Origin of the sequence: Mesorhizobium sp. M1217, from assembly GCF_040318275.1 — a bacterium.
In the GTDB taxonomy this organism is placed as follows: Bacteria; Pseudomonadota; Alphaproteobacteria; order Rhizobiales; family Rhizobiaceae; genus Mesorhizobium.
The window spans coordinates 113,460-171,130 of record NZ_JAMYMA010000007.1; the positions used below are offsets into that span (position 1 = coordinate 113,460).

Annotated in this window: 48 protein-coding genes (2 of these 48 cut by a window edge); 27 read left to right on the forward strand and 21 right to left on the reverse strand. The window is 63.8% G+C overall.

The annotated features are described in order from the left end of the window. Both NKH37_RS14195 and NKH37_RS14200 read right to left on the reverse strand, forming a co-directional pair. On the reverse strand, positions 1–487 hold the 5' portion of the coding sequence (locus tag NKH37_RS14195) for a LysE family translocator (RefSeq protein WP_353005297.1). Its footprint begins 140 nt before the window's first position; 487 of the gene's 627 nt are visible here — the first part of the coding sequence; it begins with the start codon at positions 485–487; the stop codon falls past the left edge of the window. A gap of 300 nt (positions 488–787) precedes the next feature. Beyond that, complete coding sequence (locus tag NKH37_RS14200) at positions 788–3,472, reverse strand: ATP-binding protein (protein ID WP_353041097.1); 2,685 nt, start codon at positions 3,470–3,472, stop codon at positions 788–790. A gap of 333 nt (positions 3,473–3,805) precedes the next feature. Between NKH37_RS14200 and NKH37_RS14205 the strand changes: the two genes are divergently transcribed. Further along, on the forward strand, positions 3,806–3,976 hold the full coding sequence (locus NKH37_RS14205) for a hypothetical protein (protein WP_353005299.1): 171 nt from the start codon (positions 3,806–3,808) through the stop codon (positions 3,974–3,976). A gap of 26 nt (positions 3,977–4,002) precedes the next feature. Here NKH37_RS14205 and NKH37_RS14210 read toward each other — a convergent pair whose 3' ends face one another. The 5 genes from NKH37_RS14210 to NKH37_RS14230 all read right to left on the reverse strand — a co-directional run bounded on the left by NKH37_RS14210 (position 4,003) and on the right by NKH37_RS14230 (position 10,916). Then, positions 4,003–5,592, reverse strand: a complete 1,590-nt coding sequence (locus NKH37_RS14210; RefSeq protein ID WP_352590803.1) for an indolepyruvate oxidoreductase subunit beta family protein — start codon at positions 5,590–5,592, stop codon at positions 4,003–4,005. Then, a complete protein-coding gene (locus NKH37_RS14215; protein ID WP_352590801.1) occupies positions 5,585–7,738 on the reverse strand; it encodes a thiamine pyrophosphate-dependent enzyme in 2,154 nt (717 codons plus the stop codon). The genes NKH37_RS14210 and NKH37_RS14215 overlap by 8 nt, the downstream gene beginning before the upstream one ends. Positions 7,739–7,783: 45 nt before the next feature. Further along, the gene (locus NKH37_RS14220; protein WP_352483276.1) at positions 7,784–8,260 is read right to left on the reverse strand and encodes a MarR family winged helix-turn-helix transcriptional regulator; all 477 of its coding nucleotides are present in this window, start codon (positions 8,258–8,260) and stop codon (positions 7,784–7,786) included. Beyond that, the gene (locus NKH37_RS14225; RefSeq protein ID WP_352483277.1) at positions 8,260–9,831 is read right to left on the reverse strand and encodes a phytoene desaturase family protein; all 1,572 of its coding nucleotides are present in this window, start codon (positions 9,829–9,831) and stop codon (positions 8,260–8,262) included. The genes NKH37_RS14220 and NKH37_RS14225 overlap by 1 nt, the downstream gene beginning before the upstream one ends. A 293-nt stretch (positions 9,832–10,124) precedes the next feature. Beyond that, positions 10,125–10,916 carry a cyclase family protein gene (locus tag NKH37_RS14230; RefSeq protein WP_353005300.1) on the reverse strand — a complete coding sequence of 264 codons (792 nt, stop codon included), beginning with the start codon at positions 10,914–10,916 and terminating at the stop codon, positions 10,125–10,127. Between the two features lie 122 nt (positions 10,917–11,038). Here NKH37_RS14230 and NKH37_RS14235 point away from each other — a divergent pair, with 122 nt between their 5' ends. The 16 genes from NKH37_RS14235 to NKH37_RS14310 all read left to right on the forward strand — a co-directional run bounded on the left by NKH37_RS14235 (position 11,039) and on the right by NKH37_RS14310 (position 27,964). Beyond that, positions 11,039–12,613, forward strand: coding sequence for a phytoene desaturase family protein (locus NKH37_RS14235; RefSeq protein ID WP_353041099.1), 1,575 nt, complete (start codon positions 11,039–11,041; stop codon positions 12,611–12,613). A 108-nt stretch (positions 12,614–12,721) separates the two neighbouring features. Beyond that, a complete protein-coding gene (locus NKH37_RS14240; protein WP_352716780.1) occupies positions 12,722–14,248 on the forward strand; it encodes an ABC transporter substrate-binding protein in 1,527 nt (508 codons plus the stop codon). A gap of 70 nt (positions 14,249–14,318) precedes the next feature. Beyond that, positions 14,319–15,326: an ABC transporter permease gene (locus tag NKH37_RS14245; protein ID WP_353005302.1), complete on the forward strand. Its 1,008-nt coding sequence runs from the start codon at positions 14,319–14,321 to the stop codon at positions 15,324–15,326. Beyond that, a complete protein-coding gene (locus NKH37_RS14250; protein ID WP_352716784.1) occupies positions 15,319–16,167 on the forward strand; it encodes an ABC transporter permease in 849 nt (282 codons plus the stop codon). Before NKH37_RS14245 ends, NKH37_RS14250 begins: the two co-directional genes overlap by 8 nt. After that, positions 16,164–17,054, forward strand: coding sequence for an ABC transporter ATP-binding protein (locus NKH37_RS14255; protein ID WP_352590791.1), 891 nt, complete (start codon positions 16,164–16,166; stop codon positions 17,052–17,054). Before NKH37_RS14250 ends, NKH37_RS14255 begins: the two co-directional genes overlap by 4 nt. Further along, positions 17,047–17,877 (forward strand): ATP-binding cassette domain-containing protein, encoded by an 831-nt coding sequence (locus NKH37_RS14260; protein ID WP_353041101.1) that lies wholly within the window; start codon positions 17,047–17,049, stop codon positions 17,875–17,877. The genes NKH37_RS14255 and NKH37_RS14260 overlap by 8 nt, the downstream gene beginning before the upstream one ends. Before the next feature lie 80 nt (positions 17,878–17,957). Next, the gene (locus tag NKH37_RS14265; protein WP_352483281.1) at positions 17,958–18,557 is read left to right on the forward strand and encodes a VOC family protein; all 600 of its coding nucleotides are present in this window, start codon (positions 17,958–17,960) and stop codon (positions 18,555–18,557) included. 142 nt (positions 18,558–18,699) lie between these two features. Next, positions 18,700–20,994: a bifunctional salicylyl-CoA 5-hydroxylase/oxidoreductase gene (locus NKH37_RS14270; RefSeq protein ID WP_352847050.1), complete on the forward strand. Its 2,295-nt coding sequence runs from the start codon at positions 18,700–18,702 to the stop codon at positions 20,992–20,994. Beyond that, complete coding sequence (locus NKH37_RS14275; protein WP_352716787.1) at positions 20,991–21,764, forward strand: SDR family NAD(P)-dependent oxidoreductase; 774 nt, start codon at positions 20,991–20,993, stop codon at positions 21,762–21,764. Before NKH37_RS14270 ends, NKH37_RS14275 begins: the two co-directional genes overlap by 4 nt. Continuing rightward, on the forward strand, positions 21,758–22,237 hold the full coding sequence (locus tag NKH37_RS14280) for a MarR family winged helix-turn-helix transcriptional regulator (RefSeq protein ID WP_352716789.1): 480 nt from the start codon (positions 21,758–21,760) through the stop codon (positions 22,235–22,237). Before NKH37_RS14275 ends, NKH37_RS14280 begins: the two co-directional genes overlap by 7 nt. Further along, complete coding sequence (locus NKH37_RS14285) at positions 22,225–23,037, forward strand: enoyl-CoA hydratase family protein (protein ID WP_352716792.1); 813 nt, start codon at positions 22,225–22,227, stop codon at positions 23,035–23,037. Before NKH37_RS14280 ends, NKH37_RS14285 begins: the two co-directional genes overlap by 13 nt. A gap of 231 nt (positions 23,038–23,268) precedes the next feature. Further along, positions 23,269–24,417 (forward strand): acyl-CoA dehydrogenase family protein, encoded by a 1,149-nt coding sequence (locus NKH37_RS14290; RefSeq protein WP_352483285.1) that lies wholly within the window; start codon positions 23,269–23,271, stop codon positions 24,415–24,417. A 75-nt stretch (positions 24,418–24,492) separates the two neighbouring features. Further along, positions 24,493–24,888 carry a RidA family protein gene (locus NKH37_RS14295; protein WP_353041103.1) on the forward strand — a complete coding sequence of 132 codons (396 nt, stop codon included), beginning with the start codon at positions 24,493–24,495 and terminating at the stop codon, positions 24,886–24,888. Between the two features lie 177 nt (positions 24,889–25,065). Beyond that, the gene (locus NKH37_RS14300; RefSeq protein WP_023717874.1) at positions 25,066–25,857 is read left to right on the forward strand and encodes an ABC transporter substrate-binding protein; all 792 of its coding nucleotides are present in this window, start codon (positions 25,066–25,068) and stop codon (positions 25,855–25,857) included. 109 nt (positions 25,858–25,966) lie between these two features. Then, a complete protein-coding gene (locus tag NKH37_RS14305) occupies positions 25,967–26,641 on the forward strand; it encodes an amino acid ABC transporter permease (protein ID WP_023717875.1) in 675 nt (224 codons plus the stop codon). A 30-nt stretch (positions 26,642–26,671) separates the two neighbouring features. Then, positions 26,672–27,964, forward strand: a complete 1,293-nt coding sequence (locus tag NKH37_RS14310; RefSeq protein ID WP_353041105.1) for a cysteine desulfurase-like protein — start codon at positions 26,672–26,674, stop codon at positions 27,962–27,964. Here NKH37_RS14310 and NKH37_RS14315 read toward each other — a convergent pair. Next, the gene (locus NKH37_RS14315; RefSeq protein WP_352716797.1) at positions 27,895–28,767 is read right to left on the reverse strand and encodes an NAD(P)H-dependent oxidoreductase; all 873 of its coding nucleotides are present in this window, start codon (positions 28,765–28,767) and stop codon (positions 27,895–27,897) included. The genes NKH37_RS14310 and NKH37_RS14315 overlap by 70 nt on opposite strands. A gap of 93 nt (positions 28,768–28,860) precedes the next feature. Here NKH37_RS14315 and NKH37_RS14320 point away from each other — a divergent pair, with 93 nt between their 5' ends. Then, on the forward strand, positions 28,861–29,781 hold the full coding sequence (locus tag NKH37_RS14320; RefSeq protein ID WP_023717878.1) for a LysR family transcriptional regulator: 921 nt from the start codon (positions 28,861–28,863) through the stop codon (positions 29,779–29,781). Positions 29,782–29,803: 22 nt separating this feature from the next. Here NKH37_RS14320 and NKH37_RS14325 read toward each other — a convergent pair whose 3' ends face one another. From NKH37_RS14325 to NKH37_RS14345, 5 genes are read right to left on the reverse strand one after another with little or no spacing between them, the layout of a single operon-like run. Further along, entirely contained in the window at positions 29,804–30,634 is an 831-nt protein-coding gene (locus NKH37_RS14325) for a dipeptide ABC transporter ATP-binding protein (RefSeq protein ID WP_352483289.1), read from the reverse strand. Beyond that, positions 30,631–31,506, reverse strand: coding sequence for an ABC transporter ATP-binding protein (locus NKH37_RS14330; RefSeq protein WP_352493740.1), 876 nt, complete (start codon positions 31,504–31,506; stop codon positions 30,631–30,633). Before NKH37_RS14330 ends, NKH37_RS14325 begins: the two co-directional genes overlap by 4 nt. A gap of 4 nt (positions 31,507–31,510) precedes the next feature. Beyond that, the gene (locus NKH37_RS14335; RefSeq protein WP_353005304.1) at positions 31,511–32,428 is read right to left on the reverse strand and encodes an ABC transporter permease subunit; all 918 of its coding nucleotides are present in this window, start codon (positions 32,426–32,428) and stop codon (positions 31,511–31,513) included. 1 nt (position 32,429) lies between these two features. Then, on the reverse strand, positions 32,430–33,437 hold the full coding sequence (locus tag NKH37_RS14340) for an ABC transporter permease subunit (RefSeq protein WP_023676822.1): 1,008 nt from the start codon (positions 33,435–33,437) through the stop codon (positions 32,430–32,432). 58 nt (positions 33,438–33,495) lie between these two features. Continuing rightward, positions 33,496–35,088: an ABC transporter substrate-binding protein gene (locus NKH37_RS14345; RefSeq protein ID WP_353041107.1), complete on the reverse strand. Its 1,593-nt coding sequence runs from the start codon at positions 35,086–35,088 to the stop codon at positions 33,496–33,498. Between the two features lie 486 nt (positions 35,089–35,574). On the opposite strand from NKH37_RS14345, the gene NKH37_RS14350 reads away from it, so the two are divergent. Together NKH37_RS14350 and NKH37_RS14355 are read left to right on the forward strand one after the other, a co-directional pair. Further along, entirely contained in the window at positions 35,575–37,572 is a 1,998-nt protein-coding gene (locus NKH37_RS14350) for a long-chain-fatty-acid--CoA ligase (protein WP_353041109.1), read from the forward strand. Positions 37,573–37,657: 85 nt separating this feature from the next. Next, positions 37,658–38,314: a class I SAM-dependent methyltransferase gene (locus tag NKH37_RS14355; protein WP_084642516.1), complete on the forward strand. Its 657-nt coding sequence runs from the start codon at positions 37,658–37,660 to the stop codon at positions 38,312–38,314. Here the strand turns inward: NKH37_RS14355 and NKH37_RS14360 are convergent. Both NKH37_RS14360 and pgi read right to left on the reverse strand, forming a co-directional pair. Further along, a complete protein-coding gene (locus NKH37_RS14360; RefSeq protein ID WP_023717885.1) occupies positions 38,298–39,020 on the reverse strand; it encodes an HAD family hydrolase in 723 nt (240 codons plus the stop codon). The two genes, NKH37_RS14355 and NKH37_RS14360, sit on opposite strands and share 17 nt — an antisense overlap. A 5-nt stretch (positions 39,021–39,025) precedes the next feature. Continuing rightward, positions 39,026–40,669, reverse strand: a complete 1,644-nt coding sequence (gene pgi, locus NKH37_RS14365; RefSeq protein ID WP_353005307.1) for a glucose-6-phosphate isomerase — start codon at positions 40,667–40,669, stop codon at positions 39,026–39,028. A gap of 254 nt (positions 40,670–40,923) precedes the next feature. On the opposite strand from pgi, the gene pdxR reads away from it, so the two are divergent. Both pdxR and NKH37_RS14375 read left to right on the forward strand, forming a co-directional pair. Next, positions 40,924–42,417, forward strand: a complete 1,494-nt coding sequence (gene pdxR / locus NKH37_RS14370; protein WP_353005308.1) for a MocR-like pyridoxine biosynthesis transcription factor PdxR — start codon at positions 40,924–40,926, stop codon at positions 42,415–42,417. Between the two features lie 194 nt (positions 42,418–42,611). Then, positions 42,612–44,201 (forward strand): trimethylamine methyltransferase family protein, encoded by a 1,590-nt coding sequence (locus NKH37_RS14375; RefSeq protein WP_353005310.1) that lies wholly within the window; start codon positions 42,612–42,614, stop codon positions 44,199–44,201. 4 nt (positions 44,202–44,205) lie between these two features. Here the strand turns inward: NKH37_RS14375 and chrA are convergent, their stop codons facing one another. The 4 genes from chrA to NKH37_RS14395 all read right to left on the reverse strand — a co-directional run bounded on the left by chrA (position 44,206) and on the right by NKH37_RS14395 (position 49,908). Next, positions 44,206–45,594, reverse strand: coding sequence for a chromate efflux transporter (chrA, locus tag NKH37_RS14380; RefSeq protein ID WP_353041111.1), 1,389 nt, complete (start codon positions 45,592–45,594; stop codon positions 44,206–44,208). Beyond that, positions 45,591–46,430: a chromate resistance protein ChrB domain-containing protein gene (locus NKH37_RS14385; protein WP_353000158.1), complete on the reverse strand. Its 840-nt coding sequence runs from the start codon at positions 46,428–46,430 to the stop codon at positions 45,591–45,593. The genes chrA and NKH37_RS14385 overlap by 4 nt, the downstream gene beginning before the upstream one ends. A 264-nt stretch (positions 46,431–46,694) precedes the next feature. Further along, positions 46,695–48,500: an IlvD/Edd family dehydratase gene (locus NKH37_RS14390; protein ID WP_352483298.1), complete on the reverse strand. Its 1,806-nt coding sequence runs from the start codon at positions 48,498–48,500 to the stop codon at positions 46,695–46,697. Positions 48,501–48,735: 235 nt separating this feature from the next. Next, positions 48,736–49,908, reverse strand: coding sequence for an Mrp/NBP35 family ATP-binding protein (locus NKH37_RS14395; protein WP_245278539.1), 1,173 nt, complete (start codon positions 49,906–49,908; stop codon positions 48,736–48,738). A gap of 195 nt (positions 49,909–50,103) precedes the next feature. Here NKH37_RS14395 and NKH37_RS14400 point away from each other — a divergent pair, with 195 nt between their 5' ends. Continuing rightward, positions 50,104–50,481, forward strand: a complete 378-nt coding sequence (locus tag NKH37_RS14400; RefSeq protein WP_352493735.1) for a VOC family protein — start codon at positions 50,104–50,106, stop codon at positions 50,479–50,481. A gap of 43 nt (positions 50,482–50,524) precedes the next feature. Here NKH37_RS14400 and NKH37_RS14405 read toward each other — a convergent pair whose 3' ends face one another. Together NKH37_RS14405 and NKH37_RS14410 are read right to left on the reverse strand one after the other, a co-directional pair. Beyond that, complete coding sequence (locus tag NKH37_RS14405; RefSeq protein ID WP_352493734.1) at positions 50,525–51,529, reverse strand: inorganic phosphate transporter; 1,005 nt, start codon at positions 51,527–51,529, stop codon at positions 50,525–50,527. Next, a complete protein-coding gene (locus NKH37_RS14410) occupies positions 51,529–52,170 on the reverse strand; it encodes a DUF47 domain-containing protein (protein WP_023717896.1) in 642 nt (213 codons plus the stop codon). Before NKH37_RS14410 ends, NKH37_RS14405 begins: the two co-directional genes overlap by 1 nt. A gap of 194 nt (positions 52,171–52,364) precedes the next feature. Here NKH37_RS14410 and NKH37_RS14415 point away from each other — a divergent pair, with 194 nt between their 5' ends. From NKH37_RS14415 to fdhF, 4 genes are all read left to right on the forward strand, one after another. Continuing rightward, positions 52,365–53,264 (forward strand): LysR family transcriptional regulator, encoded by a 900-nt coding sequence (locus tag NKH37_RS14415; protein ID WP_352483301.1) that lies wholly within the window; start codon positions 52,365–52,367, stop codon positions 53,262–53,264. A 133-nt stretch (positions 53,265–53,397) separates the two neighbouring features. Beyond that, positions 53,398–53,877, forward strand: coding sequence for a formate dehydrogenase subunit gamma (locus tag NKH37_RS14420; protein WP_353005314.1), 480 nt, complete (start codon positions 53,398–53,400; stop codon positions 53,875–53,877). Then, complete coding sequence (locus NKH37_RS14425) at positions 53,874–55,430, forward strand: formate dehydrogenase beta subunit (RefSeq protein ID WP_353005315.1); 1,557 nt, start codon at positions 53,874–53,876, stop codon at positions 55,428–55,430. Before NKH37_RS14420 ends, NKH37_RS14425 begins: the two co-directional genes overlap by 4 nt. A 12-nt stretch (positions 55,431–55,442) precedes the next feature. Further along, on the forward strand, positions 55,443–57,671 hold the 5' portion of the coding sequence (gene fdhF, locus NKH37_RS14430) for a formate dehydrogenase subunit alpha (protein ID WP_353041113.1). Its footprint extends 684 nt past the window's final position; only the first 2,229 of its 2,913 coding nucleotides appear in the window; it begins with the start codon at positions 55,443–55,445; its stop codon lies beyond the right edge, outside the window.

Genomic DNA, 57,671 nt, shown 5'->3' on the forward strand with positions numbered 1-57,671 from the left:
CGTACCAGCCAATGTCGATGATGGCGACGATGGCCGCGACCATCAGCATCTCGTTCGAATTCCGGATCGGCAGCATCAGCCCCATGAACGCGACGGCAAAGAAAGTGGCGGTTTCAGGCGAGAGAATGCTGATGAGAAACCCGCCGGCAAACAATCCGGCCTGCCGTCTCTGAGGCTCGTCGCCGGCGGCCGGCGGCGCCGTTCTGGCGATGCGCAGGGCCATCCAGCCAAGGACCGCCGCACCGGCGATCTTGACCGCCGGCACCGACAGCGACCCGGAAAGATGAACGGCGCCAAACGCCACCAGGACCGCCAGCACGGCGGTTCCGGCGCCGATCCCGGCCACGAGCGGAATCGTCCTGCCAAAGCCGTGCAGGGAGGCAAGGCTGCCGGTCGCGAGCCCGACCGGGCCTGGTGTGATCATGATCACCGTATATGCCGCCAGGAATTGCAGCATGGCCGTCGACGGCAGAAGCGAATTTGACATTGCAGCCTCCCGTTCGTTGCGTCGATCACAGAGCGGCGAGGAATTCCCGTCGCGCCCCAGCCGCCGGACGCCGGCGGCGGTTCCCCGCACCGCCGCCGTTGCCCGCCTTCGCCCCCGGATCGTGAAGGCGTCGTGGTGTTGGGAGGTCCATCCACGCTGCGAGCAGAAGCCTACGCGGAGCGGCGGGCATGCAACTCGGTACCGCCACCCATTTTTAGGCGGTCGATTTCCCAGTTTTCGCGGAAATTTCGCGGCGGGAACTACCCAGAGCCTGTTCCATCCCGACAGAATCGGCTGGAATCATGGTCCCGTCTGGTGCGGTTCCAACGGATGGGTGCCGGTCAGGAGCCACGGCTCGCCGCGCAGCCGCAGGAGGATTTCCATGCGGTTTGCGGCGTTGAGCTTGCCGAGCAGCGAGGAGACGTGATGCTCGATCGTGCGGGGCGAGCGCGACAAATGTCGCGCGACTTCCTTGTTGCTGATGCCCTGGGCGATCAGGGCGAGCACCTTCTGCTCGTGCTGTGTCAGGCCGAGCGGATGGCGACGGGCCGCCGCATAGGGTCCGCGCTGCACCTTCGGCAGCAGGCCTGACAGGCCCTGACGCTGCGCGAGCTTGCGCGCCAGCGCTGCGGCCGCGGGCGCGTCGATCTCGTCCAGCATCGCCACGGCGCGAGCGAGCGCCGTTCCGGCATCCGCCCCACGAACCTGCATGAGGGCAAGTGCTGCCTCGTAGGGCAGCGAGAAACGCGTCCACTCCGCCGCGGCGGCCTGCGGGTCGCCGACAAGCTCGGCGGACCAGGGCGACGGTATGGGCGCCGATAGCGCCGGCAGCGATCCGGGCATTCCGCATCGACGCCACCAGACCGACAATTCGCCAAGGTCCCTGGGGCGGAAATTGTCGAGGTTCATGGCCGCCAGCTCGGTAAGCTGCGCGTGGCCGGCGCCGATATCCTCGGCAAGCCAGGCCGCCTCCGTCAGCGCCAGGCGAACCGGGACGATACGCTGCGGCTCGCCGGTCGTCTGCCCCTCCGCAAGGGCCCGCTGCAAAAGGTCGACGCCGTCGGTCTCGCCCAGCCTTACGCGGACCGTGCCAAGCACGGTGAGCGCCGGCAAGTGCATCACCATCGGCAGGCGCTCCACATTCATGACGCCCTGAGCGATGGTTGCGGCCTCGCGAAACCGGCCCTGTTCCATGCAAAGCTGCGCCTGCCGGCCGAGCAGGTATTGCGCCGCCGAATCGAGGTCGTGCCTGGTGCAGAATGCGATGCCTTCGGCCAGCAGCCGCTCCGCCAGCTCGAAGTCCTTGGCCACCACCGCGCATTCCGCAAAGTTCGTATAGGCCCGCGCCGCATGGTCGTGGAGCCCGTGCTCGAGCGCCAGGGCAAGGCTTTCCTCCAGCCGCTCACGGCCGCCGGGACGGTCGGCGAACATGAGCGCGGTGCCGACATTGTTGAGGGCGTGAACGCGCGTCTCGACCTCACCCAGCCGATCGGCCAGGCTGATCGCGCGCTCGCCCCATTCGATCGCCTCGTCGAAACGATAGTGCAGCATCTGGAGCTGCGAGCGTGTGCTGTAGGCCATTGCCACTTCGGGACCCGGCGGCAGCCTTTCCACTTCATGCACGGCCTGGTCCGCATACTCTTCCGCCTGCGGGCCTTCGCCGCGCCGCCAGTGCAGCCGCGACAGCCAACGCAAATTGAGCCCTATCTTGTCGACCCGGTCCAGCTGCCGCCAGATGGCGATGGCGCGATGCCGGGCCTCGATGATGGCATCATAGACAAGCAGTGCCAGGCCGGCCTCGTAGGCCCAGTCCTCGTGCAACTGCGCGGCCAGTTCCGGCGGGGCTTGGTCGACATATCTGAGTGCGGTCGCCAGATGCGAGGCCGCCTCCCGGTGCGCGCCCAGGCGGGCGGCCTGCCGGGCGGCGAGCGGCGCGAGTTCGAGCACGCGTTCGCCATTGTCGGCGCCGCCGGCGTGATGGACGCGGCGCGAAAGCAGAGCGCTTGCCTGCGACGCCGGAACTTCAGAGAGTGCCGCTTCGACCTTGGAATGGAGCGAGCGTTGCAGAGAGAGGGAGAGCCGGTCGAGCGTCGCCTCCCTGGCAAGCTCGTGGCGAAATGTCAGCGCGCCCTGATCGTCCCGCCGCAGCAATCCACGGTCGACGCATCGATCCACCAGCGCTTCGGTCTCGTCCCCGAGAAGGGCCCGGATCAGCCACGGCTCAACGCTGCCCGGCATGATGCTCATGACCTCCAGCACGTCGCGCTCTCCAGGCGTCAGGCGCGACAGGCGGGACCACACCGCGTCGCGTATGGAATCGGGCACGCGCGCCGATTCGGTCTCGCTGCTGGACAGGAGCTCGGTAACGAAGAAGGGATTGCCCTCAGTAATGCGGTAAAGCCCGTCGGCGGAACGGCCGGCCTGTTCGGCCAGCATCGTAACCGCCTGGGGAGACAGCGGTTTAAGCGTCACGCGGCGTACGGAGGCGGCGGGAAGATCGCCGAGCACGTGGGTCAGCGGGTGATCGGCGTTCAAGTCCTCTCTGCGCATGCTGAGCACCAGCATGGTGCGGAGCAGGGAGACGCGGCGACCGAGATATCTTACGAGGTCGAGCGTCGCATTATCCGCCCAATGCATGTCCTCGAAGATGAGCACGGTCGTGCCCTTGGCGCGCTGCAGCGCGTTCAGCAATGCCGGGAAAAGCCGCTCCGGGGCTGCGGTCTCCTCAAGCAGCGCTGCCACGCGCGGGTCGAGCAAGTGCGCCATGTCCTGGAGAGGGCCCAATGGACGCGGCGTGAAGAGCGCCTCGCACCAGCCCCACAGCACCCGGCAGTCCCGGTCGGCGTTTTCCGCGAATTCGCGCAGCAGAGAGGTCTTGCCTAGGCCCGCCTCGCCATGCACCAGCACGGTCCCACCATGTCCGGCAGCAGCTCTCTCGGCCGCGGCCAACAAAGCTCCAAGTGGGTCCTCTCGCTCAAGCAGCATCAAACCCGCGCCTCCAGAATATTGAAGGTACAACAGTAGGCAATGAGTGCAACACGCTCATTTCACATGACCTCACATGACCGCGGCGATTTGGCAAATCACCCCTGGGAAGCGGGCGTTATTTTGTCCCGGAGCCGATATGTTTGCTGCTGCCATAGGCATGAAGACTACAAAACAGGCAGACAACCAAGGCGGCGACAAGACCTAGCGAAGCGGGCTGGATAGCCTCACGTCCGTGATGATAGCGTGAAAGAAACGCGTTCCATCGATCCAGCCCAAAGCCTATCTCATCGTCGGCCGTTCCGGCCTGACGTTCAACAGGGGGTGAAAATCATGGAAGAGGAAGACGATGTCCTAAGCGACCAGAGCTATGTCGCCGAAAATTTCGATGATGTGGCAAAGGAAACGATCGTCCTGGTGCTGGAGGCTGCGATCGCCGAGATCATTGGCCTCAGAATTGCCCTGCAGACTGCCGCGTCGAAGGCGACATGGGCAACAGACTGAGTTGCAGCCGGGGTTGAACGAGCGCCTCAGCTCGGCGAGGTGTCACCCAGCGACGCCACGGTTTTCAGCGCGCCGTCAAGCATGTCGCCCTTCTCGTCCTTCAGCGCGGCTTCGCGCAGGCGCCTGATCCAGTCGGCGGCGTCCGGGCGGCCCTTGACCACGTCGAGCGCCGACAGCACGCGGTCGAACTTCGACTGCGCGCGGGCATGGGTATCGCTGTAGCCTTTGATCAGCCGGCGGCAGTTGAGGATCTCCGTGCCAAGCGCGTAGTCCTGGCCGACTTGGCCGAGCGCCAGCGCATACCAGCGCTCGAGATGGGCGGTCTCGACCTTGTGGCGCAGCAGGCGGCGGCGCCAGCGGCGCAGGCCGCCGATGAACCACAATGCGGCAAAGCCGGCAAAACTGTCGGTGCGGATGTGGCGGCCGCGGTTGATGCGGCGGTCGAGGAATGCGGCGAGCTTCGGCCGGCTTTCGATATAGCTGCCGAGCCCGGCCGGCAGCGTGCCGCAGAATTCCTCAATGCGCGGATGGAAATATTCGGTCACCTGCAGGACCGAGCCGTCCTTGACGCCGACCTCGCGGCGTACGCGTCGGTCGCGGCTCGAGCGCGTCTTCAGGTCGGCGACGCGGATCATGTCGTCGTAGCACATCGCATTGGCCAAATGCTTTGCCGCGGCGATCGACAGCGCGTAGTCATGTTCGGCATTGTCCAGGACGACGGCCCGGTCTAGCCGGTCGAGATACTCGCCGCCATAGGCGATGTCCTGATAGTCGACAACCTTTTTCAGACCGCGAAGCGCCATGTCGTGCAGTGGCACAGGCAGCGCAGCGACGCGCGCCGCCAATTGTTGCCAGCCCTTCAACAGCCTTTCCGGGCCGCTGACTTCTGTCGCCGCGCCCGAGCCGGTTTCAGCGGCCGCCGGCTGTTCAGTCTTGTCGCCCGAAGGCGCACTCGCGATGCCGCGCGCCCGATCGTAGGCGGCGCCGAAGGCGGCGAGGCTGGCCTTCACACCGCGGCCGCCGGCACTGACCGCCTGCTCATAGCTCTCGCGTGTGAACGGCAAGGCATCGGAGCCGGCCAGCGCGCCGAGCAGGCTGGCCGAGATCATCGAGCCGTTGTCGGCGGCGATCTTCTCCATGTCGAAGGCGATGAAGCGCTTGGCCGCGGCTTCCGCCGTGGCATGCACCTTGGAGGACGAGGCGCGGCCGTCGCCAGGCTCGATCTTCTCCGAGACCGCGGCGATGCGGTGCGACGAGGCGATCAGCGTTGTGCGCTCCGGCGTGACGAAGCCGCGGATGATGGCGCGGCCGGCCTCCATCAGTTCGGCGGCGATCAATATATCGACGTCGCCCTGCGACGGCGACAGCGCGAAGACCGGCAGGCGGCCGGTGTCGCGGCACATTTCGACATAGTAGATGGTGGCGCCGGTGCGCTGGGCGACACCGGCAACCGAGGTTGACTGCGCGACATAGCCGTTGCGCTCGGCGACGTCGGTGATCCAGTCGGCCAGCACGCCGCCGCCCTGGCCGCCGACCGCCAGCACGGCAAGCTTGATGACGCGCTCGTCGTCCGGCGCGCCGGCCTTGGAACGGGCTGATGGGACAGCGTCAAGCATCGGCGAATGTCAGGCGCCGGCTTTCACGGCGCCGCTGCAAGAGGCCGATCATGGCGCGGCGCGCCGCTTGCAGGAAACGGTCCCGGCGGCTCGGATTGTGCACCACGTCGGCGCGGTAAAAGGACGGGCAGAGCACCGCCGCGTCGGCAACCTCGCCGCAATTGCCACAGCCGACGCAGCTCTCGTCGATATGCGCCACCGGATCGTCGCGCAGCGGGTCGTCCAGCGACTTCACCGATAGCGACGGGCAGCCGGAAAGCCGCATACAGGCGTGATCGCCAGTGCAGATATCCTCGTCGACGCCGAATTTCGGCTTGACCGTCCGCTTACCGCCCTTGATCGCCTTGTCGACCAGAGGCTTTTCGCGGCGCTGCCGGTTGAGCATGCATTCGGACGAGGCGACGATGACTTTTGGGCCCTTTTCGTCCGTCGTCAGCGCTTCGCGCAGCGCGTCTTGCATCTTGGTTACGTCGTAGGTGCGGTCGATGTGGCGCAGCCATTTGACGCCCATCCCCTTCACCGCCTCGGTAATCGGATGCTTGGTCGACTTCGTCTTGTTGCCGGCGCGGGACGACAGGATGTCCTGCCCTCCGGTCGCGGCCGAATAGAAATTGTCGACGATGACGATGACGCCGTCATTCTTGTTGAACACCGCATTGCCGATCGATGAGGTCAGGCCGTTGTGCCAGAAGCCGCCATCGCCGACGAAGGAGATCGAGCGGCGCCTGGCATCGGGCGCATTGAACGCCGAGGCGGAAGCCGGCCCCAATCCGTAGCCCATGGTGGTGGCGCCCAGCTCGAAAGGCGGCATGATCGAGAACAGGTGGCAGCCTATGTCGGAGGCGATGTGGTGCTTGCCCAGTTCCTGCTCGACCAGCTTGGTGGCGGCGAAGATCGGCCGTTCCGGGCAGCCGACGCAGAAGCCGGGCGGACGGCCCGGGACGACATTGATCAGGTCGGCCGTATCGAGCCCGTCGCCGATCTTGTTCGGCGCGCGGACCTCGCTTGGCAGCAGATGCGGGATGGTGGCGCGCAGGAATGATCCGATGCCGTCGAGCATCACCTGGCCGGTGTATTCGCCGGCCATCGGCAGATGTTCCTTGCCGACGAGCTTGGTGCCGCGCCCGGCCTTGTGCAGCATCGCGGCAAAGGCTTGCTCGATGTAATTGGGCTGGCCTTCCTCGACGACGAGGACGGCGTCCTTGCCTTCGCAGAAGGACAGGAACTCGTCATCGACCAGCGGGTAGACGGCGTTCAGCACATAGAGCGGCACGTCGGTGTCGCCATAGGTGTCGGCGAGGCCGAGCCGCTGCAGCGCCCGGATGACGGAATTGTACATGCCGCCCTGCATGACGATGCCGACCGCGCCGTGCTCCGGGCCGAAGAACTCGTTGATCTTGTTGGTGCGGATGAAATCCACCGCTGCCGGCCAGCGCTTCTGCACCTTCTCCTTCTCATGCAGGAAGGACGCGGGCGGTAGCACGATGCGGCCGGTGTCGCGGCGCGGCGCGTCGAGCGCATCGGCCACCGTCATCGCCGGGCGCTTGTTGTCCTTGGCGATGAAATGGCCGTGCACATGGCAGCAGCGGATACGGACCTGCAGCATGACCGGCGTGTTGGATATTTCCGACAGCTCGAAGCCGTCCTCTACCGCCTTGACGATCGACGGCAGGTTCGGCCGCGGGTCGAGCAACCAGACCTGGCTTTTCATGGCAAAGGCGTGGCTGCGTTCCTGCATGATCGAGGAGCCTTCGCCGTAATCCTCGCCGACGATGATCAGTGCGCCGCCGGTGACGCCGCCGGACGCCAGGTTGGCCAGCGCGTCAGACGCGACATTGGTGCCGACCGTCGACTTGAAGGTCGCCGCGCCGCGGATCGGATAGTGCACCGATGCCGCCAGCATGGCAGTGGCGGTGGCTTCCGAGGCGCTTGCCTCGAAATGCACGCCAAGCTCGCCCAGGATATCCTGCGCGTCGGCCAGCACGTCCATCAAATGGCTGATCGGCGCGCCCTGATAGCCGCCGACATAACCGACGCCGCATTGCAGCAGCGCCTTGGTGATGGCGAGGATGCCCTCGCCGGAAAACTCCTCGCCGGCACCGAGCCTGAGCTTTTCGACTTCCTTGGCAAAAGATCGTTCGGCCATTTTGAGCTCCTTCCGTTGCCGCCAGGAATCTGGCGGCGCGTAAGATCAGATGTCGTGCTTGCGAATGTTCTTCAGCATCTTCTGCAGTGTCGCGATCAGCGCCGCGTATTCGGCATCGTCGATGTCGTCGAACATGACCTCGAACGCGTCATGCATGGCCGGCCAGGCGCGCGCGAATTCGGCGCGGCCATCGTCGGTCAGGAACACGTGGCGGATACGGCTGTCGGTGACCCCCTGCTCGCGCCGGACAAACCCTTGCCCCTCCAGCGTGTCGAGCGTCCGGCTCAAGGTCGACTGCTCGATGACAGTATAGACCGACAGATCGTTGACGGTGACGCCCTCGGTGACCGACAACACGGCCAGCGTCCTCACCTGCGGAATGGTCAGGCCCTGCTTGCGGAAATTATCTCGCAAGGTGGCATTGTAGCGGCCCATGATGCGGTTCATCAGATAGGGCGCGAATTGCTGCAGGCCGATTTGGCCCAGTGTCGAGATGCGCTGGCGCACAACCTTCTGTTCCATCACAGCCTCCCCGCCAGGAGGAAGCCGGAGCCGCCACCCAAGCCAGCCCCCGGATGGGTCGAGGCGCCGATATGATAGAGGCCCTTGACGCCGGTATCGTGATTGCGGCTCGTCTTGAACGGCCGCCACAGAAACGACTGGTCGATAGCCGAGGAGCCGCCATAGGGATCGCCGCCGACCAAGTTGATGTTCATCGCTTCCAGATCGGCGGGCGAATAGGCGCGGCGTGCGATGACGCTCTCCTTGAATCCTTCGATATGACTGGCAAGGATGGCTTCGGCGCGGTCGGCATAGGTTTCGCGCAGCGCCTCGGTCCAGCGGCCGTCCGCAGGTGTCTGCAGTTTGCCGGCGGCATCGCCCTTGATATGCCGTGGCGCCTCGGGCAGTTGCAACCACAGGATCGCCTTGCCATCCGGACAGCGCGAAGGATCGAGCGCATGCGGCTGGCCGACGCAGATGGTCGGCACCTCCGGTAGCATGCCGCGCACCGCCTCGTTGCAGGCCTTCGACACGCCGTCGAGCCCGGGTGTCAGATGCAGCAGCGCGACCTTGTCCAGGCCCTCGCCGCGCCATGCCGGCGGTCTGTCCAAGGCATAGTGGATCTGGAAATTGCCCTTGCCGTAGCGGTATTTTTGCGCTGCTTCGGCGTCGTCCTTTGCAGCATCCCTGCCGAGCAGCCGGTCGTAAAGCTGGGTCGGCGTGACCGAGCAGATCACGCTCTTCTTGGCGGTCACGATCTCGCCGGAAGCCAGCCGCACGCCGGTTGCACGGCCTCCGCTCTGGACGATGGCCGCGACGTCGGCGCCGGTGCGGATTTCGCCGCCACGTTCCCTGATCAGGGCTTCGAAGGCGGACAGCAGGTTCCTGGCACCGCCCTTGACGATCGGCGCGCCGGCCGCCTCAAGCGCGAAGGCGATGACCTTGGCGATCTGTCCCGAAAACGCATCTTCGGGCCCGAGGCCGGCATGCAGCACCCAGGGCGCCCACAGCGCGCGCATGGTTTCCGACTGGTAGGCGCTTTCCAGCCAGCCGCGCGCCGGCACCAGCGCGTCGCCGACAAAGGCGGCAAGGCCACGCGGGCCGCGCCGCCATGCCTCGCCCGCCAGCAGCTTTGCCGTCGGGTAAGACCACAGGCTGCCGCCGAGCAGCCCGAACAGGAGGCCGGCATTGCGCTCGATCTCGCCGACATCGCTGCCGTGCCGGTCGCCGTCGCCCGCGGCAAGCGCATTGGCCGCCGCGACATTGGCGGCGCGATCGGTGCGCAGGATGGCATGGCTGCCATCCGGACGCAGCACGCCGGTCGGCGTGGAGGTGTTGCAGAACTCCAGCCCGTGCCGCGCCAGATCCTTGCCCAGCGCCGCATAGGCCGGCGAGGTGATGAACAGAACGAAGGTCGTCGCCATCACGTCGTGGATGAAGCCGGGCGCGGTGATTTCTTCTGTGCGCATGCAGCCGCCGATGCGGTCGTTGCGCTCGAGCACCAGCACCTTCGCCCCCTTGCCGCCAAGCATCGCGGCGCAGACCAGCGCGTTGATGCCGCTGCCGACGATGATGTGATCAGGAGCGCTCATCGATGCGTGCTCCCGGTGAGCGGAAGGTGGAATTCCCTTCGCGCCCCCCTCTGTCCTGCCGGACATCTCCCCCACTTGGGGGGAGATCGGCTGTCACCGCGGCCTTCGCCACTCTCCAACGTCGCAGGAATGAGCGGGGCGCCGAAACTGCCAATCTCCCCCTTAGAGGGGGAGATGTCCGGCAGGACAGAGGGGGGCGCCGTAGAGCGGCAGCTTTGCAACGCTGCCGCTCCCAACCCGTCACCACAGCATTGCCTGCGCACATGATCTTCTCCCGAAGACCGCCAGTTGCCCTATTGTCTCGGCACCAGCGCCAGGGCGCGGATCGGGCTGCCGGTACCGTGCTCGATCTTGAGCGGCGCCGCGATCAGGATCGCGCCCTTCGGCGGCAGCCGGTCGAGGTTGCAAAGGCTGGCGAGGCCGTAGCGGTTGGCCTTGTGCATCAGGCTGTGCGCCGGGAATGGCGGCTCCATTCCCCCTGCTTTGCCGGCATCGGTGCCAATCGTCTCGCTGCCCCAGCCCTTGATGTCCTTGCCGATCAGATACTGGATGGCTTCCGCGGTCGGGCCTGGCGTGTGCGGTCCGGTCTCATTGGCGTTGAGGAATTCGGCTTCCGAGCCGTTGCGCTTGTACCAGTCGGTGCGCATCACCACCCATTCGCCGGGGTTGATAGCCCCGTGCTCGGCTTCCCACGCCTTGATATGGTCGACGGTGAGCAGGAAATCGTGATCGGCGGCCGCTTGCTTCGAACAGTCGATGACATTGACGGGTCCGACAAAATTCTGCGCCGGAATGGTGTCGGTGGCGCCGTCCGGATAATCCTTGCCGGTGATCCAGTGATTGGGCGCGTCGAAATGCGTGCCCGAATGCTCGCCGAGCTTCAGCCAGTTCCACGCCCACCAAGGTCCGTTCTTGTCATAGGCGGAGATGGCATGGATCTCGATCTTCGGCGTGTCGACCGCCAGTTCCGGCGGCAGCTTGATCAGCGGCGTGTTCGGCCCGAGCGGCGCCGTCAGGTCGACCACCTGGATGGCGCCTGAAAGAAGCTGGCCGGCGACTTCGCCGAGGAGGTGTTGCGTGTCCATGGTCTCTGTTCCCTCTTCTTGGATGGCTCTGAAGGCTCGTTGCGGCCCTTAATATCCTACTAGACGAAAACATATGCATCTGCAATTATCTTTAAGCATAAAGGAAATGGGTTGGGTGGGATGTGAGCGAGTTCGACGCCATATTTGTCGGGGCAGGCCACAACAGTCTGGCATGCGCCGCGCATCTGGCGCTCAAAGGCTGGAAAACAGCGGTTTTCGAACGCAACGCAACGATCGGCGGCGCCGTCCAGACGCGCGAATTCACGCTGCCGGGTTTCCGGCACGATTTCGGCGCGATGAATCTGAGCCTTTTTGCCGGCTCGGCCTTTCACAAGAAATATGCAAATGAATTGAAAACCCACGGGTTGGAATTCGTGCCGGTGGCCGACTGTTTTGCCAGTGCGTTCCCCGACGGCCGCTGGTTCGGTGTCAGCAGCGATCTGGAAACGACCGCTGCACGAATGGCCGCCTTCTCCGCAATCGACGTCGCCACATGGCGCCGCTTGGTTGCGGCATTCCCGGCCGAGGCCGAGCATCTGTTCCGGCTGCTGGGCTCGCCGATGAGCGCTCGAGCGCTCGCCGGCACTGCCTGGAACCTGTGGCGCAAGAAGGGTTTTGCCGGCGCGCTCGATACCGGGCGGCTGCTGCTTTCCTCACCCCGCGCGTGGCTCGAGGAGATTTTCCAGTCGCCGCATGTTCGGGCGACGCTCGCTACTTGGGGCATGCATCTCGATTTTGCCCCGGACATCGCCGGCGGCGCGGTGTTCCCTTACCTCGAATCCATGGCCAACCAGTGCTTCGGCATGGTGCTCGGCAAGGGCGGCGCCGACACCATCATCCACGCTTTGTCGGGGATGCTCACGGCTGCCGGCGGCAAGATCGTCACTGGGGCTGACGTCGCCGAAATCACGGTGTCCGCCGGCAAGGCGACCGGCGTGCGGCTCGCTTCCGGCGAGATCCACACCGCCACCAGGGCTGTCATCGCCAGTGTCGCGCCCAAGGCGCTGATCGGGAAGCTGTTGCCTGACGGTTCGGGCGACGCCGGCTTCGACACGGCCATGAAAAAATTCCGCCATGCGCCGGGGACGATGATGATCCATCTGGCGCTCGACGATCTGCCGGACTGGCGCGCCCGCGCCGAGCTTCGGCAGTTCGCCTATGTGCATCTGTCGCCGTCGCTTGATGCCATGTCGCGAACCTATCAGCAGGCGATGTCCGGCATGCTGCCGGATGAACCGGTGCTGGTCGTCGGTCAGCCGACCGCGGTCGATCCCTCGCGTGCGCAGGACGGCAAGCATGTGCTGTGGGTGCAGGTGCGCATGCTGCCGGCCGAGATTGTGAGCGATGCGGCGGGCACGATCGCGGCGGCTCACTGGGACGAGGCTAGGGAGCACTACGCCGAGCGCGTCCTCGACATTATCGAGCGCTATGCGCCCGACCTTCGCCGGAAGATCCTCGGCCGCGCCGTGTTCTCGCCCATCGACCTCGAACGCGAGAACCCCAACCTTGTCGGCGGCGACCAGATCTGCGGCAGCCATCATCTGGCGCAGAATTTCCTGTTCCGGCCGGCGCGCGGCTACGCCGGCTGGAACACGCCGGTCGGCAATCTGCATCTGACCGGGGCGGCAACATGGCCGGGCGCCGGCACTGGTGCGGGCTCGGGCTTCATGCTCGCACAACAACTTGGCGGGAGGTAAAGCCGTAATTTTCAACTAGGGTGAAGGAGGATAAGGCGCGGTTGCCCAAGGAGCCTGAACCCACCGATTGACAACGACACCGCGCATAAAAGCAACAGGGGAACGACCATGACAATCAACAGACGAGAATTGCTCGGATATGGCGCGGCCGCACTTGGCGCCACGGCGCTCGGCCTGCCGCAACAAGCCAAGGCAGCCGGCGAACTGACCATCGCCTACAATGTCAACCTGCCGTCCTGGGACCCGACCACTGGGCCTTCGGCGGTCAACCCGACCATCCAGGGCCTCTACCAGTCGGTGTTCGACCAGTTCATCCCGCAGAAACCGGATCTGTCCTTTGCGCCCGGCCTGCTCACCGAATGGGGCTGGAACGACGACCGCGCCAAGATCATGATGACGGTGCGCGAAGGCGTCACCTGGCATGACGGCTCGCCCTTCACGGCCGAAGACGTGGTCTGGTCGCTGCAGCGGGCGGGCGACGAGAAGACCGGCAACCCGATCCAGTTCGTCTGGAAGAACGTCAACAATTTCAAGATCGACGGCAACAAGATCACCGGCGATGTCGTGCAATTCGACCCGGTGTATTTCAAATGGATGTCGTTCCTGACCGGCTACATCATGCCGAAGGCCTATTACGAGAAGGTCGGCGCCGAAGGCTTCGAGAAAGCTCCGATCGGCACCGGGCCCTATATGGTCGACAAATTCGAGCGCAACGCCTTCCTGCGGCTCAAGGCCAACCCTAACTATTGGGGTGGCAAGCCGGCCTTCAAAAACGTGACCATCAAGTTCGTCACCGATGCGGCGAGCCGCGTCGCCGAGATCGAGTCCGGTTCCTCGCAGGTGACGCTCGAAATCCCCTATGAGGAATATGACCGCCTGATCGCCAAGGACGGGCTTGCCGGCTCGTGCAAGAACGTTTCCGACATCGGCATGATCTTTTTCAACGACATCGATGTGATGCTGGACAAGAACGTGCGCCAGGCGGCGGTGATGGCGGTCGACAAGAAGCTGCTGGTCGACCGGCTGTTGCGCGGCTACGGCCAGCCGATCGGTACGCTGGAGACGCCGGAATACGCTGCCTACGATGCGTCGATCAAGGTCGAACATAACCCGGAAAAGGCCAAGGAATTGCTGGCCGCCTCCGGCTATTCGCCGGAAAAGCCGGTCAAGTTCACGATCCAGACGACCAAGGGCTTCAAGCCCAAGGATTACGAGATGATCCAGGCGATCGTCGGCATGTGGCGCAAGGTCGGCATCGAGGCGACGATCGAGGTCTACGAAATTGCCAAGCACTACGAGCTGCGCGCCGCCGACAAGCTGGCGCCGGCAGCCTTCTACAATTGGGGCAATGCCATCGGCGATCCCACCACGTCGACCGGCTTTGCCATGTATGGCCCAAGCCCGCATTCGGTGTGGGACAGCCAGGACCTGATCGACATGATCAACCCGCTATGGGGCGAGAAGGACGAGGCCAAGCGCATTGCCGGCTGGAAGGCCGTCGACAAATACATCGCCGAGCAGGCCTATGTGCTGCCGCTGATCCAGTATGCGCAGCCGATCGTGCATGCCAAGGGCGTCAATGTCGTGCAGCATGTGTCGGGCGCGCTGTTGCCGGCGCTGATGAGCCCTGCCTGAGATCGGCCCGGGACTAACGCGCGCCGTCTGCAACGACGGCGCGCCTTTTCCGCCAGGCATACAGGCGACCATGCTGCTGCAAAGATTCCTGATCCGTCTTCTGACGATGGCGATCACGCTGTTCGGCGTGGCCGTCGTCGTCTTTATCGTCATCCGCGTCGCCCCCGGCGATCCGATCGCGATGATGCTGCCGCCCGGCGCCACCGATGCCGACATCGCGCGGCTGCGCGCGCTGTACGGGCTGGACAAGACGATCGTCCAGCAATTCTTCATCTGGCTGTCCGGCGTAGTCAGAGGCGATTTCGGCACGTCGATCTCACTGCGGCAGGATGTGCTGGGGCTGGTCTTCAATCGCCTCCCGGCGACGCTGGAGCTCGCCTCCGTCGCGCTTGTGATGGCGATGGCGATCGGCGGCACGATGGCGATCCTCGGCGCGCGCGAGCGCGGCACCGCGGTCGAGGCCGGCATCGACATTGCCAGTGGTGCGGCGCTCTCGATTCCCGATTTCCTGTGGGGTCTGGTGCTGATCCTGTTGTTCGGCGTGCTGCTGCCTATATTCGACATTTCCGGCCGGGTGTCGCCGCAGCTCGACCTGCCCTTCGCCACGCAATTCTATCTGTTCGAAAGCATCGTGCGACTGCGCTTCGACCTGACCAAGGACCTGCTGGCACACATGCTGATGCCGGCGATCGCGCTGGCGCTGCCGCTGGCCGCGATCATCTCGCAGCTGCTGAAACAGTCGCTGAAGGAAGTGCTCGACCTCGACTATGTCGTGCTGGCGCGGGTAAAGGGCTTTTCGGAAACGCAGGTCATCCTGCGCGAGGCGTTGAAGAACGCGGCGCTGCCGACGCTCACTCTGGTCGGCGTGCAGTTTACCTTCCTGATCGGCGGCACGGTCATCGTCGAACGGCTGTTTTCCTATGAAGGTCTCGGCAATATGGCGATCGATGCCGTCATCAATCGCGACCTGCCGCTGATCCAGGGCATCGTGCTGGTCTTCGCGCTGTTGTTCGTGCTGATCAACCTTGCCGTCGACATGATGTACGCGTTGCTCAATCCGAGGCTGCGCCATGGATGAGGCCCGCATTTCAAGACATGGCTCGCGCGCCCGCCTGTGGCTGGCCGGCGGCTGGCTGCTGATTGCGCTGCTGGCCGCAATTTTTGCGCCGCTGGTCGCACCGCAGGACCCGCTGGCGCAGGATCTGATGCTGGAGCGCCTGCCGCCGTTCTGGCTGGGCGGTGCCGAGCCCGGCTACTGGCTCGGCACCGACAGCCTCGGCCGCGATCTGTTGTCACGGCTGATCTTCGGTGCGCGCATCGCCTTCATCGTCGCCTTCGCGGCGGCCTTTGCCGCCTGCCTGGTCGGCTCGGCGCTCGGCCTGATCGCCGGCTATTTCGGCGGCTGGGCCGACCGCATCATCTCGCGTATCGTCGATGTCTGGATGGCGTTTCCGCCGGTGCTGTTTGCCATCCTTCTGGTCGCCGTGCTCGGCACCGGCTTGAGCTCGGTCATCATCGCCATCGCCGTCATCGACTGGACGCGCTTCTGCCGGGTGATCCGCGCCGAGACCATGGGTCAGTCGCGCATGGACTATGTCGAGAACGCCCGCATCGCCGGCTATGGCCGCATCGGCATCATGCTGCGCGAGGTGCTGCCCAATGTGGTGCCGTCGATTGTGGCGCTGCTGTCGCTGGAGATGGGCATTGCCGTCATCGTCGAGGCGATCCTGTCCTTCGTCAATCTGTCGATCTCGACAGACGACCCGACCTGGGGCGGCATCATCGCCGAGGGCCGCCTGTCGATCCATCAGGCCTGGTGGGTGCTGGTGTTCCCGCTGGTCACGCTGATCCTGACGGTGCTGTCGTTCAGCCAGTTCGGCGAGGGCCTCAGGGCGCGTTTCGATCCGGTGCTGCGATGAACGCGCCTGCGAAACCCTGCCTGGACATACGCAACCTTAGCGCGGTGCTGCCTAATGGCTTGCGCGTGCTGCGCTCGGTGTCGCTCGCCGTCGAGCCCGGAGAAGTCCGCGCGCTGGTCGGCGAGAGCGGCGCCGGCAAGACAATGATCGGCAAGGCCGTGCTCGGCGTGCTGCCACCGAGCGTGCGCATCGTCGAAGGCGATATGCTGCTCGAAGGCGAGGATCTGGGCCGGCTGGCACCCAAGGCAAGGCGCACCCTGATCGGCGCGCGCACGGCGCTGATCCCGCAAGACCCGCTGACGGCGCTCAATCCGTCACGGCGCATCGGCCCGCAAATGACCGACCGGCTGGTGCGCATCCTCGGCTGGAGCGGTGAGAAGGCCGATGCACGCATCCGCCAATTGCTGGACGAGGTGCAGATCCGCGACCCCGAGCGCGTGCTCAAATGCTATCCGCACGAGCTGTCCGGCGGCATGCGGCAGCGCGTGCTAATCGCCGCGGCGTTTGCAGCCGAACCAAGGCTGATCGTCGCCGACGAGCCGACGACCGCGCTCGACGTGACCGTGCAGAAACAGATCTTGCGGCTGATCGCGCAATTACAGCGCGAGCACGGCACGGCGATCCTGTTCGTTACTCACGATCTCGGTGTGGTTGCCAAGATCAGCCAGAAAGTTTCGGTGCTCTATGCTGGCAAGGTGGTGGAAGAGGCCGATACCGCAGCGCTGTTCGCCGCACCCCAGCACCCTTATACGCTGGCGCTGATGGCGGCGACACCGCGTTACACCGATCCGTTCGCCTCGCTGAAGCCGGTCGACGACAAGGTACTGGCCGGGCTGGCCGCGGAGATCGCCGCCGCCGACCAGGCATGGAGGCGACCGCATGGTTGAGCCGCTGTTTTCCGTGCGCGGGTTGAAGGTTGCGTTGCCCGATATGACGCGCAAACCGCTGATCGGCCGGGCGCCGCTGGCCGAGATCCTGAAAGGCCTGGATTTCGACCTGCCAAGGGGATCGGTGACCGGCATCGTCGGCGAATCCGGCTCCGGCAAATCGACGCTCGGCCGCGCGCTGGTGCGCCTGCTGGAGCCCAGTGCCGGCAACGTCATGTTCGACGGCCGCGACATCACACATCTGCCTGAGGCCGAGCTCCGGCCGCTGCGCCGCAATCTGCAGATGATCTTCCAGGATCCGATGTCGTCGCTCAACCCGCGCCGCACCATCTTCAGCATCATTGCAGCACCCCTCAAACAGAACGGGCTTGGCGACAATCTCAAGGCACGCGTCGCGGAGGCGCTGCAGCGCGTCGGCCTGCCGCAGAGCTTTGCCGGCCGCTGCCGTCACGAATTGTCGGGCGGCCAGCGCCAGCGCGTCGGCATTGCCCGCGCACTGGCGCTGTCGCCGAAATTCGTGCTGGCCGACGAAATCGTCTCCGGCCTCGACGTCTCGACCCAGGCGCAGATCCTGACGTTGCTGGAAAAACTCGCCGCCGAAATGGGCCTGACCGTTGCCTTTATCAGCCACGATCTGTCGGTGATCCGGAGGCTCTGCCGGCAAGTGATCGTCATGCGCGAAGGCGCGATCGTCGAAGCCAGCGCGACGGATACTTTGTTCGAGCACCCGCGGCAGGCCTACACGCGCGACCTCCTCGCCGCCATTCCGCTGCCCGAGATCGATGACGCCTGGCTGCTTCCCGCCCCAAAGGCGCCGGCATGAAGCACAATCCTATTCGCACGCCGAAGAGCGGGCCTCGGGCGTGCGCCCGGCAAAATGTCTCGCTATGGAGGATGACTGATATGAAGAATGCGATCCGATATGCGACGCTTGCAGCCACCGTGCTGGGAAGCATCGGCACCGCTTGCGCCAGTTCCATACCCGGCATGCGTGGCCACGACCACACCGGCGTCACCGTCCCCGACATGCAGCAGGCGGTCGATTTCTTCACCGAAGTGGTTGGCTGCAAGAAGGCGATGTCGTTCGGCCCGTTCGCCGACGACAAGGGCACATTCATGCAGGATCTGCTGGGCGTCGATCCCAAGGCGGTGATCGAGGAGATCACCCTGGTCCGCTGCGGACACGGGTCGAACATCGAGCTGTTCAAATACACCGCGCCGGACCAGAAGGACCTGACGCCTCGCAACAGCGACATAGGCGGCTTCCATATCGCCTTCTATGTCGACGACATCGCCGCCGCAAAAGCCTATCTTGACGGCAAGGGCGTCAAGACGCGAATGGGACCGCTGCCGGTTACCGAAGGCCCCGCCGCCGGCCAGGCCATCCTTTACTTCCAGGCCCCTTGGGGCTTGCAGTTGGAAGCGATCAGCTATCCCAATGGCATGGCCTATGAAAAGGATGCAGAAACGGTGCTGTGGAGCCCGAAGAACCCGGAAAAATAGCCCGGGAGTCCCTGGCCTGCCGAGCCGACTGCCGGCAAGGCGAGTTATCCGGGGCGGATTGTTTCAATCTTGAAACTTCAAGCTTGAATTAATTTTCCTCAGGCGTAAACTCGACAAACAGAAGCGAAGAGGAGATCGCACGATGAAAGTTGCGGTTCTCGGCGGCGGACCAGCCGGCCTCTACTTTGCCATCTCGATGAAGCTCCGGGATGCGGCGCATGAGGTGACGGTGTTCGAGCGCAACCGTGCCGACGATACGTTCGGCTGGGGCGTCGTGCTGTCGGCCGAAACGCTGGAGAACCTGACCAGGAACGACCCGGTCAGCGCCGTCTGGATCCGCAAGCATTTTGCCTATTGGGACGATATCGCCGTTATCCATGACGGCGTGCGCACGGTCTCGACCGGTCACGGCTTTTGCGGCATCGGCCGCAAGCGGCTGCTCACGCTGCTGCAGCGGCGGGCGCGCGAACTCGGCGTCAAGCTGGTCTTCGAAATCGACATCGCCGATCCCAAGCCATATATGGAGACGCACGACCTGGTCGTCGCCGCCGATGGGCTGAACTCGAAAGCGCGGGGCGCCTTCGTCGACGTGTTCAAGCCCGATATCGATGTCCGCAAATGCAAGTTCGTCTGGCTCGGCACCCGTCAGAAATTCGACGACGCCTTCACCTTCATCTTCGAGAAAACCGAACATGGCTGGGTCTGGGCGCATGCCTACCAGTTCGACAGCGATACCGCGACCTTCATCGTCGAATGCAGCGAGCAGACCTGGCAACGCTTCGGCTTCGGCGCGATGTCTCAGCAGGAATCGATTGCCGTCTGCGAGCGCATCTTTGCCCGCCATCTCGGCGGCCACGCGCTGATGACCAACGCCAATCATATCCGCGGCTCGGCCTGGATCAATTTCCCGCGCGTCTTGTGCGAACGCTGGTCCTACAAAAACCTGGCGCTGATGGGCGACGCGGCGGCGAGCGCGCATTTCTCGATCGGGTCCGGCACCAAGCTGGCGCTGGAAAGCGCGGTGGCGCTGGCCGACTATGTCGAGTCCGAGCCGGACCTCGAGGCAGCCTTCCGCAAATATGAGGACGCCCGTCGCACCGAAGTGCTGAAGCTGCAGTCGGCGGCACGCAATTCGCTCGAATGGTTCGAGGAGGTCGAGCGCTATCTCGGCCTCGATCCGGTGCAGTTCAATTATTCGCTGCTGACGCGTTCGCAGCGCATCAGTCACGAGAATTTGCGGCTGCGCGATGCCGAATGGCTGGCCGGCGCCGAGGAATGGTTCCAACGTCAGGCCGGTGCTGGCGGCAACAGTCTGCGTCGCGCGCCGATGTTTGCGCCGTTCCGGCTGCGCGACATGGCGCTGCAGAACCGTATCGTCGTCTCGCCGATGGCGCAGTACAAGGCGGTCGACGGCTGTCCGACCGACTGGCATTTCGCCCACTATGCCGAACGGGCCAAGGGCGGCGCCGCTCTCCTCTACATCGAGATGACCTGTGTCAGCCCGGAAGGCCGCATCACGCCTGGCTGCCCCGGTTTCTATGCGCCCGAGCATGAGGTCGCCTGGAAGCGGCTGGTCGAGTTCGTCCATGCCGAAACCGAAGCCAAAATCTGTGCGCAGATCGGCCATTCCGGCGCCAAGGGATCGACCCGGCTCGGCTGGCAGGGAACCGACGTGCCGCTGACCTCGGGCAATTGGCCCGTCATGGCGGCATCTTCCGTGCCGTGGTCGCCGCAGAACCAGGTGCCGAAGGCGATGGACCGCGCCGACATGGATACGGTGCGCGAGCAGTTCGTCGCTTCGGCCGAGATGGCGGCGCGCTGCGGCTTCGACATGCTCGAAATCCACGCCGCGCACGGTTATCTCCTGTCCTCCTTCATCACACCCTTGACCAACCGGCGCACCGACTCCTATGGCGGCTCGTTGGAAAACCGCATGCGCTATCCCTTGGAAATCTTTCATGCGGTGCGCGCCGTATGGCCGGCTGAAAAGCCGATCTCGATGCGCATCTCCGCCAATGACTGGCTCGGCATCGAGGGCGTGACGCCGGCCGATGCGGTCGAGATCGCGCGGCAGCTGCATGAAGCCGGAGTCGACATCTGCGACGTGTCGGCCGGCCAGACTTCGGCCGTGGCAAGACCGGTCTATGGCCGCATGTTCCAGACGCCATTTTCCGACCGCATCCGCAACGAAGTCGGCATGGCGACCATGGCGGTCGGCAATATCTACGAGCCGGACCATGTCAACTCGATCCTGATGGCCGGCCGCGCCGACCTCGTCGCACTGGCAAGGCCGCATCTTGCCGATCCCTACTGGACGCTGCATGCGGCGGTCACGCTTGGCGATCGCGGCGTCAAATGGCCGGATCCCTATCTGCCCGGCCGCGACCAACTCTACCGGCTGGCCGAGCGCGAAGCGGCGGCGGGGTTGAAAGTATGAGTTCCGCCGCAGCGATTTCAGGGCGACATGCGCTGGTCACCGGCGGCGGCTCCGGCGTCGGCCGGGCGATCGCGCTGGCGCTGGCCGGCGCAGGCATCGATGTGACCATCTGTGGCCGGCGCGTGGAGCCGCTTGCCGAGGTCGCCGCTCAGAACAAGCGCATCTTCGCCATTGCCGCCGACGTCACCGACGAGGCATCGATGGCGTCGCTCTACGAGGACGCGGAAGCGGCACGCGGACCGTTAGACGTCGTCGTTGCCAATGCCGGCATGTCCGGCAGCGCCTCGGCGCAGCGGACCTCGCTGGCAGACTGGCAGCGCACGCTCGACGTCAACTTGACCGGTGTGTTCCTGACGGTGAAGCCGGCGCTGGCCGGCATGGCCGCGCGCAAGACGGGCCGTATCATCTTCATCGCTTCCACCGCCGGACTGAAAGGCTATCCCTATGTTGCAGCTTATGTCGCAGCCAAGCATGGCGTCGTCGGTCTGATGCGGGCACTCGCCGTCGAGACCGCGAAGTCCGGCGTGACCGTAAATGCGGTGTGCCCGGGTTTCGTCGAAACCGAAATGCTGGAAGGCGCCGTTCGGCGCATCCTCGAAACGACCGGCCGCTCGGCCGAGCAGGCGCGGACAAGCCTTGCCGAGACCAACCCGCAAGGCCGCTTCATCCAGCCAGAGGAAATTGCAGCCGCCGTGCTCTATCTGTGTAGCGACGCCGCCGGGTCGATCACCGGACAAACGATTTCGATCTCCGGAGGTGAGACATGGTAGCCGGTCCCCTGCCCGCCCCGTCCGGACCCGGCAAGGACCGCCTGCGGCTGTGGATACGCTTGCTGCGCGCCTCGCGCACCATCGAGGCCGAGCTGCGCGAACGCTTGCGGCAAGAATTCAACACAACGCTGCCACGCTTCGACGTGATGGCCGCGCTCTACAGGGCGCCCGAGGGCATGCTGATGAGCGACCTGTCGCGCTTCCTGCTAGTGTCCAACGGCAATGTCACGGGCATCATCGACCGGCTGGTCTCGGAAGGGCTGGTGATGCGAGCCCGACGCAATGGCGACCGCCGCACCTCGATGGTACGGCTGACGGAAGAGGGATCGAAGACTTTCGCCGTGATCGCCGCCGCGCATGAAAAATGGGTCGGCGAATTGCTGGGCAATGTGAGCGAGGACGAGGCGCGCCGGCTGACCGGCATGCTGACCTCCTTCCGCAGCAATTGGGAGGGACGGGAATGGCAAAGATAGCCGGCCGCAAGCCGAAGCATTTCCTCTGGCAGGTTGAAGGCAAAATCGCAAAGATCCGGCTTGACCGGCCGGAGCGCAAGAACCCGCTGACCTTCGACAGCTATGCCGAATTGCGCGACACTTTTCGCGATCTCGTCTATGCCGACGACGTCGATGCGGTGGTGTTCCTTCCCAATGGCGGCAATTTCTGCTCGGGCGGCGATGTCCACGAAATCATCGGCCCACTGGTCAAGATGGACATGAAGGCGCTGCTCGCCTTCACTCGCATGACCGGCGATTTCGTCAAGGCGATGCTGAATTGCGGCAAGCCGATTATTGCGGCGGTCGACGGCGTGGCGGTCGGCGCCGGCGCGATTATCGCCATGGCCTCCGACATCCGCATCGCCACGCCACAGGCAAAAACGGCTTTCCTGTTCAGCCGCGTCGGCCTTGCCGGCTGCGACATGGGCGCCTGCGCGATCCTGCCGCGCATCATTGGCCAGGGTCGCGCCGCCGAACTGCTCTATACCGGCCGCACGATGAGCGCCGAGGAAGGCGAGCGCTGGGGCTTCTACAATCGGCTGGTCGATGCCGCAACGCTCGAGGCCGACGCGCTCGACATGGCCGCGCGCATCGTTTCCGGCCCAACCTTCGCCCATGGCATGACCAAGACGCAGCTGAACCAGGAGTGGTCGATGGGCCTCGACCAGGCTATCGAGGCGGAAGCGCAGGCGCAGGCGATCAGCATGCAGACCCGCGATTTCGAACGGGCCTACAAGGCTTTCGTCGCCAAGGAGAAGCCGGTGTTCGAGGGGGATTGAGGATGATCGCTTCCATGGGCACGCTGGCAAGACAGCACCCCCCTCTGGCCTGCCGGCCATCTCCCCCTCAAGGGGGGAGATTGGATGTCAGGCCCGCTTTCGCCAATCTCCAACATCGCCGGGAGAGCAGTGGCAGCGAAGCCGCCAATCTCCCCCCTAGAGGGGGAGATGTCCGGCAGGACAGAGGGGGGCGCCGTGGAGCGCCAGCGCCGGAGAACTGTGGAGGCAGAAATGCCTGACCGTTCCTTCCTCACCTGGCCGTTTTTCGAGGACCATCACCGCGAGTTGGCAGAGCGGCTGGAGGCATGGTGCGCCAAGAACCTGCCGGTCGCGCATGACGATGTCGACGCAGCCTGCCGCGAGCTGGTGGCCAAGCTCGGCCGGGATGGCTGGCTGAAACCGACAGCGCTCGACACCGAAAACCCTGCAGCACTCGACGTGCGCACATTGTGCCTCACGCGCGAAACGCTGGCCCGGCATGACGGGCTGGCCGATTTCGCCTTCGCCATGCAAGGGCTCGGCACCGGCGCGCTCAGCCTGTTCGGCACGCCAGACCAGCAGCACTGGCTGGGGAAGACACGGGCCGGCAAGGCGATTTCGGCTTTCGCACTGTCGGAGGCGCGTTCGGGCTCGGACGTTGCCAATATGGAAATGACGGCCACGCGTGACGGCGATAGCTATATCCTATCCGGCGAAAAAACCTGGATCTCCAACGGCGGTATCGCTGACTTTTATGTTGTCTTTGTCCGTACTGGCGAAGCGCCCGGTGCCAAGGGGCTTTCGGCGTTCATCGTGCCGGCCGAGACAAAGGGCCTGACCATCGCCGAGCGGCTGGAGGTGATCGCGCCGCACCCGCTCGCCCGGCTGTCTTTCGACAATGCCCGCGTTCCAGCCTCGGCGCTGATCGGCAAACCCGGTGATGGTTTTCGCATCGCCATGTCGGTGCTCGACGTGTTCCGTTCGACGGTCGGGGCAGCTGCGCTCGGCTTTGCCCGGCGCGCGCTGGACGAAAGCATCAAAAGAGTGGCCGAGCGCAGGCTGTTCGGTGCAGCGATGGCCGAGCTGCAGATGGTGCAGGGCCACATCGCCGAGATGGCGCTGGATGTCGATGCCGCCGCCTTGTTGGTCTACCGCGCCGCCTGGACCAAGGACATGGGGACCGCCCGTGTCACCCGCGAAGCGGCGATGGCCAAGCTGTTCGCCACCGACAAGGCGCAGGAGGTGATCGACAGGGCTGTGCAGCTGCATGGCGGCGACGGCGTCCGCAGGGGCCATATCGTCGAAAGACTGTATCGCGAGATCCGGGCACTGCGCATCTACGAGGGAGCGTCGGACGTGCAGAAGGTGGTGATTGCACGGCAAGTGATGGGAGCGGCCTGAGACCGGAGTTTGTGTGGAAGAATTGATTGTCTTTGAGTTTTGAGCGACCGGATTTGAGCATTGGGAGGCTTTGATATGCACACCATCCTGCAGCCGGAAGGCTGGGCGAAACCCGTCGGCTACGCCAATGGCGTCGCCGCGCGTGGGCAGCTTGTCTTCGTCGGCGGGCAGGTCGGCTGGAACGGGCAGGGCCGCTTCGAGACCGACGATCTTGTCGGCCAGGTGAAGCAGACGCTGGCCAATATTGTCGCCGTGCTCGCCGAGGCCGGCGCCAAGCCGCAGCATATCACCTCGATGACCTGGTACTTTACCGACAAGGCGGGATATTTGGCCAATCTCAAGGGGATCGGCGAGGTCTATCGCGAGGTGATCGGCCGGCATTTTCCGGCGATGGCCGCCATGCAGGTGATGGCGTTGGTCGAGGATCGCGCCAAGGTTGAGATCCAGGCCACGGCGGTTATTCCGGACTGATGGCAGCACGCGGCAATTTTTTAAGCTTAAAACTTTCGCCTTGAAAAGCGCGGTACTTTGGATAGCATCCGATGTCTTACGACTGCCGTGGCGGGAGGGCTTTCCGGCAGTCCGGTTACTTGGCGTATCAAAACCGTGCGGGGCCAACCCGTCCGATCACAACCAGAGGGAACGAAAATGAACTTCACCCGTCGCAACCTGCTTCTTGTTGCTGCCGCCATCGGCATCGCCGGCGGCCCGGCCTATGCCGAAGGCACGCTGAATGTCGGCGCCTATCCGACCAATCCGCCTTTTGAATACAAGAACGAGAGCGGTACATTCGAGGGTTTCGAAGTCGACATCATCAACGAAGCGGCAAAGCGTATCGGCATGACCACTGACATCGCCGACCTCGGTTTCCAGGCGCTGTTCGCCGCCACCACCTCTAAGCGCATCGACGTCGCCATTTCGTCGATCACCATCACGCCGGAGCGGCTGAAGTCGCAGTCGTTCACGCAACCCTACTATGATTCCGACATGGGCATCGCCGCGAAGGCCGATAGCCCAATCAAGGCCGAGGCCGACCTCAAGGGCAAGATCGTCGGCGTGCTGTCCGGCTCGACCGGCGAAACCTGGGTCAAGGCGCACCAGGAAGCGGACGGGTTCAGTGACGTCAAGGGCTACGACACGCAGCAGAATTTGCTGCTCGATCTCAGCTCCGGCCGCGTCGATGCGGCGGTCAGCGATATTCCGGGCCTGGAATATTCTTTCACCAGGATGAAGGATCTCGCCGTAAAAGAGCGCATCAAGACCGGCGAGCAGTACGGCCTGATGATGACCAAGGACCACCCGTTGCTCGGCAAGCTGAACGACGCGCTGACCGCGATGAAGACGGATGGCACGCTGGCCGCGATCCACAAGAAATGGTTCGGCAGCGACGCACCGGCCGATTCCTCGACCGTCAAGGAAATGCCTATGCCGAAGGCCTGAGCGGCAGTTCGCGCTTAAATGTCGTGCCGGCTTTCGGTGCCGGCACGATTTCGGATTTCGGGCTCGGGCTCGAGCGTCGCGGGACGCCAAACGTTTCGGGAATGCTGCGATGTCGCTGCTGGACACCTTCTTCAACGCCGACGTCATGATCTCCAGCCTGCCGGCACTGCTGCGCGGCTTCCTGAACACGCTGCTGCTCGGAATCATGAGCATCGGCATCGGTATTCCCGTCGGCCTCGCGATCAGCCTGGTACGGCTCTATGCGCCAAAGCCGCTTCGGCTGCTGGCTGTCGGCTACATCGACATTTTCCGGGCGATGCCGGTGCTGGTCGTGCTGATCCTGATCTACTATGCGCTGCCGTTTCTCGGCATACGCCTGTCGTCTTGGACTTCCGCGGTGATGGCGTTCGCCATCATCATGGCGGCCTATTCGGCCGAGGTGTTCCGCTCCGGCATAGAAAGCATTCCGCGCGGCCAGTTCGAGGCGGCGCAGGCGCTCGGCCTGCCGTTCTTGCTGACCTTGCGCAAGGTAGTGCTGCCGCAGGCGATCCGCGTCGTCATTCCACCGATGACCAGCAACTGCGTTTCGATGTTCAAGGACACCTCGCTCGCCTCCACCGTGGCGCTGCCCGAACTGCTGAAGGAAGCGACCAACGCGCAATCGCTCTATGCCAACCCCTCACCGCTGATCGGCGCCGCGCTGGTCTATCTCATCTTTCTCTGGCCGATGGTCCGTCTCGTCAGCCTCCTTGAACGCCGATTTCAAACCGAAAAGACCCGCTGAATCTGTCAGCGCACTTCGCAGGAGACGACCTTGAACCAGCATCAGATTTCGAAAACGGGCGATGCCGCAGCTTTCCCGGTCGAGACGATCCGCGCCATGTTTCCCGCCTTGCAGCAGGCCGGCGACTTCATCTTCATGGACAATGCCGCCGGCGCGCAGATCCCGCAAAGTGTGCTCGACGCGGTCACCAACCATTTGGTCGCGCATAATGTGCAGCGCGGCGGCCGCTACGGCCGCAGCGTCACCGTCGATCAAGCCGTCGCCGGCGCGCGCGAAAGCGTGGCCTTGCTGATCAACGCCACCAACCCGGCGGAGATCTGTTTCGGCATGAACGCCACTTCGTTCATCCGCCTGGTCAGCCTCGGCATCGGCCAGATGCTTTCTGAGCGACCAAACGGGGAGCGTGACGAGATCGTCATCACCGACATGGATCACGATGCCAATATCGCGACGTGGCTGGCGCTGGCACCCGCCGGCGCCAAGTTCAAATGGTGGCGGATGCGCGAGGACGGCAATCTGCATGTCGACGATTTGCGCCCGCTGGTCTCCGAGCGCACCCGCCTCGTGGCCTGCACGGTGACGGCGCATTCGATCGGCTCGATCGTCGACGTTGCTTCAGTGGCTGGGATCGCGCATGCGGCAGGCGCCGAAGTGTTCCTCGACTGCGTGCATTACGGCCCGCACGGGCTGATCGATGTGCAGGCATGGGACTGCGACTATCTGGTCTGCTCCGGCTACAAGAATTTCTCGCCGCATATGGGCTTCCTGTGGGGCCGCTTCGAAACGCTGAAGCGTCTGCCGACCTTCCGCGAGGACTTCATTCCCGACGAGCCGCCCTATAAGATCGAGGCCGGCACCTTCATCTACGAGAACGCCTCCGGCATGGATGCCGCGGTGCGCTATCTCGAATCGATCGGCCGCAATTTCGCTCCAGCCAATAACCGATCGCGCCGCGACAACATCGTCGCCGGTATGAATGCCATTCGCGATTACGAGCAGGTGCTGGCGCGCGAAATGCTGGCGGTGCTCAAAGATTGCGGCGCGACGATCTACGGCGTGGCCGAAGAGGCACGCCTCCGCGAGCGCGTGCCGACCTTCTGCTTCAACATCGGCACGCTGTCGCCGCAGAGGATCGTCGAGGAGATGGCCGAGATGCAGATCGGCATTCGCGACGGCCACATGTATGCGCCGCGCCTGATGAAGCGGCTCAACCTCAGCATGGACAGCGGCGCCGTCCGCGCCTCGCTGGTGCATTACAATACGATCGAGGAAGTCCGGCGCTTCGGCGAGGCGCTTCGCACCATCATTGCCCGGCTGTCCTGATCGGGCTGGCCGGCGGCGCCGGCGCGATCCTCGTGAAGGGCGAAGGCGGTCGCACCCGGGTTCTCCAAGCCGGGGCGCAACTGCATGCTTGGGATCAGGTAATCGCCGCCATTCTGCTGCCGATAAGGAATGGGCTGGATTGTCTCGAGCGTCCGCATCCTTTCGCGCAGTCGCTCCGCGACAGGCTCGAAATCGGCCTCCCCGAAACGGTCCACCCTGTAGACCACGAACGGCGGAAGCACGTCGTAGCCCGGATAGTATAGAATCCCGTGGTTGATCGGGAACAGCAGGTCGTCGATCGGGCCGTTGACGCCGCGGGCGGAATAATGCTCCTCCCAGCCGCCGGTGGTAACGATTAGCATCGCGCGCTTGCCGGCGAGCGTTCCCTCGCCAAAGCGGTCACCCCACCTCTTATCGCTGTGCTCGCCGACGCCATAGGCGAAGCCGTAGGCATACACCCGATCGACCCAGCCCTTGAGGATCGCCGGCATGGCGTACCACCACAGGGGAAACTGGAGGATCAGGGTGTCGGCCCATAGCAGCTTGTCGATCTCCGCTTTGACGTCATCGGTCAGAGTGCCGCTCGCAAAAGCTTTTTTGGAGGCGCCGGCCGGCAGGAAGCGTGCTTCGGGCGGCCACGACGGAAAGTCGGCACGGTCCACCTCGGATTTCCAGCCATCGGCATAGAGGTCAGACACCCGCACCTCGTGGCCTTGGGTCTCGAGCTCCCTGATGGCGACGTCACGCAGTGCGCCGTTGAGCGAATTCGGTTCAGGATGAGCAAAAACAAGCAGGACTTTCATGGGTCTACTCCGAAGAAGGACGATAGACACCAAAGGTAGCCAGCCGTCGGCTAATCCACTATATGTCGGAAATGTATAAGATAATGCCGAATAATGGATAAATCGGACGTCACCCTCGAGCGCATGCGCACCTTCGTTCGCGTCGCCGAGCGCGGCAGCCTCTCGGCGGTGGCGCGCGAGCTCGGAGTTGGTCAGTCGACGGTCACGCGGCATCTGCGGGAGCTCGAGGAGGCCGTCGGCGTGCCCTTGCTCAGCAGGACCACCCGGCGTGTCACGATGACCGATGAAGGCAGCCGTTACTATGCCGACAGCGTCCAGATCCTGCGCCTCGTTGAGCAGGCCGGCGATGAGGCGCGAGGCACGCGCGGCGCATCGGCTGGCACGATCCGGATATCCTGCACGGCGGCGCTCGGCGTCTTGCACGTCAGCCGGCTGATCTTCGCCTTTCAGGACCGTTATCCCGACATCGGCATCGATCTCAGCCTAACCGACGAGCGCATCGACCTTGTGCGGGAGGGCGTCGACATCGCGCTTCGCCTCGGTCCGCTCACCGACAGCTCGATGAAGCTGCGGGCGCTCGGTCAGTCCCGGCGTCTGCTGGTGGCGGCGCCGGCCTATCTGGCGGCCCGGGGCAGACCGGCTGTCCCGCAGGATCTGCCTGGCCATGAAGGCATTCGGATGTCGAACATCGCGGGAAGCGACACGCTCGCCCTGCAGGGGCCGGGCGGCGAGCGCTTTGCGGTGCCCTTTGGCGGCCGATTTCGGGTCGACCATGGGCTTGCTGCGCGCAAAGCCCTTGTCGCCGGACGCGGTATCGCACCCGCCCACCACTGGCTTGTCGACGATCTTCTGGCGGCCGGCCGGCTGGAAATTATCCTGCCGGGCTATTTTCCGCCTCCCGTCCCGCTGAGCATGCTGATCGTTCCGGAGCGTGCGGGCATTGCCCGGGTGCGGCTACTGGTCGACTTTCTCGCCGAGCAGATCTCCGGCATTCCGGGGATCGAGAAGCGGTAGCCGGCCGGCAAACCTCGCCGGATCAGGCGGCCTTCTTTTTCGCCAATCTTGCCTTGATGCTGGCGACGTCGGCACGCGGCGTCGCCGCGAACAGCGTCCTGGTATAGCTGTGCTTGGGGTCGGCGAAGACCTCGTCGCGCGAGCCGTATTCGACCGCTTCGCCGAAATACATCACCATCACATCGTCGGCGATATAGCGCACCACCGACAGGTCGTGGCTGATGAAAACATAGGTCAGTTGAAACTCATCCTGGAGGTCGGCGAGCAGGTTCAGAACCTGCGCCTGCACCGAAAGATCAAGTGCCGAGACCGGCTCGTCCAGCACCAGGAGGCTGGGGTTGAGCATCAGCGCGCGGGCAATGGCGATGCGCTGGCGCTGGCCGCCCGAAAACATATGCGGGTAGCGATTGTAGTGCTCGGGGCCGAGACCGACCTTTTTCAGCATCTTCATGGCGAGATCGCGCCGCTCGCCGGCCGTGCTGTCGGTGTTGATGAGCAGCGGTTCGCCAAGCACGTCGCCGATCTTCTGGCGTGGATTGAGCGAACCATAGGGGTTCTGGAAGACAATCTGCACCTTGCGGCGCATTTCCTTCGACAGGCCGTCCCTCGCGATGTCTACCTTCTTGCCGTCGATGAAAAGCTCGCCGGAGGTCGCCGGGTCGATCAGGGTGATGATGCGGGCGAGCGTTGACTTGCCGCAGCCGCTCTCGCCGACGATGGCCAGCGTCTTGCCCTTGTCGACGCTGAACGAAACACCCTTGACCGCGTGAACCGTACGGGAGGGGCGGAAAAGCCCGCCGCCGACATGATAGTCGCGCACGATGTTCTTGCCTTCGACTACCGTCACGCTCATGTGGCGGTTCCTCCCGCGGATCGGGCTGCGACTACAGATGGGGCCGGCTCGAACAGCATGTCGGAAACAGTAGGCAACCGGTCGCCGACGGCGTTTTCCGGCAGCGCCGACAGGAGCGCGCGCGTGTAATTGCTCTTGGGGGATTCGAACAGCGACAGCACGTCGGCCTCTTCCATCTTGCGGCCCTTGTATTGGACGATGACACGGTCGGCGGTCTCGGCAACCACCCCCATATTGTGGGTGATCATGATCAGGCCCATGCCGTATTTGGCCTGCAGGCCGACCAGCAGATCGAGGATCTGCTTCTGGATGGTGACGTCGAGGGCCGTGGTTGGCTCGTCGGCGATCAAAAGCTTGGGATTGCAGGCGATGGCGATGGCGATCATGACGCGCTGGCACTGGCCGCCCGACATCTGGTGCGGGAAGGAGCCCAGCCGTTCCTCAGGGTCGGCGATGCCGACCAACTTCATCAGTTCGATGGCGCGTGCCCGGCGCTGGGCGCGGTCCATGCCCATGTGAAAGCGCAGCACCTCCTCAATCTGGAAGCCGACGGTAAAGCACGGGTTGAGGCTGGCGACCGGCTCCTGGAAGATCATCGAGATGTCCTTGCCGACAATCTTGCGCCGCTCGGACGGGCCGAGCTTAAGCAGGTCGATGCCGTCGAAGGCCATGCGGTCCGCCCTCACCGTCGCCGTGTTGGGCAAAAGCCCCATCACTGCCAGCATTGCCACTGATTTTCCGGAACCGGATTCGCCGACGATCGCCAACACCTCGCGCGGTTCGACCGACAGGTCGATGCCTTGTACCGCCATGAATGGTCCAGCGGCGGTGTCGAAGGAAACGGTCAGGTTCTTGATCTCGAGAAGAGGCATTGGATTATGACCTCTTCAGCTTGGGATCGAAGGCATCGCGCAGACCATCGCCGATCAGATTGATGGCAAGCACAGTGATCAGAATGGCAAGGCCGGGGAAGGTCACTACCCAAGGCGCGCGCAGGATGAACTCGCGCGCCGAGGCGAGCATCGTGCCCCATTCCGGCGTCGGCGGCTGCGCACCGACACCGAGGAAGCCGAGCGCCGCAGCCTCGAGAATGGCGTTGGAGAAGGACAGGGTGGCCTGCACGATCAGCGGTGCCAGGCAGTTCGGCAAGATCGTCCTCACCATCAAGCGAAGATGACCGGCACCAGCCACCTTGGCGGAGATGACATATTCGCGGTTCTTTTCGGCCATCACGGCGGCGCGGGTGAGACGCGCAAAATGCGGCTGCAGCACCAGCGCGATCGCCAGCATGGCGTTGAACAGCCCGGGGCCGAGGATCGCCACCAGCACCAGCGCCAGAAGCAGCGACGGGAAGGCCAGGATAATATCCATGATGCGCATGATCAGCGTGTCGACCCAGCCGCGGAAATAGCCGGCGAGCACGCCAAGCACGATGCCGCTGGTGAGCGAGAAGACGACCACCACCAGGCCGATGAACAGCGAGAAACGCGCCCCGAAAATCAACCGCGAAAGCATGTCGCGGCCGACCGCATCGGTGCCGAGCAGGAACATCGATTTGCCGCCTTGCTGCCAGGCAGGGGGCGCCAGCAGCGCATCGCGAAACTGCTCGTCGGGCGGATGCGGCGCGACGAACGGCGCAAAGACCGCCACCAGCACCAACGCCGAAAACACGACAAGGCCGATGACCGCGCCGGTGTTCATCGAGAAGTAGTGCCAGAACTCGGCGAAGGCGCGTTGCCTGCCGCCTGTCGGGATGGAGGCAGCGGTGGCTTCGGCGGCGGATTCGTCGGTCATCTCACTGCACCCGGATGCGCGGATTGATGACGGCGTAGAGCACGTCGACGATCAGGTTCACCGCCATGACGATCAGCGCGATGATCAGCAATCCGCTCTGAACGACGACATAGTCGCGCTTGCCGATGGCGTCGATCATCCATTTGCCGATGCCGGGCCAGGAAAAAATGGTTTCGGTAAGAATGGCGCCCGCCATCAACGTGCCGACCTGCAGTCCGATGGTGGTGACCACCGGAATCAGCGCGTTGCGAAAAGCGTGCAGCCCGATGACACGGCGCGGCGCCAGGCCCTTGGCGCGCGCGGTGCGGACATAGTCCTCGCCCAGCACCTCAAGCATCGCCGAGCGAGTCTGGCGCGCTATGACGGCAAGCGGGATCGTCGCCAGCACGATGGACGGCAGGATCAAATGGCTGACGGCGGATTTGAAAGCGCCGCTCCTGCCGGAGATCAGGCTGTCGATGAGCATGAACCCGGTCGTCGGCCTGAAGAAATACTGCAGGCCGATGCGGCCGGAAACCGGCGTCCAGCCGAGATAACCGGAGAAGAAGATGATGAGCAGCAACCCCCACCAGAAGATCGGCATCGAATAGCCGGTCAGCGCGACACCCATCGTCGCCTGGTCGAACCACGAGCCGCGCTTGACCGCCGCGAAGATACCGGCAGGAATGCCGAGCAGGACGGCGATGATCAACGCCACCGTCGCCAGTTCCAGCGTGGCTGGAAACAGCGCCTGGAATTCGCCGAGCACTGGCCGCTTGGTGGCAATCGATATGCCGAAATCGCCGGTCAGGACCCTGCCGATATATTCCAGGTACTGGATGACATAAGGCCGGTTGTAGCCAAACTGCTCGATGAGCTGGGCGTAGCGTTCGGGGCTGACGCCGCGCTCGCCGGCCAGGGCCAGAATGGGATCGCCGGGCAGAAGCCGGACGAAAGCGAACGCCGCCAGCGATATGCCGAACACGGTCGGGATGATCAAAGCGAGCTTGTGGAGGAGATAACGGAGCATCTTGCTTCATAGAACGGCGGCGCAGGAAGTCCAGCGCCGCCGTTCAATTTCTCAGGACTTATTCGGTGACGTCGACGCCGTCAAACCGATGAATGCCGAGCGGGTCCATAACGAAGCCCGACACCTTCTTGTTCATCGGCATGAAGACCTTGGAGTGGGCGATGGTCAGCCACGGAGCCTCACGCTTGAACACCACCTGAGCTTCCTCGTAGATCTTGGTGCGCTCGGCCACGTCCGTCGTCGCCTTGCCTTTTTTCAGCAGGGCTTCGAATTCCTGGTTGCACCAGATCGCATAATTGGACTGGCCGATGGCATCGCAACCGAGCAGGAAAAAGAAGTTGTCCGGATCGCCATTGTCACCGGTCCAGCCCAGCTGGAAGGCGCCGTCGCGATCCTTGGCCTTGCCGCGCTGGCGGTACTCGGTCCATTCGTAGCTGACGATCTCCGCCTTGACGCCGACGGCAGCGTAGTCGGCCTGGATCAACTCGGCGACGCGCTGGGCGTTCGGGTTGTAGGGGCGGCTGACCGGCATAGCCCAGATCTTCATCGAGAGATCCTTGACGCCTGCATCGGCCAGCATCTTCTTGGCCGCCTCCGGATCGTAGGGATCGTCCTTGATGTCCTTGTTATAGGACCACATGGTCGGTGGGATCGGGTTGATGGCCGGCGCGCCGGCGCCCTGATAGACCGCGTCGATGATCGCCTTCTTGTTGACCGCCATGTTGAGGGCCTTGCGGACCTCGACCTTGTCAAAGGGCGGCTGCGTCGTATTGTAAGCCATGTAGCCGATATTCAGGCCTTCCTGCTCGTCCACCTTGAGGTTCGTGTCGGCCTGCAGTCCGGCGATGTCGGCCGGCGCCGGGTACGACATGATATCGCACTCGCCTGCCTTCAGCTTCTGCGCGCGCACGGCCGGATCGGGCGTGATGGCGAAGATCAGATCGTCGATCTTCTGGCGGCCGCCATAGTAGCCGTCCCATGCGGCGTAGCGGATGACCGCATCGACCTGGTAGTCGACGAACTGGAACGGACCGGTGCCGACCGGCTTCTGGGTGAACTGCTGCCTGGTGCCGGCCTTGTCGAGCTGGTCGGCATATTCCTTGGAGACGATCGAGGCGAAATCCATGCCGAGGTCAGGCAGGAAGGCGACTTCAGGCTTGTTCAGAACGAATTTCACGGTCAGGTCGTCGACCTTGACGATTTCCTTCAGGAGATCGGGGAAGCCCATGCCGGTGAAATATTCCCAGCCGGTGCCTTCCAGATAGCTGTACCACGGGCTTTCTTTCTTCCACTGGCGTTCGAAGGAAAAGATCACGTCGTCGGCATTGAGGTCGCGAGTCGGCGTAAAATAGTCGGTCGTCTGGAATTTCACACCCGGGCGAAGCTTGAATGTATATTCGAGACCGTCGTCGGAAACCGTCCAGCTCTCTGCGAGGCCGGGCGAAATGGTGGTCTTGCCATGCTCGAACTCGACCAGGCGCGAATAGATAGTGCGCGACGAGGCGTCGAAGTCGTTGCCGCCGCTCCATGGCGACGGGTCGAAGCCGGCCGGCGATGCCTCCGAGCAATAGACCAGTTGTTTTGCATTGGCCATGCCGCCGAGGACGCTTGCAGCCAGCAACGCGGCTGCAAAAGTCAGTTTCTTTTTCATTGAGCACTCCCTGATGTTCTTCCAAGCCCCTCGATCAGGCTCGCGAAGGGCGCATATAAGCACCGTTTTTCAGGCTTTGGAACTCCTCGTTTGCCTAACCCACGGTAAGCAGAAAAAAATTCCGGTACAGGCTGAATTGTAGAAAAAACTAATCGAATCTTGAGATCACGAGATTATTAACGACCTCAATTTTTTATTGATTGGCGATATCGGCAACATTGGCCGACCGGCGCATTCGGATCGCCACGGGTGCCGAAAGATGCTGTCTGCAACGCGTCCGAACGGATCGGCTTGACGACCACGTCTTCCCGTTCTGCCGAAGGGGGAAGACTTGCACCGCCGCCAGTAGTCGCAATACATAGACGGCATGCTGGATTTCCAGGAATCCCGACATCGCGGTAGCGGAGGATGCCTCTGATCGTCAGGAGTCGGCGCGGTGGCACGAAAAGCGACCAGAGACAATAAGAACGACCGAGGGAGCGACAGGTGGCAAAAGCAGCAAAGACAACGACCCCTGCGAAAGCAGGGGCCAAGGCCGCCTCGAAAGCGGTCGAGCGAGCGAGTAAATCAAAGGCCGCCGCCGTGAAGGCCGTCAAGCCGAAGGCTGTCACCGCGCCCGCGAAGACAAGCGCGAAGCCGGCGGCGAAAACCGCGGCTGGAAAGTCTGCCAAGCCGGCAGCCAGTAAGACGGCGACCCCCGCAAAGTCCGACGCTGCTGCCAAGCCGGCGGCGAAGGCAGTGCCGACTGCGCCAAAACCGCCGGCAGGTCCGGCCAAGAGATTACCGAAGGCGATCACGTCGCTGGCCGCCGGCCTGCCGGAAAAACCCTGGCTCAAGAGTTATCCAAAGATCGTGCCGGCCGAGATCGGCGCCCTGCCCTCCAGCTCGATCGGCGACTTTCTCGTCGCCGCCTGCAAGCAGTTTGCGAATCGGCCGGCCTTCGTCTGCATGGGCAAATCGATCACATATGCCGATCTCGAGCGACGGTCGGCGGCCTTTGGCGCTTATCTGCAATCAAAGGGGCTGCAGAAGGGCGCGCGTGTCGCGCTGATGATGCCGAACGTGCTGCAATATCCGGTGGCGATGATGGCAGTGCTTCGCGCCGGCTATGTCGTGGTGAACATCAACCCGCTCTACACGCCGCGCGAGCTGGAGCACCAGCTCAAGGATTCCGGCGCTCAAGCCATTGTCATCCTCGAAAATTTCGCCTGCACCTTGCAGGCGGTGATCGCCAGGACCGCGGTCAAGCATGTCGTGGTCGCCACGATGGGCGACATGCTCGGCGGGCTCAAGGGAACGATCGTCAACTTCGTCGTGCGCCGCGTCAAGAAGATGGTGCCGGCATGGTCGCTGCCCGGCCATGTCAAATTCAACGCCGCATTGAAGGCCGGCGCCGGCGTGACCTTCAAACCCGCCGAGGTCGTGGCCGGCGACATCGCCTTCCTGCAATATACGGGCGGTACGACCGGCATCTCCAAGGGCGCGATGCTTTTGCACAGCAATGTCTTGGCGAACGTCGCGCAGAACGCGCTCTGGGTCGAAGACGCCTACACGGTCAAGCCGAAACCGGCGCATATGAACTTCCTCTGCGCGCTGCCCCTCTATCATATCTTTGCGCTCACAGTGAACGCGATGATGGGAATGCAGCAGGGCGCGCAGAACGTGCTCATCCCCAATCCGCGCGACATTCCCGGCTTCGTCAAGGAGCTGCAGAAATACCCGATCCACATCTTTCCTGGCCTCAACACGCTGTTCAATGCGCTGCTCAATAATGAGGATTTTCGCAGGCTCGACTTCAAGCCGCTGATCCTGACGCTGGGTGGCGGCATGGCAGTGCAGAAGGGCATCGCAGAGCGCTGGAAGGCGCTGACCGGCTGCCCGATCAGCGAGGCCTACGGACTCTCCGAAACCTCGCCGGGGGCGACCGCCAACAAATTCAGCGACGGAGTCTACACCGGCACGATCGGGCTGCCGCTGCCCTCGACCGAGATCGCCATCCGCGACGACGATGGCAACAATTTGCCGCTCGGCGAGGTCGGCGAAATCTGCATCCGCGGACCGCAGGTGATGGCCGGCTACTGGAACCGGCCGGACGAGACCGCCAAGGTGATGACCGAGGACGGCTTCTTCAAATCGGGCGACATGGGCTTCATGGACGAGCGCGGCTACACCAAGATCGTCGACCGCAAGAAGGACATGATCCTGGTTTCCGGCTTCAACGTCTACCCGAACGAACTCGAGGAGGTGGTGGCGCAGCATCCGGGCGTACTCGAGGTGGCGGCGATCGGCGTGCCGGACGAGCATTCGGGTGAAGTGCCAAAGCTGTTCGTCGTCAAAAAGGACCCGGCACTGACCGCCGAGATGCTGACGGCTTATTGCCGCGAGAACCTGACCGGCTACAAGCGCCCCAGATATATCGAGTTCCGCACCGAACTGCCGAAGACACCGGTCGGCAAGATCCTGCGACGAGCGTTGCGGGGCTAGGCGCAGCTTGAGCGATTGCATCGTCGGCACTACCGCCGTGGATATAGGTTCGCGGCCAGACCCGGCAGAGTTCATCCGGGCGCACATGCGGATCGCCCCCGTGCCCGCGCTTCCCGAAATCCGGCTTTACACCGCCCATCCGGGAAGCGGCCTCAGGCGGCTTCTCGAATGGAACCAACATGGGACCGAAGAAGACGAACCTGAACCGGAGCCACCGTACTGGGCCTATGTCTGGGCCGGCGGCGCGGTGCTTGCCCGCTACATAATCGACCGGCCGGAGACCGTGGCCGGGCGTCGCGTGCTCGACCTCGGCGCCGGCTCGGGCCTCGTCGGCATCGCTGCGGCGAAAGCCGGAGCCAGCGCGGTCGTCGCGGCCGAGATCGATCGTAATGGTGTGGTTGCGCTCAGCCTCAATGCGACTGCGAACGGCGTCGCTATCATGATCGTTGGCGACGACATCACCGGCGGTCCGCCGCCACCGGTGGACATCGTGGTGGTCGGCGACCTGTTTTACGCCCGCGATCTTGCCGGCCGGGTCGTTCCCTTCCTCGACCGCTGCCTTGCTGCCGGCATCGCCGTGCTGATCGGCGATCCGGGCCGCGCCTATCTGCCGCGCTCGCGGCTTCGCCTGCTGGCCGAATACGAGGTGCCGGATGTCGGCGAGGGCAGGAATGCGGCGATGAAACCGAGCGGCGTGTTCTCGTTCGGACCAGATAACTACGAGTCTAGACCGTCTCGCTGACCCGGGCCGCAAGAAAATCGGGCAGATCGGCCACCGAATCCAGGATGACGTCGGCGATCTGTGACAGCGATTCACGTGTGCCGGTGCCGGACAGCACGCCGATCGCCAGGCCGCAGCCGCCGGCGCGCGCCATCTCCAGATCGTGACGATTGTCGCCGACCATTGCGATCGTCGCCGGCCTGAGCCCTGTCAGATCCGAAAAGGCAAGGATCGTATCCGGCGCCGGTTTTGGATTGGCCACCGCGTCGTAACCATAGGCGGCTTCGAAAAGCTGCGCGACGCCCAGCGTGACCAAGGTCTTTTCCGCGCCGCTGGTCGAGTCGTTGGTGGCGACGCCAAGCCGGTAGGATTTTCTGTGAAGCAGCCCAAGCGTCTCGACCACACCCGGCAGCGCCACGGCCATCGCCGATCCTTGCGCCGAAGTGATGGCATTGAAGCGGGCGACGGCAAGCATCTGGTCCTCGTCGGACAGCCGCGGAAACCACAGTTCGACGACGTCCATGTTGGTCCCGGAGGCAAAGATAGAATCCGGCTTGAAGCGCCTGGTGGCGAAGTCGAAGCCCGCCGCCGCAAGCAGCCTGTCTGCCTTCCAGCGATCGCCTTCGGCCGCATCCATCGCCATGAAGTCGGCGATGCCCAGCCATGTCGCGTTGAAATCCACGAGCGTGCCGTCCTTGTCGAACAATATTCCCTTGATGTCCGCCAAGCTTTTCACTCCGGGCCGCGCAAGCGGTGAATGTATTCCACCAGTCCGGCAGTCGAGGCATCCCGCTTTGCGGCATTCTCCTTGCCTTCAACAACGGGCAGCAGCCCGGTCGCCAGTTCCTTGCCGAGCTCGACGCCCCACTGGTCGAAGGAGTTGATGTTGAACAGCGTGCCTTCGACGAAGACGCGATGTTCGTAAAGCGCAATCAGCCGTCCGAATGTATGTGGGTCGAGCTTCCTGTAGAGGATCGTCACCGAGGGGCGGTCGCCGGAGAAGACGCGGTGCGGAGCAACCCTGTCGACATCGGCGGGCTTCATGCCTTTCGCCAGCATCTGCGCGCGGGCTTCCTCAAGCGTGCGGCCCTTCATGAAGGCTTCCGACTGCGCCAGGCAATTGGCGAGCAGAAGGTCGTGATGATGCTTCAGTTCCGGCTCGTGGCCGACGGCAGCGGCGAGGAATTCGACCGGAATGAAATCGGTGCCCTGATGCAGAAGCTGGAAGAAGGCGTGCTGGCCGTTGGTGCCGGGCTCGCCCCAGACCAGCGGGCCGGTCGGCGTCGTCACAGCGCCGCCATCCAGGGTGACGCTCTTGCCGTTCGATTCCATGTCGAGCTGCTGCAAATAGGCCGGCAGCCTGGACAGACGCTGATCGTAGGGGATGACGGCGCGAGCCGGATATTTGCAGATCACGCGATGCCACCAGCCGATCAGCCCCATCAGCGCCGGCAGGTTCTTCGCTAGCGGCGCGGTGCGGAAATGCTCGTCCATCTCATGGGCGCCGTCGAGAAAGGCGCGAAAATCCTTAGGGCCTATGGCGATCATCACCGGCAGGCCGATCGCACCCCAGACGGAATAGCGACCGCCGACCCAGTCCCAGAAGCCGAAGACGCGGTCGGCTGCGATGCCGAATTTGGCGACCAGGTCGAGCGCCGTCGAGACGGCGGCGAAATGCTTGCCGACCGCTTCCTTGCCGAGCGCCTTCTCGACCCATCTGCGTGCCGTCTCGGCATTGGTCATCGTCTCAACCGTGGTGAAGGTCTTGGAGGCGATGATGAACAGGGTGGTTTCGGCGGAAAGACCCTTCAACGTGTCGTGGATATGGGCACCGTCGATATTGGACACGTAATGCGCGCGCGGCCCGTCATGATAGGGCGCCAGCGCCAAGGTCGCCATGGCCGGGCCGAGATCGGAGCCGCCGATGCCGATGTTGACGATGTCGGTGATCTTCTTGCCGGTCGCGCCGGCCGCCTTACCGGAACGCACCGCGTCGGCGAAGGCGCCCATCGCGTCGAGTACGCCGAGGACTTCCGCCTTCACGTCCTGGCCGTCGAGCACGATGCCTTTGCCGGTAAGGTTACGCAGCGCAGTATGCAGCACAGCGCGGCCTTCGGTGACGTTGATCTTCTTGCCGGCAAACATCGCGGCGCGCCGGCCTTCGAGATCGGCGGCCTCAGCTAGGTTCTCCAGCAACTCCATCGTCCGCGCATCGACCGCGCATTTCGACCAGTCGAGCAGCAGTTCGCCGTCGCTGGCGGAGAATTTCTCGAAGCGCTGCGGATCGGCAGCGAAAGCCTCGCGCATCGAGCCTGATTTGGCCGCACGATGATCGCGCAACGCATCGAGCTGCTTTTGAAAGGACGATTGATCCACTGCTTCGCTCCGGTCTCTTGAATGTATCTTATCAGGCCGGATGTTTCCGGCGCGTGTCGTCGCGGCAAACTATCGGGTCGAATTCCATCCGTTTCAATGCGCAGCGATGCCGCAGCGCAGCGTGGGCCGGCGCAAAGGATCACTGGCATAAATCCCAGCGATCAGAAAAATTGATTGGCGCAACACCTTGTGCCACCGGTACATTCGACTAGTCCAGCCAAGTGAAAAAAGCTGGCCATCGAGGAACATCTCCCATGCCACAGCGAAACGACACGGCCATATGGTCCGGCCTGTTCCGGATTTCGGCGGAATCCGGTCAGACCCTGCAGGCGCAGATCCGTCAGGCGATCGTCGCCGCCATCCTCGACCGGCAGATCGCGGCTTCCATGCCGCTTCCGTCCTGCCGGATTCTTGCCGAAAAACTCGGCGTGGCGCGCGGCACCGTGGTGCTGGCCTTCCAGCAGCTGGTCGATCAGGGGTTCCTGGTGGCGCGCGAGCGCCGCGGCCATTTCGTCAATCCCGAAGTGCTGGCGACGCCGGCCAAGCCGCAGCAGAAAGCGCCCGACCAGGCCAACGAGATCGACTGGAAGGCCCGCCGGCAGATCGCGGCGAGCGACATGCCACCGCCGGCCAAGCACGACAACTGGATCAAATCGTCCTACCCCTTCGTCTATGGCCAGTTCGACCCGGCGCTGTTCCCGACCGCCGAATGGCGCGAGTGCAACCGCATGGCGCTGGCGGTGCTCGAAATCCGCAACTGGGCGTCCGACATGGTCGACCGCGACGATCCGCTCCTGATCGAGCAGATCCAGGCACGGCTGCTGCCGCGACGCGGCATCTTCGCCAATCCGGACGAGATCATCGTGACGCTGGGGGCGCAGAACGCGCTTTACATGCTGGCGACGCTGTTGATGACGAAAGGCTCCAAGGTGGCGATGGAGGATCCGGGCTATCCCGATGCACGTTCGATCTTCCGGCTGGCCGGCGCCGAGATCCAGCCGGTTCCGGTCGACCACTCCGGCATCGTAACCTCGGCCATTCCCAATGATTCTGGCTTCGTCTTCGTCACGCCCAGCCACCATTGCCCGACCATGGTGCCGCTGTCGGCGGAGCGGCGGCAGGATCTTTTGGCGCGCGCCAACCGCTACAACCAGATCATCATCGAGGACGGATATGACAGCCAGCTCCTGGACGAGGCGCCGCAGCAGGCGCTGAAGAGCCTCGATCGGTCCGGCCGCGTCGTCTACGTCGGCTCGATGTCGAAGACGCTGGCTCCCGGCCTCAGGCTCGGCTACATCGTCGCCTCGGCCGGGCTGATCTCCGAGCTTCGGGCGCTACGCCGCTTCATGCTGCGCCACCCGCCGGCGAACAACCAGCGCGCCGTCGCATTGTTCCTGTCGCTCGGCCATCACGAGGCGCTGGTGCGGCGGCTGTCGAGCGCCTTCGACGAGAGGCGCAAGCGTCTGGTCCATGCGATTTCCGCCTTCCTGCCGGAGTGGCGCTCGACCGATTCGGCCGGCGGCACGTCGCTCTGGCTCGAGGGACCGCGCGGCACCGATTCGCGCGGGCTGGCGGAGGCCGCGGCCTCGCGCAGCGTCATCATCGAGCCTGGCGACCGCTTCTTCGACCGCACCGAAAAGCCATCGCGTTTCATGCGCTTGGGCATTTCCTCGATCGCGTTGCAGCACATCGAACCCGGCATCCGCGAACTGGCGACGGCAGCTGGACGCAGGCCGGCAGCGGCCTGATCTCCCTTCCCCGACCGGAGCCTGGCGCAGGTAGTGCGGCTCCGGTTCTTTAGCTCCTTGGCATATGCGACGGGACCGGCTGGCACATAGGCTGTGCCAATGCCGGCGGCATAGTCGCTGTATAAAGGGGACGAAGCAGGCCGATGGTGGACCAACCGCCGCGCCCGCTCCGCAGCTAAAGTTGGAGTGCCTTCATGCCAATGGCCCATGAGAAGCAGGACGTGTCCGCAGACCAGCGTTCGCGGCGGTCCGGCGGGCGCGAGGCGCGCCGCGCCATGCGGGCGGCACCGCTCGCCGACGACGTCAAGCCGGTGCGCGCCGGCCTCGAAGGCGGAAGCTACAGCCCGCTCAGCGGCAATGATTGCGAACGTATCCACGAGGCTGTGCTTACCCTTCTGGAGACGGTCGGTTTCGCCAACGCCATCCCCTCCTGCATCGAGGCACTGACCAAGGCCGGCGCAACGCTTGGCGAGGACGGCCGCCTGCGCTTTCCTCGCGGTATGGTGGTCGAAACGATCAAGAAAGCGGCGCGGCATTTCACCCTGCACGGCCAGGATCCGAAGCACGACATGGTGATCCAGGGCAAGCGTGTGCATTACGGCACGGCTGGTGCTGCGGTGCATCTTGTCGATGTCGAAAAGCGTGAGTATCGCGAGTCGCTGCTGCAGGACATTTACGATGCGGCGCGTCTGGTCGAGGGGCTCGACAACATCCATTTCTTCCAGCGGCCGATGGTGCCACGCGACATCCCCGACCCGCTCGATATGGATTTCAACACGCTCTACGCCTGTGTCATGGGCACGTCGAAGCATGTCGGCACCTCGTTTACCGTGCGTGAGAACGTCAAGCCGGCGCTCGACATGCTCTATGCCATCGCCGGCGGCGAAGAGAATTTTCGCGCCCGGCCTTTCGTCTCCAATTCGAACTGTTTCGTCGTGCCGCCGATGAAGTTTGCCGAGGACGCCTGCGGCGTGCTCGAAGCCTGTGTCCAGGGCGGCATTCCGATCCTGCTGCTGTCGGCAGGCCAGGCAGGTGCGACGGCACCGGCGGCGATTGCCGGTGCCGTGGTGCAGGCGGTCGCCGAAGTGCTGGTCGGCCTAATCTATGTCAACGCCATCAAGCCGGGCCACCCGGCAATCTTCGGCACCTGGCCGTTCGTCTCGGACCTCCGGACCGGCGCCATGTCGGGCGGTTCGGCCGAGCAGGCGGTGCTGACCGCGGCCTGCGCGCAGATGGCGCAATTTTACGACCTGCCGGGCGGTTCGGCCGCCGGCATGACGGATTCGAAACTGCCTGACATTCAGTCCGGCTACGAAAAGGGCATAACCGACGTGATGGCCGGTCTTGCCGGCCTCAACCTGGTTTACGAATCGGCCGGCATGCACGCCTCGCTGCTCGGCTTTTGCCTTGAGAGCCTGATCATCGACAACGACATGCTCGGCCACTGCCTGCGCTGCGTGCGTGGCATCGAGGTGACGGACGAGTCGCTGTCGATCGACACCATCACCGATGTCTGCCTGAAGGGCCCGGGCCATTATCTCGGCAACGAGCAGACGCTGCGGCTGATGCAGACCGAATATTTCTATCCGGCCGTCGGCGACCGCTTTTCGCCGAAGGAATGGAATGAGAAAGGCAGGCCCGACATCTTGCAGCGGGCGATCATCGAGAAGAAACGCGTGCTTGCCGAACGCTTCCCGCGCCATGTGCCGAAGCCCGTCGACGACAAATTGCGCGCCCGTTTCGGCGATATGATCAAGCTGCCGCGCGGCAGAATGGGCGGCTGAGGCGTTACCCGCTCGCCGCCAGCAACAAGACGCCGGCCAGCGCCGATCCGTCAAGCGTCGGCAGCATGCCGATCTTCAGCTTCAGAATGGCGATCATGGAGGCACAGGAAAGCAGCGCCGCGCGCCAGTCTATCGATGAAAGCACCGGCACGTCCATTCCAAGCCCGACATTGCGCACTTCGCCGAAGATGACGTGCAAGCCGAACCATAGAGCGAGATTCATGATGACGCCGACGACGGCGGCGGTGATCGCACCGAGCGCCGCCGACAGCGCCTTGTTGCCGCGCAGCGCTTCGATGTAAGGCGCGCCAAGGAATATCCATAAAAAACATGGGGTAAACGTCGCCCACAGCGTGAACAGCCCGCCAAACAACCCGGCAAGCAGCGGCGCCAGCGAGCCCGACTGGCGGAAGGCGGCGACGAAGCCGACGAACTGCAAGACCAGGATAAGCGGGCCCGGCGTGGTTTCGGCAAGTCCGAGGCCGTCGACCATTTCACCGGGTGCCAGCCAGCCGAAGTACTCGACCGCTGCCTGCGCCACATAGGCAAGGGCCGCGTAGGCGCCGCCGAAGGTAACGACCGCCATGACACTGAAGAAGCCACCGATTTGCGTCCAGACGCTGGCCGAGCCGGTGACAGCCCAGACCAGCAGAACAGGCCCGAGCCAGATCGGCAGCCAGATCGCCAAGATGCGCGGCGCGTGCCATCGCGTCGGCCTGACGTGGGTCAGTTCACCGCGCTCGAACATCAGATCGACCGCGCCCTTGATGTCGGGAACATCGCCCTTGCCATGCGAGGCGCCGGAAAAAAATGCCGGCGCACTACGGTTGCCGATCCAGCCTGCCAGGCCGGCAAGCAGGACGATCAGCGGAAACGGAACGTTCAACGCGTAGATGGCGATGAAGGCGGCGAGTGCGATCGACACCATGACCGGGTTTTTCAGCGCGCGTCTGCCGATCCGGATCACCGCCTCGATGACAATGGCGAGCACGGTCGCCTTGACCCCGAAAAACAGCGCCGCGACGAGTGGTACATCGCCGTAGAGCGCATAGAGGCTGCTCAGGAAGAGCATGACAAGCGCGCCCGGCACGACGAAGAGAATGCCGGCAACAAGGCCGCCGACCGTTTTGTGCAGCAACCAGCCGATATAGATGGCAAGTTGCTGGGCCTCGGGGCCAGGCAGCAGCATGCAGTAGTTCAACGCATGCAGGAAACGCTGTTCGCCGATCCAGCGCCGTTCCTCGACCAGTTCCTTGTGCATGAGTGCGATCTGCCCGGCCGGGCCGCCAAAGCTGAGCACGCCGATTTTCGCCCAGACTTTCACGGCCTGCCGGAAGCTCGGCACAACCGGCTCTTGGATCTCCGGCGGCTTTTTCGAAAGGACGGCGCTCACGAAGGCTTGCCCGCGCCGAGATTGCCCGTGCCGGCGGCCGGCCAGTTATGCGTCTCCTCGGTGGCATCGCGGCACCAGCGGAAGAACGCATCGTAAAGCAGCATGCCGGCCTCGAGCTGCTCCAGATCGTCGCGAAACATCCGTGACAGGCCAAGCGAGGCGGCCAGGAACCCGGCCGCCTGTGGGACAAGATCGAGGCTCGCAGTATCGGCAGCGCGTATGATCGTGGCGAGGCGATCGAGCGCTTCGGATTTTAGTCCGAACTCCTCGATCATGGTATCGAAGGTGCAGCGTTCGCCGCGGTGGCTCCAGAACACGTTCTCGATGTCGAAAGGCACGGCCTGAAAGCGATCGGCGACGGCCGCCACTTCGGCCGGCTCGACGAAGAGAAAGACCGCGTGAGGATTGATGAAGCGTCGGATCAGCCAGGGGCACGCGATGCGATCGACCTTCGGGCGCGTACGCGTCACCCAAACGGTGCGGCCCTTGGCATCGGCGGGCGGTATCTTGCCGGTGTGAACCAAAAGCCCCTTGGCATCGCGCCATGCCTCAAACCCGCCTTCGAGCGATTCGGCGGCAATGCCCTCGTGCCGCAGCCATGCGGCCACGCCTTGCGAGAGCTTTTTTCCCTGTTGGCAGACGACCGTCACTTGCTGGCCAGTGAATTCGCCAGCCCAGGTGGCGACAGCCTTGAAGTCCCGCCGAGTTGAGCCCGGCAACAGGCGCGGATCGGCGTTGTAGTCATCGTCGGTGCGGACTTCGATGATTGCGGGCGCACCCGGCAGCCCAATCAGACGAGACAGTTGCGATACAGTGATAGCGGTTGTTGACGGCATGGCGTCCACCTCCTTGAACGAGAAGCTTGGACGCGAACGTTGGGCTGACGCCTCACGGGGTCGTCGCGATGCACCCCTTACGATGATCGTGGATTTGTCACGCCCGCTTGTCAAGCATTCCCGTTCTCGCGGGAGCAATCGCTTTTGACAAATGACCGCGTCCAACTCTGTGGCGGGCATTTCTCCCCGTTAACGGGCTGTTAACGGGGAGAAATGAGGTGACCGTTACGCTGGCGACCTGACGGCTCGTGCGACGGACCCTGGTCAGTGATTGTCCCTCGGCACGCCGCTTGTATGAGCCACATCCTGGTACTTCACCGCCGGCTTCAGCACCATGCCTTCGGAAAACTGGTCGACCATGCCGCGCTGGATTTCCTGCCACGGCGTCTGGTGCTTCGGATAGTGATAGCCGCCATTGTTCTGCAGCTCGGCGCGGCGCCGCGTGATCTCGTCGTCGCTGACGAGGATGTCGGCGGTACCCTTGCGCAGGTCGATGCGGACGCGATCGCCGGTCTTCAGCAGCGCCAGGCCGCCGCCGATGGCGGCTTCCGGCGAGGCGTTGAGGATCGACGGCGAGCCCGACGTGCCTGACTGACGACCGTCGCCGATACAGGCCAGCGCGTGGATGCCCTTTTTGATCAGATAGGCAGGCGGCTGCATGTTGACGACTTCGGCGCCGCCGGGATAGCCGATCGGGCCGGCGCCGCGCATGAACAGGATGGTGTGCTCGTCGATGCCCTGTGCCGGGTCGTCGATGCGGGCGTGATAATCCTCGGGGCCGTCGAAGACCATGGCGTTGCCCTCGAACGCTTCCGGGTCCTTCGGGTTCGACAGATAGCGTTCGCGGAATTCGGGCGAGATGCCACTGGTCTTCATGATCGCCGAATCGAACAGATTGCCCTTGAGGTTGATGAAGCCGGCATTGGCTTTCAGCGGCTCGGCAACCGTGCGGATGACGTCGAGGTTCTCGTTGACGGCGCCGCTGCAATTGTCGCCGATGGTCTTGCCGTTAGCGGTCATGGCTTCCGGATAGGGCAGCATGCCGCCCTTCATCAGTTCGGCGATCACAGCCGGCACGCCGCCGGCATGGTGATAGTCCTCGCCGAGATATTCGCCGGTCGGCTGCAGATTGACGATGAGCGGAATGTTGAGGCCAACCTTCTGCCAATCGTTGTTGTCGAGCGGCACGCCGAGGTGGCGGGCGATGGCGTTGAGGTGGATCGGCGCATTGGTCGAGCCGCCGATCGCCGAGTTGACGACGATGGCGTTCTCGAAGGCCTTGCGGGTCATGATGTCGGAGGGCTTCAGATCCTCATGCACCATGTCGACGATGCGCTTTCCAGTCTCATAGGCGATCTGGCCGCGTTCGCGATAGGGGGCGGGGATTGCGGCCGAGCCCGGCAATTGCATGCCGAGCGCCTCGGCCAACGAATTCATCGTGGTAGCGGTGCCCATCGTGTTGCAATAGCCGGTCGACGGCGCCGAGGAGGCGACGATGTCCATGAACTCGTCATAGCCGATCTCGCCGGCCGACAGGCGCTGGCGCGATTCCCAGACGATGGTGCCGGAGCCGGTGCGCTTGCCCTTGTGCCAGCCGTTGAGCATCGGGCCGACCGAAAGCGCGATAGCCGGAATGTTGACGGTAGCCGCGGCCATCAGCATGGCCGGCGTCGTCTTGTCGCAGCCGATGGTGAGCACCACGCCGTCGAGCGGATAGCCGTAGAGCACCTCGACCAGGCTGAGATAGGCAAGGTTGCGGTCGAGCGCAGCTGTCGGCCGCTTGCCGGTTTCCTGGATCGGGTGGCAAGGAAACTCGAAAGGAATGCCGCCCATCGAGACGATGCCCTCGCGCACGCGCTTGGCCAGTTCGATGTGATGGCGGTTGCAGGGCGACAGGTCCGAGCCGGTCTGGGCGATGCCGATCAGCGGCTTGCCGGACATCAGTTCGGCCCGCGTCAGCCCGTAATTCAGGTAGCGCTCCAGATAAAGTGCTGTCATGCCCGGATTGTCGGGATTGTCGAACCACTCTTGCGAGCGAAATTTTTTCTTGCTGGTGGGGGCGCCTGCCATCGTGGTCTCCGTATTTGTATGACAAATCGATATGACAACGCGCGGGAGCAGGCAAGGGCACGCGCCATCCGAATCCGCACTTTGGTGCGATAGACACACATCTGCCTCCGCGCCAGAGGGGATCGTGGTTTGTCAGCCCGCTATCCCGGAAAAGTTCGAGCATGTCGTCGCGGACCCCACCCGACCCTTGCGGCCACCTCCCCTCAAGGGGCCGACTTGGGGAGGGACATCCGCATCACTCAAACACGATGCTCGGCACTGCAGCCTCGGCCGCGCCGCGCTCTTCATTGACGCGGTGCCAGACCTTGGCGGCGATGTCGCGATAGATTTTCGCCTCGGCGCTATCGGGCTTCGAGACCACCACCGGCGTGCCGGCATCGGAGCTTTCGCGGATGCCCATCTCGAGCGGCACTTCGCCAAGGAAGGTGACGCCGAGGCGCTCGGCCTCACGGCGCGCGCCGCCATGGCCGAAGATGTCGTAGCGTTTCCCCGTATCGGGGGCGAGAAAATAGCTCATGTTTTCGACGATGCCCAACAGCGGCACGTCGACCTTTCTGAACATGTTGAGGCCTTTGCGCGCATCGATCAGGGCCAGGTCCTGTGGCGTCGAGACGATGACGGCGCCGGCCAGCGGCACCTGTTGGGCCATGGTCAGCTGGGCGTCGCCGGTGCCGGGCGGCATGTCGACGACGAGCACGTCGAGCGGTCCCCATTCGACTTCGCGCAGCATTTGCGTCAATGCCGACATCACCATCGGCCCGCGCCAGATCATCGGCGTCTCCTCATCGACGAGGAAGCCCATCGACATGACCTTGAGGCCATAGTTCTGCATTGGCTTCAGGATCTTGCCATCGACGGTCTGCGGCCGGCCATGAATGTTGAGCAGGCGTGGCATGGACGGGCCATAAATATCGGCATCGAGCACGCCGACCCGCAACCCGTTGGCGGCAAGGCCAAGGGCGATATTGACGGCGGTGGTCGACTTGCCGACGCCGCCCTTGCCGGAAGCAACAGCGATGATGGCGTCGATGCCTGGTACGCCGCGCTTGCCCTGGCTGTGCGAGGCGGGCGCCTGCGGCGCTGGACGAGCAGGTGCGGCCGGCGGAGCGGGCCTCTGAGCCGGTCTTTGCGGAACCGGCGCCTCCATGCCGCCGCCCTTCTTTTCCGCCGTCAGCGCGACCACGGCGCCGGCGACACCGGGGATCGCCTTGACGACACGCTCGGCGGCCGCACGCAGCGGCTCCATCTCCTGGGCACGGGCGGCGGGAACGGTGATCGAGAAGAACACCTTGGCATCGGCAATGAAAATCTCGGAAACCATGCCGAGGTCGACGATATTGCCGGTGAAATCCGGCCCGTTGACCGTCTTCAGGCGTTCGATGACGATTTCCTTGGTGACGGACATCAGATCTTCCTTATGCAAGCTCGCGCCTGAGATAGTGCAGTTTCCGGAGAGAACCAAGTCGTGGAGCAACAGCCGGCCTGGTGTGCCCCGGAAAACGGACCGACGCTGTCAGATTTGCCTGATCGACGGTCGCCAACCATCCGCTACGACCTATCTGAAGGAGCAGCATGAGCACGACATCAAGGGAAGGAGACGATCATGCTCGCAAACAGCAACGCAACGGCCAATCTCGCAGTGAAGGACCTGGCCAAGGCCAGGGCTTTCTACGAAGGGACGCTCGGCCTGAAAGAGGTGCACAATGAAGGTGGCGAACTGATCGTCTATAAAAGCGGCGATACCAGCATCAACGTGTACCGTTCGAATTTCGCTGGGACCAACAAGGCGACGGCTGTGACCTGGACGGTCGGCGACGAGCTCGGCAAAATCGTTGAGGCGTTGAAATCGAAGGGCGTGGCCTTCGAGCATTACGACATGCCCGGCCTGACGCTGGAGGGTGACGTTCATGTCGGTCAGGGCATGAAGGTCGCATGGTTCAAGGATCCGGACGGCAACATCCTGAACCTTGTGGACAGGTAGATACGGCGTTCACGCACCGCCGCCGCGCAGTGCTGCGGTGCTCTCACCTTGCCAGGCCGACCGCGAGGTAGGTGAGGGCCGCAATCACCGCGGTTGCCGGCAGGGTGATAATCCAGGCAACCACGATGTTGCCGGCAATGCCCCAGCGAACGGCTGAGACGCGGCGGGCGGCGCCGACGCCAATGATGGCGCCGGTGATCGTGTGTGTGGTCGATACCGGAATACCGAGCCAGGTGGCGGCGAACAGGGTGATCGCACCGCCGGTCTCGGCGCAGAAACCCTGCATCGGGTTCAGCCGGGTGATCTTCGATCCCATTGTGTGGACGATGCGCCAGCCGCCGAGCAACGTGCCCAGCGCCAGCGCCGACTGACAGGTGATGACGACCCACAGCGGCACGTAAAAATTCGCGCCGAGCATGCCTTGCGAATAAAGCAGCACGGCGATGATGCCCATGGTCTTCTGCGCGTCGTTGCCGCCATGGCCGAGCGAATAGAGCGAGGCGGAAAAGAACTGCATGACGCGGAAGGTGCTGTCGACGGCGAACGGCGTCTGCCGCACGAACAGCCAGGAGACCGCGAGGATCAAGACGAGCGCCAGCAGAAAGCCTGCCGCCGGCGACAGCACGATGGCCGCCGTCGTCTTGCCCAATCCGGCCCAGACGATGGCGCCGGTGCCGGCCTTGGCAACGCCGGCGCCGACCAAACCGCCGATCAGCGCGTGCGAGCTGCTGGACGGGATACCGACGAGCCAGGTGACGATATTCCAGACGATGGCGCCGACAAGTGCTGCGAAGATCACTGCCGGCGTGACGATGCTGGCGTCGATGATGCCGGTTCCCAGCGTCTCCGCCACGTGAAGACCGAAGAACATGAAGGCGATGAAATTGAAGAAAGCCGCCCAGAACACCGCATAATGCGGCCTCAGCACGCGGGTGGAGACGATTGTCGCGATGGAGTTGGCGGCATCGTGCAGGCCGTTGAGGAAATCGAAGAACAGTGCGACGGCGACAAGGCCGACCAGCACCGGAAAGGCTATCGCGGCTTCCACTATACGTTCTCGATGACGATGCCGCTGATTTCGTTGGCGACGTCCTCGAAGCGGTCGACCACCTTTTCCAGCTGGCCGTAGATCTCGCTGCCGATCAGATAGGCCATCGGATCGCTGCGGCCGTGCCGCTTGAACAGGTCCTTCAGGCCCTGTTCGTGCAGGTCGTCGGCCCGGCCTTCGGCGCGCATGACCTCCTCGGCGATGGCGTTGAGGCGCACCGTATGCGCCCCGACCTTGCCGAGCAGTGGGATCGCCTCGGCCACCAACTTGGCGGCCTCGACGATGACGGCCCCCATTTCCTGCATCAGCGGGTCGAATTCCTTCTTTTCGAACAACCTTACCGTCTTGACGGTCTTGTGCATCATGTCGATGGCATCATCCATCGACTGGATCAGGTCCTTGATGTCGCCGCGATCGAAGGGCGTGATGAAGGAGCGGCGCACGGCCAGCAGAACTTCCGCGGTGATCTGATCGGCTTCGTCCTCGAGATCGATGATCGTCTGACACCAGCGGTCGATGTCGTTGCCCTGCAAAAGCTGCTGCAGTGCCTCAGCGCCGCCGACCACAGTGCGGGAATGCCGCTCGAACAGGTCGAAGAAGCGATCTTCGCGCGGCAAAAGCTTGCGGAACCAGCCCAGCATGTTTCGGTCTCCCGTCGTGTCCAGTCCACGACCCCGTCCCATCCACATAGCGCCGCGTTCCATCGCGGGAAACAGTAAGCCGGCTGAAAGATGTGGATGCGGGCGATTTGCACAGGCGGCTTGCGGCCGAAGGCGATTTCCCCGACCTTGCGCGCTAAGATCGGACATAGCGTCCGTGACAGGCTCCCGACGGCATGATCGACAAGCTGGAATTCTTCATAGCACTCGCCAGGGAAGAACATTTCGGCCGCGCGGCGGAGGTGTGCGGCGTCACCCAACCGACGCTTTCGGCCGGCATCAAGCAGCTGGAGGGCCAGCTCGGCGTGATGCTGGTGCTGCGCGGCTCGCGCTTCCAGGGGCTGACGCCGGAAGGCAAGCAGGTGCTGGTGTGGGCGCGCCGCATCGTCGGCGACAGCAGGACCATGCGCGAGGAGATGCGGGCGGCACGCCACGGCCTGTCGGGCCGCATCCGCATCGCCGCGATCCCTACGGCGCTGGCCATGGTGGCGCGATTGACCACGCCGTTTCGGGCAAAGCACCCCGGCGTCACCTTCTCGGTGCTGTCGCGGACCTCGATCGAGGTGCTGTCGCTGCTCGGCAATTTCGACATCGATGCCGGCATCACCTATCTCGACAACGAGCCGCTCGGACGCGTCACCAGCGTGCCGCTCTACGACGAACGCTACCAGCTGATCACCGCTGTCGGGAACCCACATTTCGACCGCGACAAAGTGACATGGGCGGAACTCTCCCAGCTGCCGCTCTGCCTGCTGACGCCGGACATGCAGAACCGCCGCATCATCGACCAGCATCTGGCCGAAGCCGGCGTGCAGGTGCGGCCGACACTGGAATCCAACTCGATGATCGTGCTGTTTTCACATATCCGCACCGGCAAATGGTCGTCGATCATGCCGCTTAACCTTGCGGAAACGTTCGGCTTTTCCGAGCCGATCCGGGCTATCCCGATCGTCGAGCCGGATGCCAGCCACACCGTCGGGCTGGTGGCGGCGCCGCGCGAACCGCACACGCCGCTGGTCTCGGCGCTGTTGGACGAGGCAATGGCGCTGGCGGACGATTTCCGCGCCCGCCGCTAGGCTAGATAATGCTGGTGATCGAGATCGATAGAAAATTTCTATCGAGCAACGGATCGGCTTTATTGATTTAGCGGGTTTCCTCTGATTTCCTAAGCACTTAGCGGAAGACCGCCACGACCAGGGAGGGCGCTGCATGACGATGCAGCCTGCAAGTACCGAGATCGCATCGCGCACGGCGGCGATCATCCACGAGCTGAAAGGCCTCGAAGGCCCGCTGTTGCCGATCCTGCACGGCATACAGGAAGAGTTCGGCTGTGTGCCGCGGGACGCGCTGCCGGTCATTGCCGAGGCGCTGAACATCTCCAGGGCCGAGGTGCATGGCGTCGTCACCTTCTATCACGATTACCGCAGCCAGCCCGCCGGCCGCCATGTGCTGAAGCTTTGCCAGGCGGAAGCCTGCCAGGCGATGGGCTCGGATGCGATTGCCGCCAAGCTCAAATCAATGCTGGGCATCGGTTTCCACGAGACAACCCGCGACGGTTCGGTGACGCTGGAGCCGGTCTATTGCCTTGGCCTTTGCGCTTGCTCGCCATCGGCGATGCTGGACGGCGAGGTGATCGGGCGGCTCGACGACGAAAAGCTCAGTGAGATCGTTGCCGAGGTGCGCTCATGATCCCGCGCATCTATATTCCCGGCGATTCCGGCGCGCTGGCGCTGGGTGCGGAAAAGGTCGCCAAGGCGGTTCGGGCGGAGTTGGCCGAGCGCGGCATCGAGGCCAAGATCGTGCGCAACGGCTCGCGCGGCGCCTATTTCCTCGAGCCGATGGTCGAAGTGGCGACGGCCAATGGCCGCGTCGCCTATGGGCCGGTCAAGCCATCCGACGTCAAAAGCCTGTTCGACTGCGGCTTCCTCACCGGCGGCCATCACAAGCGCTGGCTGGGCGCACCGGACAAGATCCCGTTCCTGGCCAAACAGACGCGGCTGACCTTTGCACGTTGCGGCGTCACCGATCCGCTGTCGCTCGATCACTACAAGGCGCATGGCGGGCTGAACGGCCTGCAGAATGCGGTGGCGATGACACCGGCCGACATCGTCAAGCAGGTGACCGAGTCCGGGCTGCGCGGTCGTGGCGGCGCCGGCTTCCCGACCGGCATCAAATGGAAGACGGTCCTCGATACGTCGGCCGACCGCAAATACATCGTCTGCAATGCCGATGAAGGCGATTCCGGTACGTTCGCCGACCGCATGATCATGGAAGGCGACCCCTTCGTGCTGATCGAAGGCATGGCGATCGCCGGCATCGCCACCGGCGCGACCAAGGGCTTCATCTATATCCGCTCGGAATATCCGCATGCGGTGGCGGTGATGCAGAAGGCCGTCGAGATCGCCCGCAGGGCCGGCGTGCTCGGCGTCAATGTGCTCGGGTCACCCAATTCATTCGACATGGAAGTGCGCGTCGGCGCCGGCGCCTATGTCTGCGGCGAGGAGACCGCCCTGCTCGACAGCCTCGAAGGCAAGCGCGGGCAGGTGCGGGCCAAGCCGCCGCTGCCGGCGCATAAGGGCCTGTTCGGCAAGCCGACGGTAATCAACAATGTCATCTCGCTGGCCTCGGTGCCGGTGATCATGGACAAGGGCGCCGCCTTCTACAAGGATTTCGGCATGGGCCGTTCGCGCGGCACCATCCCGATCCAGATTGCCGGCAACGTCAAATATCCTGGTCTCTACGAGGCGGCGTTCGGCATGACGCTGGGTGAGATCGTCGACGATATCGGCGGCGGCGCGGCGACCGGGCGTCCGGTCAAGGCGGTGCAGGTCGGTGGCCCGCTCGGCGCCTATTTCCCGCGCGCCCTGTTCGACACGCCGTTCGACTACGAAGCATTTGCCGCCAAGGACGGGCTGATCGGCCATGCCGGCATCGTCGTTTTCGACGACAGTGCCGACATGCTGAAGCAGGCACGCTTTGCCATGGAATTCTGCGCCATCGAGAGCTGCGGTAAGTGCACGCCCTGTCGCATCGGCTCGACGCGCGGCGTCGAGGTGCTGGACCGGCTCGCTGAGAACATCGAACCGGAAAAGCAGATCGCACTGGTCACCGACCTTTGCAACACGATGAAGTTCGGCTCGCTTTGCGCTCTCGGCGGCTTCACCCCATATCCGGTGATGAGTGCACTCAACCATTTCCCGGACGACTTTCGGCCGACGCCGGTCGCCGAAGCAGCGGAATAGGAGCGGACAGGCATGAACGCGGCATTCGACATCAAATCGCTGGTCCAGGAAATCGACTACGGCACACCCGCCTCCGAAGCGGAACAGCAGGTGACGCTGACCGTCGATGGCAAGCCGGTGACGGTGCCGGCGGGTACCTCGATCATGCGCACTTCGATGGAAGCGGGCGTTGAAATCCCGAAACTCTGCGCCACCGACATGCTGGACTCGTTCGGCTCCTGCCGGGTCTGCCTCGTCGAGATCGACGGGCGCGGCGGCACGCCGGCCTCGTGCACGACGCCGGTTGGCGAAGGTATGGTCGTGCATACCCAGAGCGACCGGCTGAACGCCATTCGTCGCGGCGTGATGGAGCTCTATGTCTCTGACCATCCGGCTGCGTGGGGCGAGACGGCCGGCACCGGCGCCAGCGAGTTCGACAGGGTCGTCAGGACGGTCGGCCTGACCGAGAACCGCTATGGCGTGGACGGCCGCAACCACGTCGAGCAAGAAAACGGCGTGGCGCCCGGCCATGGCTCGCTGACCATCGACTACATCGCCCGCGATGAATCGAACCCCTATTTCACCTATGATCCGGCGCAATGCATCGTCTGCTCGCGCTGCGTGCGCGCCTGCGAAGAGGTGCAAGGCACGTTCGCGCTGACCATCGAGGGCCACGGCTTCGAATCCAGGGTCTCGGCCGGCATGCACGAGGCGTTCGTCGATTCCGAATGCGTGTCGTGCGGGGCCTGCGTGCAGGCCTGCCCGACCGATGCGCTGAGGGAGAAAACCGTGCTGGCGAAAGGCCTGCCCGAGCGCTCGACCGTCACCACCTGCGCCTATTGCGGCGTCGGCTGCTCATTCAAGGCCGAGGTCAAGGGCGACGAGGTCATTCGCATGATGCCCTACAAGGCAGGCAAGGCCAACCACGGCCACTCCTGCGTCAAGGGCCGCTTCGCCTATGGCTATGCGACACACAAGGACCGTATCCTGAAGCCGATGATCCGCGAGCGGGTCAGCGATCCGTGGCGCGAAGTGTCGTGGGAAGAGGCGCTCACCCATACGGCGAATGAATTCCGCCGCATCCAGTACCAGTACGGCCGCACGTCGATCGGCGGCATCACCTCGTCGCGCTGCACCAACGAGGAGACCTACCTCGTCCAGAAGCTGATCCGGCAGGGCTTCCGCAACAACAATGTCGATACCTGCGCCCGCGTCTGCCATTCGCCGACCGGCTATGGCCTGGGCCAGACCTTCGGTACCTCCGCCGGCACGCAGGATTTCGATTCGATCGAGCAGACGGACGTCATCCTGCTGATCGGCGCCAATCCGACCGATGCGCATCCGGTGTTCGCCTCGCGCATGAAAAAGCGCATGCGCCAGGGCGCCAAGCTGATCGTGCTCGATCCGCGCCGCACCGATATCGTGCGCTCGGCCCATGTCGAAGCGCAGTTCCATCTGCCGCTGAAGCCGGGCACCAACGTCGCCATGCTGACCGCACTTGCCCATGTCATCGTCACCGAAGGCCTGTTCGACGAGGCGTTCATCCGCGAGCGCTGCGACTGGGACGAGTTCCAGGACTGGGCATCGTTCGTGGCACTGCCGGAAAACAGCCCGGAGGTCGTCGGTCAGCTCGCCAATGTCGATCCCGACGACATACGCGGCGCGGCGCGGCTCTATGCGCGCGGCGGCAACGGCGCGATCTATTACGGCCTCGGCGTGACCGAGCACAGCCAGGGCTCGACCACCGTCATCGCCATTGCCAACCTCGCCATGGCGACCGGCAATATCGGCCGGCCGGGCGTCGGCGTGAATCCGCTGCGCGGCCAGAACAATGTGCAGGGCTCCTGCGACATGGGTTCGTTCCCGCACGAACTTCCCGGCTACCGCCACATTTCGGGCGACGCGGTGCGCGCCATCTATGAGAGCCTGTGGGGCGTCAAGCTCGACGACGAGCCCGGCCTGCGCATCCCCAATATGCTGGACGCGGCCGTCGACGGCTCGTTCAAGGGGCTCTATGTACAGGGCGAGGACATCCTGCAGTCGGACCCCGACACCAAGCATGTCGCCGCGGGTCTCGCCGCGATGGAATGTGTCGTCGTGCACGACCTCTTCCTCAACGAGACGGCCAACTACGCGCATGTGTTCCTGCCCGGCTCGACCTTCCTCGAGAAGGACGGCACCTTCACCAATGCCGAGCGCCGCATCAACATGGTGCGCAAGGTGATGGAGCCGAAATGCGGCTATGCCGACTGGGAGACGACG

What these genes read in the sequence shown, in the direction of transcription:
- NKH37_RS14200 (WP_353041097.1), bottom strand. Translation starts at nt 3,472, where the DNA reads ATGCTGCTTGAGCGAGAGGACCCACTTGGAGCTTTGTTGGCCGCGGCC.
- NKH37_RS14205 (WP_353005299.1), top strand. Translation starts at nt 3,806, where the DNA reads ATGGAAGAGGAAGACGATGTCCTAAGCGACCAGAGCTATGTCGCCGAA.
- NKH37_RS14210 (WP_352590803.1), bottom strand. Translation starts at nt 5,592, where the DNA reads ATGCTTGACGCTGTCCCATCAGCCCGTTCCAAGGCCGGCGCGCCGGAC.
- NKH37_RS14215 (WP_352590801.1), bottom strand. Translation starts at nt 7,738, where the DNA reads ATGGCCGAACGATCTTTTGCCAAGGAAGTCGAAAAGCTCAGGCTCGGT.
- NKH37_RS14220 (WP_352483276.1), bottom strand. Translation starts at nt 8,260, where the DNA reads ATGGAACAGAAGGTTGTGCGCCAGCGCATCTCGACACTGGGCCAAATC.
- NKH37_RS14225 (WP_352483277.1), bottom strand. Translation starts at nt 9,831, where the DNA reads ATGAGCGCTCCTGATCACATCATCGTCGGCAGCGGCATCAACGCGCTG.
- NKH37_RS14230 (WP_353005300.1), bottom strand. Translation starts at nt 10,916, where the DNA reads ATGGACACGCAACACCTCCTCGGCGAAGTCGCCGGCCAGCTTCTTTCA.
- NKH37_RS14240 (WP_352716780.1), top strand. Translation starts at nt 12,722, where the DNA reads ATGACAATCAACAGACGAGAATTGCTCGGATATGGCGCGGCCGCACTT.
- NKH37_RS14245 (WP_353005302.1), top strand. Translation starts at nt 14,319, where the DNA reads ATGCTGCTGCAAAGATTCCTGATCCGTCTTCTGACGATGGCGATCACG.
- NKH37_RS14250 (WP_352716784.1), top strand. Translation starts at nt 15,319, where the DNA reads ATGGATGAGGCCCGCATTTCAAGACATGGCTCGCGCGCCCGCCTGTGG.
- NKH37_RS14255 (WP_352590791.1), top strand. Translation starts at nt 16,164, where the DNA reads ATGAACGCGCCTGCGAAACCCTGCCTGGACATACGCAACCTTAGCGCG.
- NKH37_RS14260 (WP_353041101.1), top strand. Translation starts at nt 17,047, where the DNA reads ATGGTTGAGCCGCTGTTTTCCGTGCGCGGGTTGAAGGTTGCGTTGCCC.
- NKH37_RS14265 (WP_352483281.1), top strand. Translation starts at nt 17,958, where the DNA reads ATGAAGAATGCGATCCGATATGCGACGCTTGCAGCCACCGTGCTGGGA.
- NKH37_RS14270 (WP_352847050.1), top strand. Translation starts at nt 18,700, where the DNA reads ATGAAAGTTGCGGTTCTCGGCGGCGGACCAGCCGGCCTCTACTTTGCC.
- NKH37_RS14275 (WP_352716787.1), top strand. Translation starts at nt 20,991, where the DNA reads ATGAGTTCCGCCGCAGCGATTTCAGGGCGACATGCGCTGGTCACCGGC.
- NKH37_RS14280 (WP_352716789.1), top strand. Translation starts at nt 21,758, where the DNA reads ATGGTAGCCGGTCCCCTGCCCGCCCCGTCCGGACCCGGCAAGGACCGC.
- NKH37_RS14285 (WP_352716792.1), top strand. Translation starts at nt 22,225, where the DNA reads ATGGCAAAGATAGCCGGCCGCAAGCCGAAGCATTTCCTCTGGCAGGTT.
- NKH37_RS14290 (WP_352483285.1), top strand. Translation starts at nt 23,269, where the DNA reads ATGCCTGACCGTTCCTTCCTCACCTGGCCGTTTTTCGAGGACCATCAC.
- NKH37_RS14295 (WP_353041103.1), top strand. Translation starts at nt 24,493, where the DNA reads ATGCACACCATCCTGCAGCCGGAAGGCTGGGCGAAACCCGTCGGCTAC.
- NKH37_RS14300 (WP_023717874.1), top strand. Translation starts at nt 25,066, where the DNA reads ATGAACTTCACCCGTCGCAACCTGCTTCTTGTTGCTGCCGCCATCGGC.
- NKH37_RS14305 (WP_023717875.1), top strand. Translation starts at nt 25,967, where the DNA reads ATGTCGCTGCTGGACACCTTCTTCAACGCCGACGTCATGATCTCCAGC.
- NKH37_RS14315 (WP_352716797.1), bottom strand. Translation starts at nt 28,767, where the DNA reads ATGAAAGTCCTGCTTGTTTTTGCTCATCCTGAACCGAATTCGCTCAAC.
- NKH37_RS14320 (WP_023717878.1), top strand. Translation starts at nt 28,861, where the DNA reads ATGGATAAATCGGACGTCACCCTCGAGCGCATGCGCACCTTCGTTCGC.
- NKH37_RS14325 (WP_352483289.1), bottom strand. Translation starts at nt 30,634, where the DNA reads ATGAGCGTGACGGTAGTCGAAGGCAAGAACATCGTGCGCGACTATCAT.
- NKH37_RS14330 (WP_352493740.1), bottom strand. Translation starts at nt 31,506, where the DNA reads ATGCCTCTTCTCGAGATCAAGAACCTGACCGTTTCCTTCGACACCGCC.
- NKH37_RS14335 (WP_353005304.1), bottom strand. Translation starts at nt 32,428, where the DNA reads ATGACCGACGAATCCGCCGCCGAAGCCACCGCTGCCTCCATCCCGACA.
- NKH37_RS14340 (WP_023676822.1), bottom strand. Translation starts at nt 33,437, where the DNA reads ATGCTCCGTTATCTCCTCCACAAGCTCGCTTTGATCATCCCGACCGTG.
- NKH37_RS14345 (WP_353041107.1), bottom strand. Translation starts at nt 35,088, where the DNA reads ATGAAAAAGAAACTGACTTTTGCAGCCGCGTTGCTGGCTGCAAGCGTC.
- NKH37_RS14355 (WP_084642516.1), top strand. Translation starts at nt 37,658, where the DNA reads ATGCGGATCGCCCCCGTGCCCGCGCTTCCCGAAATCCGGCTTTACACC.
- pdxR (WP_353005308.1), top strand. Translation starts at nt 40,924, where the DNA reads ATGCCACAGCGAAACGACACGGCCATATGGTCCGGCCTGTTCCGGATT.
- NKH37_RS14375 (WP_353005310.1), top strand. Translation starts at nt 42,612, where the DNA reads ATGCCAATGGCCCATGAGAAGCAGGACGTGTCCGCAGACCAGCGTTCG.
- NKH37_RS14385 (WP_353000158.1), bottom strand. Translation starts at nt 46,430, where the DNA reads ATGCCGTCAACAACCGCTATCACTGTATCGCAACTGTCTCGTCTGATT.
- NKH37_RS14390 (WP_352483298.1), bottom strand. Translation starts at nt 48,500, where the DNA reads ATGGCAGGCGCCCCCACCAGCAAGAAAAAATTTCGCTCGCAAGAGTGG.
- NKH37_RS14400 (WP_352493735.1), top strand. Translation starts at nt 50,104, where the DNA reads ATGCTCGCAAACAGCAACGCAACGGCCAATCTCGCAGTGAAGGACCTG.
- NKH37_RS14410 (WP_023717896.1), bottom strand. Translation starts at nt 52,170, where the DNA reads ATGCTGGGCTGGTTCCGCAAGCTTTTGCCGCGCGAAGATCGCTTCTTC.
- NKH37_RS14415 (WP_352483301.1), top strand. Translation starts at nt 52,365, where the DNA reads ATGATCGACAAGCTGGAATTCTTCATAGCACTCGCCAGGGAAGAACAT.
- NKH37_RS14420 (WP_353005314.1), top strand. Translation starts at nt 53,398, where the DNA reads ATGACGATGCAGCCTGCAAGTACCGAGATCGCATCGCGCACGGCGGCG.
- NKH37_RS14425 (WP_353005315.1), top strand. Translation starts at nt 53,874, where the DNA reads ATGATCCCGCGCATCTATATTCCCGGCGATTCCGGCGCGCTGGCGCTG.